50 protein-coding genes, 2 tRNA genes and 2 pseudogenes (1 of these 54 running past the window's edge) are annotated in these 57,671 nt (G+C 56.3%); 28 read left to right on the top strand and 26 right to left on the bottom strand.

Annotated features, from left to right (window positions below; translation table 11 throughout):
• The 7 genes and pseudogenes from B3C38_RS00355 to rhuM form a co-directional block, all read right to left on the bottom strand.
• Positions 1-1,751: the 5' portion of a site-specific DNA-methyltransferase gene (locus B3C38_RS00355; RefSeq protein WP_286724021.1), read on the bottom strand. Its footprint begins 37 nt before the window's first position; the window shows 1,751 of its 1,788 coding nt (coding positions 1-1,751); its start codon is at positions 1,749-1,751; its stop codon lies off the left edge, out of view.
• Positions 1,752-1,873: 122 nt separating this feature from the next.
• A complete protein-coding gene (locus B3C38_RS00350) occupies positions 1,874-2,263 on the bottom strand; it encodes a hypothetical protein (protein ID WP_286724019.1) in 390 nt (129 codons plus the stop codon).
• A complete protein-coding gene (locus B3C38_RS00345; protein ID WP_286724016.1) occupies positions 2,226-2,546 on the bottom strand; it encodes a hypothetical protein in 321 nt (106 codons plus the stop codon). Before B3C38_RS00345 ends, B3C38_RS00350 begins: the two co-directional genes overlap by 38 nt.
• A gap of 25 nt (positions 2,547-2,571) precedes the next feature.
• Positions 2,572-5,367 (bottom strand): SNF2-related protein, encoded by a 2,796-nt coding sequence (locus B3C38_RS00340; RefSeq protein WP_286724014.1) that lies wholly within the window; start codon positions 5,365-5,367, stop codon positions 2,572-2,574.
• 62 nt (positions 5,368-5,429) lie between these two features.
• Positions 5,430-5,552: pseudogene (locus B3C38_RS00335) on the bottom strand (GIY-YIG nuclease family protein); the annotation flags it as partial.
• A gap of 2 nt (positions 5,553-5,554) precedes the next feature.
• Positions 5,555-5,731, bottom strand: coding sequence for a helix-turn-helix domain-containing protein (locus tag B3C38_RS00330; RefSeq protein ID WP_286724171.1), 177 nt, complete (start codon positions 5,729-5,731; stop codon positions 5,555-5,557).
• A 456-nt stretch (positions 5,732-6,187) separates the two neighbouring features.
• Positions 6,188-7,171 carry a RhuM family protein gene (gene rhuM / locus B3C38_RS00325; RefSeq protein ID WP_286724169.1) on the bottom strand — a complete coding sequence of 328 codons (984 nt, stop codon included), beginning with the start codon at positions 7,169-7,171 and terminating at the stop codon, positions 6,188-6,190.
• A gap of 514 nt (positions 7,172-7,685) precedes the next feature.
• Between rhuM and B3C38_RS00320 the strand changes: the two genes are divergently transcribed.
• Together B3C38_RS00320 and B3C38_RS00315 are read left to right on the top strand one after the other, a co-directional pair.
• Positions 7,686-8,258: a DNA-3-methyladenine glycosylase I gene (locus B3C38_RS00320; protein ID WP_022331972.1), complete on the top strand. Its 573-nt coding sequence runs from the start codon at positions 7,686-7,688 to the stop codon at positions 8,256-8,258.
• A 253-nt stretch (positions 8,259-8,511) separates the two neighbouring features.
• Positions 8,512-9,858 carry a BACON domain-containing protein gene (locus tag B3C38_RS00315; protein WP_276790540.1) on the top strand — a complete coding sequence of 449 codons (1,347 nt, stop codon included), beginning with the start codon at positions 8,512-8,514 and terminating at the stop codon, positions 9,856-9,858.
• A gap of 73 nt (positions 9,859-9,931) precedes the next feature.
• Here the strand turns inward: B3C38_RS00315 and B3C38_RS00310 are convergent, their stop codons facing one another.
• The gene (locus B3C38_RS00310) at positions 9,932-10,621 is read right to left on the bottom strand and encodes a response regulator transcription factor (RefSeq protein WP_286724009.1); all 690 of its coding nucleotides are present in this window, start codon (positions 10,619-10,621) and stop codon (positions 9,932-9,934) included.
• Positions 10,611-12,101, bottom strand: coding sequence for a sensor histidine kinase (locus B3C38_RS00305; RefSeq protein WP_276790537.1), 1,491 nt, complete (start codon positions 12,099-12,101; stop codon positions 10,611-10,613). Before B3C38_RS00305 ends, B3C38_RS00310 begins: the two co-directional genes overlap by 11 nt.
• Positions 12,102-12,246: 145 nt before the next feature.
• Here B3C38_RS00305 and B3C38_RS00300 point away from each other — a divergent pair, with 145 nt between their 5' ends.
• Together B3C38_RS00300 and B3C38_RS00295 are read left to right on the top strand one after the other, a co-directional pair.
• Positions 12,247-13,122, top strand: a complete 876-nt coding sequence (locus B3C38_RS00300; protein WP_022332344.1) for a GLPGLI family protein — start codon at positions 12,247-12,249, stop codon at positions 13,120-13,122.
• 12 nt (positions 13,123-13,134) lie between these two features.
• Complete coding sequence (locus B3C38_RS00295) at positions 13,135-15,714, top strand: hypothetical protein (protein ID WP_286724004.1); 2,580 nt, start codon at positions 13,135-13,137, stop codon at positions 15,712-15,714.
• Between the two features lie 50 nt (positions 15,715-15,764).
• Here B3C38_RS00295 and B3C38_RS00290 read toward each other — a convergent pair.
• Together B3C38_RS00290 and B3C38_RS00285 are read right to left on the bottom strand one after the other, a co-directional pair.
• A pseudogene (locus tag B3C38_RS00290) lies at positions 15,765-17,387 on the bottom strand (SusD/RagB family nutrient-binding outer membrane lipoprotein).
• 5 nt (positions 17,388-17,392) lie between these two features.
• The gene (locus B3C38_RS00285; RefSeq protein ID WP_414630894.1) at positions 17,393-20,449 is read right to left on the bottom strand and encodes a SusC/RagA family TonB-linked outer membrane protein; all 3,057 of its coding nucleotides are present in this window, start codon (positions 20,447-20,449) and stop codon (positions 17,393-17,395) included.
• Between the two features lie 326 nt (positions 20,450-20,775).
• Between B3C38_RS00285 and B3C38_RS00280 the strand changes: the two genes are divergently transcribed.
• The 3 genes from B3C38_RS00280 to B3C38_RS00270 all read left to right on the top strand — a co-directional run bounded on the left by B3C38_RS00280 (position 20,776) and on the right by B3C38_RS00270 (position 24,457).
• Positions 20,776-21,882, top strand: coding sequence for an MBL fold metallo-hydrolase (locus tag B3C38_RS00280; RefSeq protein WP_117507518.1), 1,107 nt, complete (start codon positions 20,776-20,778; stop codon positions 21,880-21,882).
• Positions 21,883-22,090: 208 nt separating this feature from the next.
• The gene (locus B3C38_RS00275; protein WP_018696391.1) at positions 22,091-22,675 is read left to right on the top strand and encodes an HdeD family acid-resistance protein; all 585 of its coding nucleotides are present in this window, start codon (positions 22,091-22,093) and stop codon (positions 22,673-22,675) included.
• 261 nt (positions 22,676-22,936) lie between these two features.
• On the top strand, positions 22,937-24,457 hold the full coding sequence (locus tag B3C38_RS00270) for an arylsulfatase (RefSeq protein ID WP_286724002.1): 1,521 nt from the start codon (positions 22,937-22,939) through the stop codon (positions 24,455-24,457).
• A gap of 191 nt (positions 24,458-24,648) precedes the next feature.
• Here the strand turns inward: B3C38_RS00270 and B3C38_RS00265 are convergent, their stop codons facing one another.
• From B3C38_RS00265 to B3C38_RS00230, 8 genes are all read right to left on the bottom strand, one after another.
• Positions 24,649-25,038 (bottom strand): DUF488 domain-containing protein, encoded by a 390-nt coding sequence (locus B3C38_RS00265; protein WP_022332351.1) that lies wholly within the window; start codon positions 25,036-25,038, stop codon positions 24,649-24,651.
• A gap of 127 nt (positions 25,039-25,165) precedes the next feature.
• Positions 25,166-25,315: a hypothetical protein gene (locus B3C38_RS00260; RefSeq protein WP_022332352.1), complete on the bottom strand. Its 150-nt coding sequence runs from the start codon at positions 25,313-25,315 to the stop codon at positions 25,166-25,168.
• 62 nt (positions 25,316-25,377) lie between these two features.
• Positions 25,378-25,962: an RNA polymerase sigma factor gene (locus B3C38_RS00255; RefSeq protein ID WP_055203845.1), complete on the bottom strand. Its 585-nt coding sequence runs from the start codon at positions 25,960-25,962 to the stop codon at positions 25,378-25,380.
• 323 nt (positions 25,963-26,285) lie between these two features.
• Entirely contained in the window at positions 26,286-27,233 is a 948-nt protein-coding gene (locus B3C38_RS00250) for a cation diffusion facilitator family transporter (protein WP_022332354.1), read from the bottom strand.
• A 4-nt stretch (positions 27,234-27,237) separates the two neighbouring features.
• Positions 27,238-28,071, bottom strand: coding sequence for an SGNH/GDSL hydrolase family protein (locus B3C38_RS00245; protein ID WP_286723990.1), 834 nt, complete (start codon positions 28,069-28,071; stop codon positions 27,238-27,240).
• 147 nt (positions 28,072-28,218) lie between these two features.
• On the bottom strand, positions 28,219-29,703 hold the full coding sequence (gene proS / locus B3C38_RS00240) for a proline--tRNA ligase (RefSeq protein ID WP_286723989.1): 1,485 nt from the start codon (positions 29,701-29,703) through the stop codon (positions 28,219-28,221).
• Between the two features lie 94 nt (positions 29,704-29,797).
• Entirely contained in the window at positions 29,798-31,474 is a 1,677-nt protein-coding gene (locus B3C38_RS00235) for an OmpP1/FadL family transporter (RefSeq protein WP_141404939.1), read from the bottom strand.
• Positions 31,475-31,498: 24 nt separating this feature from the next.
• Positions 31,499-32,647, bottom strand: a complete 1,149-nt coding sequence (locus tag B3C38_RS00230) for a hypothetical protein (RefSeq protein WP_276790523.1) — start codon at positions 32,645-32,647, stop codon at positions 31,499-31,501.
• Positions 32,648-32,928: 281 nt separating this feature from the next.
• Here B3C38_RS00230 and B3C38_RS00225 point away from each other — a divergent pair.
• The 8 genes from B3C38_RS00225 (at position 32,929) to B3C38_RS00190 (ending at position 40,671) form a co-directional block, all read left to right on the top strand.
• Positions 32,929-33,018, top strand: a tRNA-Ser gene (locus tag B3C38_RS00225).
• Positions 33,019-33,370: 352 nt separating this feature from the next.
• Positions 33,371-33,925, top strand: coding sequence for a DUF3575 domain-containing protein (locus tag B3C38_RS00220; RefSeq protein ID WP_018696409.1), 555 nt, complete (start codon positions 33,371-33,373; stop codon positions 33,923-33,925).
• Between the two features lie 11 nt (positions 33,926-33,936).
• Positions 33,937-35,370, top strand: a complete 1,434-nt coding sequence (locus B3C38_RS00215) for an OmpA family protein (RefSeq protein WP_286723988.1) — start codon at positions 33,937-33,939, stop codon at positions 35,368-35,370.
• A gap of 43 nt (positions 35,371-35,413) precedes the next feature.
• A complete protein-coding gene (locus B3C38_RS00210) occupies positions 35,414-36,487 on the top strand; it encodes a hypothetical protein (RefSeq protein ID WP_286723987.1) in 1,074 nt (357 codons plus the stop codon).
• 22 nt (positions 36,488-36,509) lie between these two features.
• Positions 36,510-37,463 carry a FimB/Mfa2 family fimbrial subunit gene (locus tag B3C38_RS00205; RefSeq protein WP_286723985.1) on the top strand — a complete coding sequence of 318 codons (954 nt, stop codon included), beginning with the start codon at positions 36,510-36,512 and terminating at the stop codon, positions 37,461-37,463.
• A gap of 46 nt (positions 37,464-37,509) precedes the next feature.
• Positions 37,510-38,559 carry a DUF5031 domain-containing protein gene (locus B3C38_RS00200; RefSeq protein WP_286723984.1) on the top strand — a complete coding sequence of 350 codons (1,050 nt, stop codon included), beginning with the start codon at positions 37,510-37,512 and terminating at the stop codon, positions 38,557-38,559.
• 21 nt (positions 38,560-38,580) lie between these two features.
• Positions 38,581-39,744 carry a hypothetical protein gene (locus B3C38_RS00195; RefSeq protein WP_286723983.1) on the top strand — a complete coding sequence of 388 codons (1,164 nt, stop codon included), beginning with the start codon at positions 38,581-38,583 and terminating at the stop codon, positions 39,742-39,744.
• 12 nt (positions 39,745-39,756) lie between these two features.
• Positions 39,757-40,671 carry a FimB/Mfa2 family fimbrial subunit gene (locus B3C38_RS00190; protein ID WP_286723981.1) on the top strand — a complete coding sequence of 305 codons (915 nt, stop codon included), beginning with the start codon at positions 39,757-39,759 and terminating at the stop codon, positions 40,669-40,671.
• Positions 40,672-40,801: 130 nt separating this feature from the next.
• Here B3C38_RS00190 and B3C38_RS00185 read toward each other — a convergent pair whose 3' ends face one another.
• On the bottom strand, positions 40,802-41,320 hold the full coding sequence (locus tag B3C38_RS00185; RefSeq protein WP_276790510.1) for an STM3941 family protein: 519 nt from the start codon (positions 41,318-41,320) through the stop codon (positions 40,802-40,804).
• A 166-nt stretch (positions 41,321-41,486) separates the two neighbouring features.
• On the opposite strand from B3C38_RS00185, the gene B3C38_RS00180 reads away from it, so the two are divergent.
• From B3C38_RS00180 to B3C38_RS00165, 4 genes are all read left to right on the top strand, one after another.
• A complete protein-coding gene (locus tag B3C38_RS00180) occupies positions 41,487-42,593 on the top strand; it encodes a mechanosensitive ion channel family protein (protein ID WP_276790507.1) in 1,107 nt (368 codons plus the stop codon).
• Positions 42,594-42,605: 12 nt separating this feature from the next.
• Complete coding sequence (gene pulA / locus B3C38_RS00175; protein ID WP_055203815.1) at positions 42,606-44,573, top strand: type I pullulanase; 1,968 nt, start codon at positions 42,606-42,608, stop codon at positions 44,571-44,573.
• Positions 44,574-44,644: 71 nt separating this feature from the next.
• On the top strand, positions 44,645-44,905 hold the full coding sequence (locus B3C38_RS00170; RefSeq protein WP_022332398.1) for a GlsB/YeaQ/YmgE family stress response membrane protein: 261 nt from the start codon (positions 44,645-44,647) through the stop codon (positions 44,903-44,905).
• Between the two features lie 2 nt (positions 44,906-44,907).
• Entirely contained in the window at positions 44,908-45,225 is a 318-nt protein-coding gene (locus B3C38_RS00165) for a hypothetical protein (RefSeq protein WP_022332399.1), read from the top strand.
• Between the two features lie 86 nt (positions 45,226-45,311).
• Here B3C38_RS00165 and B3C38_RS00160 read toward each other — a convergent pair whose 3' ends face one another.
• The 3 genes from B3C38_RS00160 to B3C38_RS00150 all read right to left on the bottom strand — a co-directional run bounded on the left by B3C38_RS00160 (position 45,312) and on the right by B3C38_RS00150 (position 47,574).
• Entirely contained in the window at positions 45,312-45,998 is a 687-nt protein-coding gene (locus B3C38_RS00160; RefSeq protein ID WP_022332400.1) for an SOS response-associated peptidase, read from the bottom strand.
• A gap of 101 nt (positions 45,999-46,099) precedes the next feature.
• Positions 46,100-46,534, bottom strand: coding sequence for a PepSY-like domain-containing protein (locus B3C38_RS00155; RefSeq protein ID WP_022332401.1), 435 nt, complete (start codon positions 46,532-46,534; stop codon positions 46,100-46,102).
• 176 nt (positions 46,535-46,710) lie between these two features.
• A complete protein-coding gene (locus B3C38_RS00150; RefSeq protein WP_286723955.1) occupies positions 46,711-47,574 on the bottom strand; it encodes a VIT1/CCC1 transporter family protein in 864 nt (287 codons plus the stop codon).
• 346 nt (positions 47,575-47,920) lie between these two features.
• Between B3C38_RS00150 and B3C38_RS00145 the strand changes: the two genes are divergently transcribed.
• The 9 genes from B3C38_RS00145 (at position 47,921) to B3C38_RS00105 (ending at position 54,680) form a co-directional block, all read left to right on the top strand.
• The gene (locus B3C38_RS00145) at positions 47,921-49,168 is read left to right on the top strand and encodes a spondin domain-containing protein (protein WP_286723952.1); all 1,248 of its coding nucleotides are present in this window, start codon (positions 47,921-47,923) and stop codon (positions 49,166-49,168) included.
• A gap of 67 nt (positions 49,169-49,235) precedes the next feature.
• On the top strand, positions 49,236-49,502 hold the full coding sequence (locus tag B3C38_RS00140; RefSeq protein ID WP_286723950.1) for a hypothetical protein: 267 nt from the start codon (positions 49,236-49,238) through the stop codon (positions 49,500-49,502).
• An 11-nt stretch (positions 49,503-49,513) separates the two neighbouring features.
• Positions 49,514-49,804: a hypothetical protein gene (locus tag B3C38_RS00135; protein ID WP_022332405.1), complete on the top strand. Its 291-nt coding sequence runs from the start codon at positions 49,514-49,516 to the stop codon at positions 49,802-49,804.
• Between the two features lie 142 nt (positions 49,805-49,946).
• Positions 49,947-50,918 carry a manganese catalase family protein gene (locus B3C38_RS00130; RefSeq protein ID WP_117507472.1) on the top strand — a complete coding sequence of 324 codons (972 nt, stop codon included), beginning with the start codon at positions 49,947-49,949 and terminating at the stop codon, positions 50,916-50,918.
• A 112-nt stretch (positions 50,919-51,030) separates the two neighbouring features.
• Positions 51,031-52,479, top strand: coding sequence for an alpha-amylase (locus tag B3C38_RS00125; RefSeq protein ID WP_174760537.1), 1,449 nt, complete (start codon positions 51,031-51,033; stop codon positions 52,477-52,479).
• 200 nt (positions 52,480-52,679) lie between these two features.
• Positions 52,680-52,889: a hypothetical protein gene (locus tag B3C38_RS00120; RefSeq protein WP_018696429.1), complete on the top strand. Its 210-nt coding sequence runs from the start codon at positions 52,680-52,682 to the stop codon at positions 52,887-52,889.
• A 260-nt stretch (positions 52,890-53,149) separates the two neighbouring features.
• Positions 53,150-53,237 (top strand) — tRNA-Ser (locus B3C38_RS00115).
• Positions 53,238-53,515: 278 nt separating this feature from the next.
• Complete coding sequence (locus B3C38_RS00110) at positions 53,516-53,734, top strand: hypothetical protein (RefSeq protein ID WP_286723933.1); 219 nt, start codon at positions 53,516-53,518, stop codon at positions 53,732-53,734.
• 160 nt (positions 53,735-53,894) lie between these two features.
• Complete coding sequence (locus B3C38_RS00105; protein ID WP_286723931.1) at positions 53,895-54,680, top strand: fibronectin type III domain-containing protein; 786 nt, start codon at positions 53,895-53,897, stop codon at positions 54,678-54,680.
• 136 nt (positions 54,681-54,816) lie between these two features.
• On the opposite strand, the gene B3C38_RS00100 is transcribed toward B3C38_RS00105, so the two are convergent.
• From B3C38_RS00100 to B3C38_RS00090, 3 genes are all read right to left on the bottom strand, one after another.
• Positions 54,817-55,428: a flavodoxin family protein gene (locus B3C38_RS00100; RefSeq protein WP_055203801.1), complete on the bottom strand. Its 612-nt coding sequence runs from the start codon at positions 55,426-55,428 to the stop codon at positions 54,817-54,819.
• A gap of 213 nt (positions 55,429-55,641) precedes the next feature.
• On the bottom strand, positions 55,642-56,544 hold the full coding sequence (locus B3C38_RS00095; protein WP_286723854.1) for a CotH kinase family protein: 903 nt from the start codon (positions 56,542-56,544) through the stop codon (positions 55,642-55,644).
• Complete coding sequence (locus tag B3C38_RS00090) at positions 56,469-57,431, bottom strand: BACON domain-containing protein (protein ID WP_286723851.1); 963 nt, start codon at positions 57,429-57,431, stop codon at positions 56,469-56,471. The genes B3C38_RS00095 and B3C38_RS00090 overlap by 76 nt, the downstream gene beginning before the upstream one ends.
• Between the last annotated feature and the right edge of the window lie 240 nt (positions 57,432-57,671).

Here is a 57,671-nt window from a genome sequence, read left to right as displayed (position 1 = left end):
TCTGTAGCGTATTCGAACTCGTCCTCCATCGGCCCCTCTTCCTCGTCGTCGATGTGGGGCAGGTCGATGATGTTGAGCGAATAGTCGTCGTGGGCAAATTCGCAGCGCCCCAGCAGCATCTGCGGAATCTTCTTTATAGAAATGTTAGAAAATGCCTGCTTGCACTCCTTTTGGAACGACGTACAACATATCAATAAGCTCTCGCCTTCGGTCATTGTCTCACGTATGGCAGCAAGTCCCTCCACCGTCATGAACTGCGTCGTAGTGTAGATGAAGTCGCTCTCCGACGAATAGCCCTGCTTCCAATAGACATCGGTCGAGGGAGCATAGGTAAATCCCTCCTGCTTGGCCATTGCCGCCGCCAGCATGTCGGCATTGTACTCCTTGTTGATGACGAGGTTTCCGAACTTGTCCTCTTTGAGCAGGCTCGGTGCCAGTTCATAGAATTTGAAGCCGTTTCCGCCCTTCCAGTTCTGCGCTTTGGAGATTCCGCCCTGATCGGTACCGTCAGTCACCATCTTCAGACGGGGAACGCAGTGCGTATAGGCGTGCTGCCCCAACTCGACCCCGATATAGCGACGACCCATCTTCTGTGCCACGGCGGCCGTGGTTCCCGACCCGAGGAAACTGTCCAGCACCAGGTCGCCTTCTTCAGTTACTAAACTAATACATCTTTGAATAAGTTTCTCTGGCTTTTTCCCTTTTTTAAAAGTTACGTTTCCTTCTTTTGCAATACCTTCCCACGCAATATCTGTCCATATATCTGTTAATGGCATAGATGCGCAAATTTCTCCATTTATCTTACATATATTTTTATTGTAAAAAGCTAATTGCTGTCCATTTATTATATACACATCATCCTTATCTTCTCGTTTAAGTTTGAAGATTTTATCTCTATGGATTAGCGATTCAGCTTTTATATCTAATATTTTCTGACCTGCTCCAGAATCACTGATAGCTGTATATCTACAAATTCTATGAGCATTTCTTATGATAAATTCATTATATTTTTTTATTAGACTTTCTGGATTTAGGCTTCTTGTTTTTTGTGTTTCGCTGAATACCTGAGCAACAGGTTTAAATATCCAGTCTTCATAAGATGCATCTATATTGGTAATATATTTATTATATGCATAATCAGGATTTCGTTTAGCTCTCAATTGATTTTCTCGAAGCCTTTTTCTATCCTTTACATAATATAAAATATATTCGGAGGCCACAAACATCCCAGGATTGACTGTACTAAACGCAGAAGGGGAACGAGCATCAATGGTTATTCTGTTCATGAAGTTTTCCCGATGAAAAATTTCATCAAGAATTACTTTACAATAGTCAGCCTCATTATCATCAAGATGTACAAAGATCGCCCCGTCATCTCTCAATAGATTGTAAAGAATAGCAAATCTTTCATACATCATATTTAGCCAAATCGAGTGTTCAATTCCGTCATCGTATCCTATTTCCTGCCCATCTGCATTAATTCTTGCTCCGGTATTAAAGGGCGGATCGATATAGATACATTTGACGGCACCCGTATAGTTCTGTTCAAGGGCTTTGAGGGCAAGCAGATTGTCGCCATGGATGAGCATATTGCCGTTCCACGATTTGCCATTGGGCAGGGTGCCCGTCTCGACCGTACCATACGAATAGTCGGGATTCTCAATGAGAATTCGCGGTTCAATCGGCTCGCGCGAATCATCCTTTCCAATCCACGTCAGTTCCAGTTTCTGCAATTTCTTATCTTGTGCCATTGTTATCGGTTAATATTTTGTTAATTCTTTTTTTCTCTTGTTCAATATATTGTAATGATGAGTCTCTCATTTATATATCATCTGCTATAGCTGACCTATCAATGGCGATTAAAACTAATTGCTTAGACAGCTTGATTAGCAAGACAAGGTGTTACGATTTTACACTCTACTTGATTTTTTATTTGAGGCGAAAGTTTAGCTAAAATCAATCCTTCTTGAATCATTTCATAATTGTTATTCAAGAAAATCGCTACGACTTGTATATCTTGGATCATTAACATATATTCCTTATATGCTTTATACTTTTGCTTGTTTAAATAACGAACATTCTTGTTATGTCTTATAGGCAATAAGAAATCTAAAAAAGTATTGGTTCGATCCAAACTATCAATTGCGTTTTTGATTTTAGACGCTATATCATCTTCTTGAAATATGAACACATTGCAAATCTCTCGTATATTATTTGAATCGATATTATTTACACAAGCGGATCTTACCTGTTCGTAGTTCAATATTTTGAGCTGAAGCTGTCATTTTTTCATTAACGGCTTGATTATCGCGACGAGTTTTTTCGTTATCTTCGTGATTGTGTTGCAGTTGCTTGTATAGTACATACAATGTTATTAAACTGACGATTACTAAACCAATATAACTTCCATAAAACGACAGCCAATCTGGACTGCCTCCGACAATCGGCGAGAAGGCGGGTATAAAGATAATAAAATTCAGCAAAACGGGAGCACCCAATCTGATTAAGATTGCCCACCAATATTCTTTGAGGAACGCCTTGAACAAGGCCCACTTTTTTTGAGGTTCGCTCTCATATGATTCTCCATTTAATGGTAAACAGTTCAGTTTGCTGAACCTTCTGTTGCAGCATCTTTTCAATACGGCTTAAAAGTAGCTCTTTTTTTTCATCGATTTCATCTTGAGAATTAAAAAGATTCTGTCGCTTCTCGATACGCTTACGTTCCATCTCCTTGATGGCTCTTTGAGCTTTTACCTTCTCTTCCAGTCGGCCGATCTTTTTGGCTTCCGATTTCCGAAGGCGTATCTCCTGATCCAAATCCGAGATTTCGCGCTCCAAAGCGAGCTTCATATCGCCGGCCCAGTTATCCAGTTTCTCCATCTCTTCATCGAAAAAGCGGTTGTTTCTGTCTGAGGAAGAAGAAAGAATATCATGGTTCAGCTCTTCAACCTTATCGCACAAACAATCGGCAGTTGTAATGTCTACTCCGGTTTGTGACAGCAGACGTGCCGGAAGCAGGAGCATCCGTTCGGCAATTTCGGGATAGACCCAATCGCCGCTATCGGTAAGGCAGGCAATAACCAGATGGTCCTCCGGCTCAAAAGAATCGATGGATATCTTCTCTACCCGCATGGTACCGCTTTGGCCTACGAGGTCGTCAAGCAGCTTGGTTCGCCCTGCCGTGTGCGTATAATCAAACTCGATATATGCCGGCGTGTGAAGTGGCTCCCGATACTTGGCCAAAATGTCCTTGGCCAAAGGACTGCTTATACGATAAGGTCGCACTTGCTCGTCTTCACACTCTTTCGACAAAGTATAGATCGACCCGTCGATATGAAGCGTGAAGGCATAGCGATCTTCATCGAATGTGGCCTCTCCCTCCAACGCATGCCGCGTTAGAAGCCAAAGACGTTTTTCAAACAGGTCGAGATTTTTCCGACTTTGAGCCAGATTGTCTCTCAACTTCTCCTTGACCGATTCATCGAAATTTTCCAATAAAGCCGAGCGGGCTTTTATCATCTTCTCGGATATTTGCTCCTGCAATTCTGACTGCAACCTGTCAAATGCAGCCTCTATCTCATCAGTCGTTCGACATTCGTCGTATATTTGTGCTATGCGTTTTTCAAAATCGACACCATTGCCTATGCTGCCCAAAATCTCATCACTGGCACCAAACACACCATTGAAGAGCTGGAACTTCTGATCCAACAGTTCATACACACGTATATCGGCCGCATTACTTTTATTGAGGAAGTTCACAACTACGACATCGAATTTCTGTCCATATCGGTGGCATCGACCTATTCGCTGTTCGATCCGCTGTGGATTCCATGGCATATCATAGTTCACTATCAAAGAGCAGAATTGCAAATTGATACCCTCGGCGGCAGCTTCGGTAGCAATCATGATAGTGGCTTCATCCTTAAAATAATCAACGATAGCCGCCCGCCTGTCGGCCGTAAGGGATCCCGTAACCTTGGGCGTGCCTTTATGTTTCTTCAGCCATACCTGATAGATAGCCGTCGATTCTTTATCGGTATTAGTCCCGTTAAATCGAACAACCTTACCCTTATATCCTCTCTTTTCGAGATGTCCATAAAGAAACTCTTGCGTACGTTTTGACTCCGTAAAGATAAGTGCCTTGGAGGCAGCACCTAAATGCTTTAACTGCTCAAAACCTTTATCCAACGCGACAAACAGATGTTCAGCCTTACTATTCTTTTTAATTTTCTCGGCCATATCTCTAAATTGCTCCAGCTCGGATATTTCTTTCTTTATGCCTTCAATATCGGCCGGAGGCAACTCCTCGATATCTTCTTCAATCTCTTCATTATCCACCCACTCATCGTTGTCTTCTTCGTATTCTTCAATGACGAGATTCTTGAGTAACACATTATCGTTTTTTGCGATAATATCCTGCAACCGATTGATAAGAGAGCAGAATGTTCCATATATGGCATATGTTGAAGATGCAAGCAGTTTCCTTAATATCAAAGTCATAAGCTGACGCTGACTATTAGGTAAAGCATACAGTTTCGGTTTATTCAAATAATCAGTCACCATATCGTAGAGACGTTGTTCGTTCTCTGTCGGGAAGAATTCCTCTACTATGGCAATCCGTTTGGTATACTTGATATATTCCAAAACCTGTCGTCTGAGGGTGCGCTTGCAAACGGGTTGTAGTCGACGTCTCAATTCCATGAACTCTTCATCGGTCAAACTATGACCAAATTGGCTCTTGAAACTTTTTATATCCCCAAACACATAATCGTCGATAATAGAAACCAAACCATATAATTCCAGAATAGAGTTTTGCAATGGAGTTGCCGTCATCAATATCTTCTTTCTGGATTCTATAGCCTCTTTAATGGTATTGGCAATCCGGTTTTGCGGTTTATATACATTACGCAGCCTGTGCGCCTCGTCTATAATTACCAGATCCCAGTTCGTACTCTTTATATAAGCGGCTTTGGACTTTGCAAATTGCAAGGAAGAAATAACTATATTCTCCGTATCAAACGGATTAAAAGCGCCATTTTCTATGGAGGCATTAAAGGACTTTGTCTCCATAATCACAGATGGCAGGTAGAATTTCTCCAACAGCTCACTCGACCATTGTTTTCGCAAGTTAGCCGGACATATAACCAGCAATCGCCTTTTATGCTCGGACCAATGTTGTGATAAGATAATACCGGCCTCAATAGTCTTTCCCAAACCAACCTCGTCGGCAAGTATAGCCCCTTTGGATAAAGGCGACTTAAATGCAAACAAAGCCGCCTCAACCTGATGCGGAGTGAGATCCACCTGCGCATCTTGCAAAGAGGCAGTAAGCTTGTTTATATCGTTTGCCGGCAATCTTCGGGTCAAGAAACCTGCTATATATACGGCCTGATAATCTGTTATATTACAGCACATTCCGACTTACTGAAAGCTATATTGCCCAGCTCCTTAGACCTAACATCTACCGGTCTGGAGCTTTTCCCAATTTTTATCCAGTCCTCCTTAAAGTTAGGATTGGTCAATATATAAACATAACCATCACTCGTTCCCATAATTATTCAGTCCTTAATAAATCATCTACTTTTACCTCAAGACATTTAGCTATCTGAATAAGCATTTCCACATTAGGTTGTGTAGTATTGCCCCCCTTAGACACAATAGCAGAATCTTTTCCTAATTGCTCAGAAAGCCATTTGTTGGTTCTACTTTTTTCGGCAAGAATAACTTTGATTCGATTTAAAAACTATACACTCCATAAGATCAATTATTCTCATCTACAAATATAGCAAAAGCTCTTGAATGAAAAAAACTTATATCTCTACCGGTCAAAATATTGATAATACAAACATTTTCCCCAATTATATACTTTAATGTACCAAACTTAATTTTAACGAAATTGGATTCTACCTTTTGTACATAATTTAGGGTGATACTCTATTTTTTAATTCTTTGATACTTAGCATCAAATATCGTAGCGGGAAATAGTTTGGATAATATATCTTATTACCCTGCTAATTTCCGCCACGAGGGGTAACAAAAAGAAACCACCTCGCAAAAAATGCGAGGTGGTTTCTTCTGAAATAGCAATAAAATTCTATGGTATAGCTACAATGGCATTGATAACTTGCGTTATTGGATCTCCGTACTCGAAATCAGCAAACAAAAGTCCGACACATTCATAAATGCTTTAATTGTTTTTATTGATCAGGTTCACCACAACCTTCGTCATCACATCCTTTTCTTCTGTACGGCTTTCGGCAATCATCAGCGTCAGGGCAACCAGTGTATTGTTATCCAGAAGGCGAGAGCCATCAGCGCGATAAAGAATCCGATTATTCTCCAAAAACCACAGGAACAAGAAAGCGGCGATGCGTTTATTTCCGTCGCTGAACGAGTGGTTCTTGACCGTCAGATAGAGCAGATTAGCCGCCTTTTCCTCGACGCTCGGATAGAGATCCCGCCCGCCGAAGGTCTGGTAAATCGCGCCCATCGTGCTTTTGAACGATTCGTCCTTCTCATGGGCGAACAGCTCGCTGCCACCGAATTTGTTGCGCAATACCTGTAACGTCTCCATCGCATTTTCATAGGTCGCATGAAACGGCTCCTCGGTCGTAGTAGCCGACACTTCCAACTGCTGATAATCGTAGCGGTCAAGCGTATCGAGACCGTAAGTATAGTCCGTAATCACGCGCAGCAACCCGACCGCCTCGGATTTCGTGACGGCCTTTGCCGACAGCACATTTGAGAGCAGACGGACAGTCTGTTTCAGTTCCTCCAACTGCTCGATCTTCGCTTGGCTATTGATAGCATAACCTTTTATAAGGTACTCCTTCAGCACCTTGTTCGCCCAGATACGGAACTGCGTACCGCGTTGCGATTTGACACGGTAGCCAACAGAGATAATCACGTCGAGATTATAAGCCGTAATTTTACGCTTCACGGAGCGATGTCCCTCCTGTTGAACTATCAAGTATTCCTTGACAGTTGCCTCACGTTCGAGTTCGCCTTCTTTGAACAAATTGTTTATATGAAGACTGACATTCTGTTTGGTCGAGTTAAACAATTCGACCATCTGCGCCTGCGTCAGCCACACGCTGTCGTTCTCCATGCGGACGTCTATACAGGTCTCGCCGTCGGCTGTCTGGTATATGATAATTTCTCCTCTGTCCATATCAACAAATATAGGAAAATCCGCCCGCATCTCCAAAAGTCTTCGCATTTGGATTTTTCGCCGAAAATCGCTATATTTGCATTGTCATACAAGGAGATACGGCGGTGACGCAAGCAATCCGGGCAGATGGGCGCAAGACCATGCAAAAAGACGGTAGGCGACGCGGGAATCGGAACCGAAAAAGCGTCGCAAATCGCTGATATACATTAGGCTTACAAATGTGCCGGAGCACCTTTATCCGCACATTGAAGTCTCCTTTCGGAGACTTTTTTGTGGACACAATGTTACAAATAAGCACATTTTAAGCTGATTGTCAGTATATTATACTCGAAAGCACAATTCTCTGCCAAAGCAAAAGTGGTTCCGATAAAAGCACGTTCCGCACCTACCGATTCGGATTCTTTCATCGCAACGTTTATTATATTGACAAATTGTAGCGGGCCGAAGCGGGCTTAAAATTTGGCACGAAGCTGGAAATCAGCTATCTTTACTCCATATTACAAACATGATGACTATGCAGGACATGATAAACGGACGGTGCGGCTGGTGCGGAACCGACGAGCTGTATGTGAAATACCATGACCAGGAGTGGGGGAAATTGGTGACCGACGACAAGACGCTGTTCGAATTTCTTGTCCTGGAGAGTGCCCAGGCCGGGTTGAGCTGGATAACGATACTCAGAAAGCGTGAGGGGTATCGCAAGGCCTTTTGCAACTTCGACGCCGTGCAGGTGGCACAAATGACCGATAGCGATGTCGAACGGCTGATGCGGTTCGACGGCATTGTAAGGAACCGGTTGAAAATCAAATCCACAATCACAAACGCAAGGCTATTCCTTGCCATACAGGAAGAGTTCGGTAGTTTCTACAACTACACCTTGTCGTTCTTTCCCGACCGGAAGCCGATTACCAACACCTTTGGGTCGTTGAGCGAGATTCCGGCATCATCGCCCCAATCCGATGCCATGAGCAAAGACATGAAAAAACGGGGATTCAAATTCTTCGGCAGCACGATTTGTTACGCCCACCTGCAGGCGGCAGGATTTATCGACGATCACCTGACGGACTGCATTTGCCGAAAGAGATAAATAACGCATAGACTGACATTCAGGCTGCTGAAAAGACAAGCAGGTATTCCGTTATCCGCACATCGAAGTCGCCTCCTTGGGAGATTTTTTTCGGGCGGCAGGCCGGACAAATGCGAATCGCAAGCCGATCTGGCCCCAGAAGCCTTCCATCCCCGTATTGGGCGGAAATTGCAGATTTATTTTGCAAATGCGTGTTTATTTCATACCTTTAAATCGAAATCCGAGGGGGGGGGTGAAACTGAAACCAACCCTTATGACCGATGCGGGCAACACCGCGCAGGGACACGCATATTTTCAATCTGCCTCTTCCCCCAATCGTTTAACTAAAACACTTTTTAGGATGAAACATTGGGGTCTTTTCTTTTTGGCGCTCTGCTGCGCAGCCTGTCACAACGATGAACCGGAGCAGAAGTATTACATCACCCTCGATGAAGATGAAATCAGGGCAGATTATTCCGGGATTCAGCAACGTATAGCAGTTTCGGCCAACTGCGACTGGAGTATCCGAAATATTCCGCAATGGTGCATTATCGAAAAGGCCGTTGCGGATAACGCTGAGTATCTGGATATAGAGGTGTTGCCGAACGACACGGAAAATCCGCGCGAGGCAACAATAACGCTTGCCTGCCTGCATGACAGGTACAAACAGACAACCGCCGACCTGTTCGTTTCCCAAGCCGGGCAAAAAAAGCCGGAATACGACCCTTTGCAGTGGCATACGTTCGCAGTTAATAAATTCAACGATAACAAATACGACCTCCTGCCGGACAATGTCACGCGCAAATATCGGCTTTCGGCCGAACAGTCATTTGTAAACCCGGCGTTCAGGACGCAGGTTTATCCGGGACATTTGATTAACTGCCATACTGACAACCGGACATTGACGGTCTACGACCAATATACTTACAACCCGATTAACATAAGCGCCTATGTCAACAGGACGCTTTATGAAAAAGAAATGCTGCCCTCGTTCGACGGTATGAATGAAATGGTGCAGCAAATAACCTCCGAATTACCAGCTCAAAGTCAGCAATTCAACTATATCGGCCCTTTGCAATACCACTCACACAGGCATCTGCACCTGCTGGGGGTAGGCAACCTGGGCCTCAACCTCGATGAACTGCTAAGCGGGAAACCCTACACCGAAAAAGAAATGGGGAAACGGACGGGGTTTTTCTATAACTATTCCCGGGAAATGTTTACTATTATGATGGACTATCCTGATAAATTAATCCGAGAAACAATCAGCGAGGAACAACTGCCCGATATGTCCTATATTACCCACCTGACCTTTGGCCGAATGTCTTTGCTTTTCGTTGAGACAGACCTGGAATATACGAAGGCAATAAGCGTTGTTGATAAAATTATCAAAAAGGAAGAGTTGAGTGCGGATGACATTCAGGTTAAAGCCGATCTTCTCGTCTATTATGTCTATTTCGACAAAGGCAACAACCCGCAAACGGTTACGGGCGGCAGCGAACTGATCGGAAGATTCGTGAACGAGATCGGCTCGCTGAATATCACGCCTTTAGGGTTTAGCACAAATAAACTATCCAACAATCAGGTTGGAAATTTAGTCATAGAATTTGCATTGCCGTAAACCGGATCCCTTCGGAAAAGGCAACCGGAGAGGGAATAAATTCCGGTTTCAATACAGTGCGGCAATCCCCGCCTCAGCGCATCAGCAGCTTATACCCCACTCCCCGCACGTTCACCAGCTGGATCGACGGGTCGGCCGCAAGGCGGTGGCGCAGGCGGGTGATGAAGACATGCAGGCTGCGGGCATTGAAAAACGAATCGTCGCCCCAGATATTCACCAGCAGGGTTTTCATCGGCACGATCTCGCCCGCATTCCGGCAGAGGTATTGCAGCACTTCGGATTCGCGGGCCGAAAGTTCCGTCACCACGCCGTCGCACGTGAGCCGCTGGCGCTCGGCGTCGAAACGCATACACCCCAGTTCGAACACACGTTCCGTACGCGCTTTCCCGACGCCCGCACGCCCGGCAAGCGCCCTGACCCGCACGATCAGCTCGCTCATGGCAAAGGGCTTGCGCAGGTAATCGTTGCCCCCGGTCTCGAATCCCCGCACCACGTCCTCGGCCGCCGAGCGCGCCGAAAGGAAAAGCACAGGCACCCCGGGCGCTTCGCGGCGCAGGCGCCCGACGAAGGTGAACCCGTCCATACAAGGCATCATGACATCCGACACGACCACATCGGGGCGCGACCCGCGGAACGCCCGCAACCCGGCCTCGCCGTCATGGGCGACCGTCACCTCGAACCCCTTTTCGGAAAGGGTATCGGCAATGATCCCCGCGAGGGTTTGCTCGTCCTCTACGAGCAGCAGTCTGATCTTATCGCCCATCGTCCGGAAGTATCAGGGTGAAGGTCGTACCGTGCCCCTCGGTGCTCTCCACCGCGACCGAGCCGCCGTGTTTGGCGGCGATTAGCCCGACGTAGTACAACCCGAGGCCGAAGCCCTTGACATTGTGAATGTCGCCCGTAGGCACGCGGTAAAACTTATCGAAGATATGCGCCTGCGCGGCACGCGGAATGCCGATGCCGTCGTCGGCGACTCGCAGGACGACCCGGCCGCCGTCCCGCCCGGCCGAAATGCGGATATGCACCTCCTCGCCGGAATATTTCAGGGCATTGTCGACCAGGTTGTCCAGGGCATGCGAGAGGTGGAAGCGGTCGGCGAAGGCAGTCAGCCCTTCGGGTGAAACATCCACCGTGACCCGTGCGGGTTTGGCTGCCTGCATCCGGAACTTCTCGGCCAGCGCCCCGAGCATCCCGGCCAGGGGGATACGCTCGCGGCGGAGCGTGAAATCCTCACGTTCCTCGCGCGACATGGTGAGGATGCGCTCGACCATCTCCGACAAAGCCGTCAGCTGGCTGCGGATCACACCCAGGTATTTCGCACGCCGCACCCCATCGTCGGCCGCCCCGAAATTCTCCAGCGCGTCGTTGGCCGCATAGGCCACGGCGATCGGGGTCTTCAGTTCATGGGTGATATTGTGCGTGAAATCCATCCGCATCTCCTCGAGCGTCTTCTGCCGGAACAGCGTCCGCAACAGGTAGATGACCACGAACGCGACGACGAGCAGCATGAGCACCGAGGTGAGGATGATGCCGAACAGCTCGCGCAGCAGTTCCCGGTGGGGGTTTTCGATCTTCACCCGGAAAAGCAGCTTGTCGTCCGTGGTGACGCGCGAGGTGAACACCTTCGGGTTCCGTATCCGCGGAGCGTCCTTCTGCGAGGCGATGACCGCCTCCTCCCGCGCCGCACCCGCTGGCCGCGCCGCCAGGCTGTCGAGCCGGATTTCGGTAACATCCCCGTCGTCCCCGCCCCGGATCACGTCGACACTGTGTGGCAGGCCGATGCCGGAATCGGCCAGGTAACGCGTCAGCAGGGAGTCGTAGCGGGACAGGTTGAACTGGAGCGCCGTGAACGAAGGCATGCGCACCTCCTGGTAGATATAACGGGTCTTGTCGCCGCGGCGCAGGGCGATATTCGTCCGCAGCGTGTCGACCTTCGACCGGATGGAAAGCACCTTGCCGGCCGCCCCAAGGCTTTTCACAGAGATCGTGTCGATCATATCCAGCTTAACGGAGTCGATATTGCCCGTCGTCACGACCGACGTCCGGGTCTGCGACGTCCGGCGCCGGTTGCCCATCAGCAGGTCGTCGTACGCCGCGCGGTTCATAGCGAGGGTCACCTTACGCGAAAACTCCTCCGCTCGGTCGGCATACATCCGCCACAAGCTCCACGCCTGCACGAAGGCCAGCGCCAGCAGGGCGCCGATCGCGCAGAACGAGATATTTCTGAAACGGTTCTTATCCACGGCCGAGGGGTTTATACCACAAAAATACGAATAAAAACACTCCTGCCGCCGGCGTTAACATTATTTAACACTTCTTAACGCGGCGTTAACCATCGCCCTTCGTTTTTCGGGGTAATATTGCACCGTAAACCAACACACCGAAGCCATGAAAACAAAACTCACCTTCCTTATCATCGCCGCTGCGCTGGCCGCCGCAACCGCAGGACGGGCGCAGACCGTCATCTCCTACTCGACCGACGGCGGGGCACAGGCCCTCGAAACGGGCAGCGTACGGCAGACCGTGCTGGACACCGCCACGCTCGAAGTGAGCTACCGCATGGAGTGGCTGCGGCGCCCCGACAGCAAGGAGCCGATGCAAGACCTGCTGCTGTTGCAGGCCGGAGGGAAGGTTACGAAATTCTTCTCCTACAAGACGCTCCAGCGGGACTCGCTGCTGCGCATCACCCCGACCGAGCAGGTGCTGGCCAACGTGGGCAACTTCAAGGGCGGCCTGGAAGCTGTCGTATTCCAGAACTACCCCGCAGGCGAACTGACCTGCACCGACAAAATCTCGCGCGACAACATGCTCTACACCGAGCCGCTGCCCGAAATCGAGTGGACGCTCCGCGACGGGACGCGCGAATTCATCGGTTACGGTTGCCGCCGCGCGACCTGCCGCTTCCGCGGGCGCGATTACGAAGCCTGGTACACCGAGGAGCTCCCGCTCGCCACCGGCCCCTGGAAATTCCACGGGCTGCCCGGACTGATCCTGTCCGTGAACGACACGGGCGACGACGGGGGCATCATCCGCTTCGAGGCGACCGGGATCCGCCGCGCCGAAGTCCCGGTGACGATGGCCGACCTGAACTACCTGAAAACTTCGCGCAAAAAATTCCTGGCCACCGAGCGCAAATTCATGACCGACCCGATCGGCTACATGCAGGCCAATTCGAACATCAGGATCACGGTAAGGAACGAGGACGGGACGCCGCGCGAGGGTGCCGACCTGCTCCGCGAATACAATCCGCTGGAAACAGAATAACCCCGCGGCGCGATGAAGTACCTGCTGACCCTGCTTTGGTTGCTGGACGCAATCGCCGCCCAGGCCCAGGAGTATACGGGCCACGTAGCCGACAAGGAGGACGGGGCGGCCGTCGCCGGGGCCATCGTCACGGCGCGGGACTCCCTGGGCAAGCCGCTGGGTTACACGACGACCTCGGCCTCGGGCGATTTCGTGCTCAGGCCGCGCGGGGGCGGGACAACCGCGCAGCTCGACTTCTCGACGATGGGCTACCGCCGGCAGTCGGTTCCGGCCAACGCCGGGCGGATGCTCGTGCTGCTGACGCCCGAGACGACCGATATCCGCGAGGTGACGATCCGCGCCCCGCGGCTGAGCTTCCGGGGCGACACCGTAAGCTACAACGTGTCGCGCTTCACCGAGGCGCAAGACCGCTCGATCGCCGACGTACTGCGCAAGATGCCGGGCATCGAGGTGGCGAAATCGGGCGAGATACGCTACAACGGCCAGCCGATCAACAACTTTTACATCGAAGGGCTGGACATGCTCGACGGCCGTTACGGACAGGCGACCAACAACATCGCGCCGCAGGACGTGGCGAGCGTCGAAGTGATGGAGAACCACCAGCCGATCAAGGCGCTCAAGGACATCGTATTCAGCGACCGCGCAGCCATCAACCTCCGGCTGAAGCCGCACGCCAAAGCCCGCTGGACGGGGACGCTGCGCGGCGGTGCGGGCTGGTCGCCGGCGTTGTGGAACGGCGCGCTCTTCGCCATGCGCATCGGTGCCCGGGGGCAGTCGATGGTCAACCTCAAAACCGACAACACAGGGCAAAACCCCTCGGCCGAGACCGAACGGCTTTCGGTCGAGGACATCCTCAACGGCGGAGCCAACGACTACAATCCCGCCGCACACCTTTCGGTCGGCACTTCGTCCGCGCCGCTCGACGATACACGCACGCGCTTCAACCGCTCGCACATGGCCAGTCTGAACAACCTGCACAAACTCTCCGAGGACTACCAGCTCAGCAGCTCGCTCACTTGGGGTTACGACCGCCTGGCCTCGGATCGCGCCGCCCGGCAAAGCTGGTACCTGGCGGACGGCACGCGCGTGGACACCGAGCAGGAGTCGGCCGCTTCGTGCCGGCAACAGCTTTCGGCACGCATCGCACTAAAAGCCAACACCGAGCGGTTCTACATGCAGGAAAAACTCGAAGCTTCGCTGGCATGGAACGGCATCCGTGCCGTGCTCTCGGGCAGCTACCCCAACCGCCAGCGTGCCGACGCCCCGGCCTACGGCATCGAAAACGACCTGAAATATATCCGGCGCACCGGCACACGTTCGCTCACCGTCACCTCCTACCTGAAATACCTTACCCGCCCTCAGTCGCTCGATGTGGTGCGCGAAACGGGCAACCAGCGGCAGACGATCGCCGACCGCGCTTTTTACATGAACCACAACGCGGCATTCGGCACACAGGCCGGGCGGTTCGCCTTCGCATTCAAAGGCGGGGTTTCGGCACTCTTCCGGGGGCTCGTAACAGACCTGACGGGCACCGGGCTCGGGACAGGCACCGCGAACGACCTTTCGGCCGGCTACGCGGGCGTCTACCTCCAGCCGGGCATCACCTACCGCTCGCAGCGGCTGCGGCTGACGCTCGACCTGCCGGCAGGTTACCGCCGCTATGGACTGCACGACAGGATCGACGGCAGCCGAACCCCGGCGGGCATTTTCACCTGGAAGCCCCGCTTCGCGGTGAAATGGAGCCCCACGGGACACCTTTCGCTTTCGGCATCGGGTACGGTCGGCCGCGACGCGGCGGACGACAGCCGCACAGGCAACGGCGCCGTCCTGCGCAACTACCGTTCGGTGCTCTGCGGCGTAAACGAATACCGGCAAGCGCTGCAACGCAGCCTCTCGGCAGGCATCGCCTACAAGAACCCGATCGGCGGGTTCTTCGCCAGCCTGCTCGCGGTACGTTCATGGAACGACCTGCCGTTCCTGCCTGCGCAGCGCTTCGACGGCGACTATATCGTAAACTACTACGTGCACAGCTCGAACCGCGTGCGGTCATGGTACCTGTCGGGCGACGTCAGCCAGAATATCGACGCCCTCAACGGTCAGGCAGGCCTGAACGTCGGCTACAACCTCAGCGGCACGGAACTGCTGCTGGAAGAGGTGCCGACCTCCTATGAAAATTCCACCCTGACCGTCGCGCCGCGTTTCAACTTCCGGTTCGCCGCCTGGGTAAACACCGAATACCGGCTGGAATACCGCTATACGACACTCTCCATCCGCAGCCGGGAGCCCGACGGGCGGCACGATTTCAACCAGCGGCTGACCGTAAACCTCGTACCGTCGAAGAAATGGGTGATCCAATTCACGGCGGAGCACTATTACTCGCAGCTTTCGGCCGACCGGAGCAAGCACCTGCTACTGGCCGACGCATCGCTGCGCTGGAAAATAAACGGGAAATGGGAAGCTACGGCGACCGCCGCAAACCTTTTCGGCCGCGAAGAATACGCCTATACGACCTTCGACGGAGTAAGCTCGAGCTCCTACCGCTATGCCATCCGCCCGCGCAATATCCTGCTGGGCGCAAGCTGGAAATTCTGACAACCGCCGCACGACGCAACGCCCGGGCAAAACAGTCCGGGGCTTCCGGATCAGAAATTACGCCCCGCGTCCCACCACAGGCGCGTCCCCCCGTGGTCTTCGCCACCGAGTTCCGCGACGAGCGACGCATACTGCTCGGGATCGGACGTCGCCAGCGCAGCCGGGAACGGCAGCCGGCGGATCATCGTTTCGGTATCTATATAGCCCTTGCTATGGTTCAGACGTACGGGGAACAGGCGCGGATATCCCGTCCGCCGCTGTTCGGCCCAGGCCTCGCACCCTTCGGGATACATGGCGATCCACTTCTGGGTGATGATCCGCTCGAGCTTCAGTTCGTCGTCCGCCGTCGCATCCCAGCGGGGCGACACGCGGCACCGGGCGGCAATGTCGTTCCCCGGATCTACCGGATCGTGGTAATCGGCGGCCATGGCGTCGCTCCCCAGGTAGCTTTCGGCCCCGGACAGCTGCCATTGCGCGAACGATGCCGCAACGCCGTTGCGGTAACAGCGCTCCGCATCTTCGTCCGTCCAGCCGCGCAATGCCGCTTCGGCACGCAGGAACCACACCTCGGCCGCCGTCATCAGGACGGCATCGGTATCCGTATCCACCGTAAGGCGGGAAAATGCCGCGTAATAATTATGCGAAAAACCCGTCCCCTGACGGATTCCATGGTATTGCCCCTTCAGGACGACCGTCCCGTCGCCCGCATCGCCGGCAATGACCACGTCGCTGCCGCAGGGCTTGAAAAATTTCTCCAGCCGCGGATCCCCGTACCCGGTCAGTACGGATTCCATCGAAGCGTTCATGGCCGCCTCGTTCCAGTTCAGGTTGATCTCGCCCAGCGGATTGGAATAGGTACCCGAAGTCTTCACGGCGGCATTCTCCATACTGGTCTCGATCACCCCTCCGGCCGCCTGCGCCGCCTTCCGGAATTCCGCACGGGCCTTTTCGGGCGCGGCAACGGAGATACGCACGGCAAGGCGCATGCGCAGGGAGTTGGCAAAACGGAGCCAGGCCGCATAGCTTCCGTCGAGCAGCAGGTCGAACCTGGAAAACTCGCCGGCCTCGGGCTGCCCCCCGCCCCAGGCCGCCAGGATGTCCGCCGCCTCGTCCAGGTCGTCGAAGAAGCAGCCGTAGACCTGCTGCTGGCTGTCGGGCACGTATTCGCTGCCGCGGTCGGCGAAATGGCTGTATATCACCGGCCCGTAGTAGTCCGTCACGCGGTGCATGGCCAGGACTTTAAGTATCTTGGCTATGGCATAGAACGGCGGCATCTTCTCGCGTGCCGTCTGCTCCAGCCGGTAAATCTGGGGCATGACATAGGAGTAGGTGAACTGCCACATGGCGCTGTTCCAGCCGTCCTGCAAGTTGTAATCGGAGTTGTGGCTGCCGCCCTGCAGCGGTTTGGGATCGTGCATATAGCCCGAGAACATATCCGCATTGAGGTTCTGCGTCATCTGGAACGGCCAGTTCTTGCCCTTGCCGAAATCGTAGTTGAAATAAATCCCCTGCTAAACGATCTGCAGGCGGTATCCGAAGCCGTTGTCGTCAGCCTCGAGCTCCCCGTCCGAAATCCCCGAGAGGTCGTCGTTCAGTTCCCGGAAATTCCCCGTGCAGGCCCCCCAAAAGGTTGTGCAGAATGCGGCGAACAGATATATGTAAAAGCGCTTCATGATTCTCAGAACTCCAGTTTTATGTTGAAGCCGATGCTCCGTACGGTCGGCATGCCGTAGACGTCGATCCCCTGGTTGTCGTTGCCCGTCGAAAGGACGAGATCGGGATCGAACGGCGCGGCATTGTAGATAAAGAAGAGGTTGCGGGCCACCAGCGACACGGTCATGCCGCTGAATACCCGCGTACGGCGCATCAGACGCTGCGGCAATGCATAGGACACCGCCAGTTCGCGGAGCCGGATGTTCGTCGCATCGTACATGTAATACTCGGTCACACCTGCGCGGCCGCCGACCAGTTTGTAAAAACCCTTCACGTCGTCGATCCGCTGCCCTTCGAGCATCACGCAGCCCCGGTCGCGGGCATCGGCCGTTGCGGCCGACACCCCGTAGGAATCCAGGTCGGCCATCGTCTGCGACAGGAGCCGTCCGCCATAGCGGCAGTCCAGCAGCACGGACAGCGACATGCCCTTATAGGAGAACGTGTTGCCCCAGGAGAGCGAGAACACGGGATTGGCATTGCCGACCTTCACCGTATTGCCGTCGCCCACGGTGCGGGGCAACCCGGCGGAATCGCCTTCGGCCTCGTAGACGATCCTCCCCATTGCGTCGCGCTCGAACGCCCGCCCGTAAATATCGCTGATCGAACCGCCCTCGACGAGTTTCATGGCATAGGACGATGAAAAACTCGACGGGCCGTAGACATATTCGCGCAGCTCGTCATGGAGTTTTATCACGCGGTTCCTGTTATGTGCGAAGTTCACCGTCGACTGCCACGTCAGCGCACCTCCGTAAACCGGGTAGGCGTTCAGCGACACCTCGACGCCCTGGTTCTCGATATTGCCCGCATTCTCGTAACGGTAGGCGTACGCCTCGCCCGAAAGGGCCGGAAGCTTGAAGAACTGGTTGTGCGTATTGGTCTTGTAGTAGGTCAGGTTGATGCCCAGCCTGTCGTCGAGGAACCGCCATTCGAGCCCCGCCTCGAGGGCGTTGGTCATCTCCGGCTTGAGGTCGGTGCCGGGGGCGGCGTCGGCGGCATTGATGCCCCCTCCGGCCGTGACGTGCGACTTAGGATTGGTGATGAACATGGGGATGTCGTTCCCCACGCGGCTCCATGTCAGGCGCACCTTGGCGAACGAAATCCACCGGGGCAGTTCGAACATCTTGCCGATCACCCACGATGCGCCAGCCGAATAATAGAAGAACCCGCTGCCTTCGTGCGAGGTGTAGGCGAGCGTCGATGCCCAGTCGTTGCGTCCCGTGACTTCGAAATTGAGGCTTCCGGCATACTTGAACGACGCCGTGGCGAAAAGCGACTGCGTCTGGCGCCGCGCATCGATCTGTTCGTCGACATAGGCCGAACCGTTCATGACGATATTGGCGACGTTGAACACGTTGGGGAAATAGAGCGACGCCGTCTTGGAATCTATACGCAGCGAATTGACCGTCCGGTCGTTCAGCCCCGCACCTGCGGTCGCGCTGAACTCCCAGTCCGGGGAGAGGCGTTTGTCGAACATCGCCAGCACCTCGCCGTTGAACAGGGTTTCCGAGTAGCTGCTCTCGATATAGCGTCCGTTGGCACCGGCCAGCGCAGGCGCCGTCGAGGCATAGAATCTCTGCCGCACCTTGTCATTCACATAGTCCACATTGCCGCGCGCCTTGAGCCGCAGCCAGCCGTTCACCGTCCAGTCGGCCGTAAACGAGGCCATGACCCGGTTGCGCAGGCTCCTGCTGCGGATGCGGTTGACGATCCAGTAGGGGTTCTGCTCGAAATCGTCGCTCGGGGCGATCCAATCCTGGACATTGAGTTTGCGGCCGGCGTCATAGACCTCGAAATGCTCCCGGTAAGGCGTGATATCCACCCCGCGGGGGAAGCGGTAAAGCCCGACCAGCGGGTTCATGTAGAAACCGCCCGGCACGGGTTTGTCCTCGACCACCTGGCGCATGAAACTGATATTCCCGTCGAGTTTGAGCCGTTGCCGGAAAAGCCCGGTCGTGGTGCGCAGGTTGAAGTTATGGCGCATCAGGCGGTTCGAACCCGTGATCCCCCGCTCGGTCGTATTGGCATAGGAAAAATAGTTCTGCACCTGTTCCGACCCGGAGGAGACCGAGACCGCATTCATCGCCGTGATCCCCGTCCGGAAAAAGTCGCCCGCATTGTCGTAGGCCTTCATCCGCGCACGGGCGCCCCAGCTTTCCACCCCGCCGCTCACCCCGTAGCGGTTCTGGAACGAAGGCAGGCTGAAAGGGGACTGGAACGTGAGGTTCGAGGTGAATGTCACGGGTTGCTGTTTGCGGGCATTGCCCTTTTTGGTCGTAATGAGGATCACGCCGTTGGCGGCCTGGCTGCCGTACAAGGCGGCGGCCGGGGCACCCTTGAGGATCGAGACGCTCTCGATATCCTCGGCGTTGAGGTTCGAGATGCCGTCGCCGCCATCGCGGTTCCCGGCATCGGCCACACCGCCTATGGCCGAATAGGCCTGCTCCGAGGTCGAATTGAGAATGGGCATACCGTCGACCACATAGAGCGGCTGGTTGTCGCTGGCGACCGACCGCACGCCGCGGATGCTTACCTTGGCCGAAGCGCCCGCACCCGAGGAGTTCTTGTTCACCTGCACGCCGGCCGACTTGCCCGAAAGCGACAGGATCAAGTTGGGAGCCTTCACCGCCGTGAGCTGCGACCCCTTGATTTTATCGGCCGAATAGGTCAGGTCGGCATAGTTGCGTTCGAGCCCCAGCGCCGTCACGATCACCTCGGCGATCGCCTTCACATCCTCCTGCAACACGATTTCGAATTCGGTACGGGTTCCCGTCCCGATACTCTGGGCGATATACCCCAGACACGAAACATCGAGCACGGCACCGGGCAGGACGGCGATCGAGAATTCGCCTTCGGAAAGGGTCGCCACCCCGTTCGAAGTACCCCGTTCGACAATGGTAGCCCCGGCGACAGGATCGCCCGACTCGTCGGTGACACGGCCGTTGACAACCACCTTCCGGGGCGGGGACTGGGCATGCGCCGCCATGTCCGGCAACAGGCACAGGCAGGCAAGCAGGGCCGCCATGCACTTCCATCCCCTGTGCAGCGGCCACAATTTTCTCAGACAATACGTAAAAGGCATCACTATTATGGAACAATTAAGTACAAAATTATAAAAATTGGCATATAAATCGTATAATAAATGGAAATTTCAACAACTATTCCGACTATCCGGCATTCAAAACAGCCCGGAATCCCCCTTTGCACAACAAAATGCAGCGGGGCATTTCCAGGATGCCCTCCGGATGCCGGCGAAGATTTCGGGGATTATGGTAACCCAAACCGGAATCCGTATAACCGCAATTCCGCAGGAAACGGTATCTTTGCACCGTACAACCAGTGGGAAACGATATGTCCAGCACGAAAATAAGACGCATAATGGGAATCCTGACAGGAATCATACTCGCCGCCGCGATCGCCGGCCTGATAACCCTCAACCTCCCGGCCTTCGGACGCCTGCCGCGGGGCAGCCGGCTCGAACGCATCCTGCAATCGCCGAACTACCGCGACGGGCAGTTCCGCAACCTGGAAGCAAGCCCGATGATGACGGGCGACAAAAGCCGCCTGCGGGGCCTGCTCGAATTCCTGTTCCGCAAAAAGGAGGGGTTGCGCCCCGACGCGGCCGTCCCGGCCCTCAAGACCGACCTGCGCGCACTGGATCGGGACAGCAACCTGCTGGTGTGGTTCGGGCACTCCTCCTACCTGCTCCAGGCCGAAAGGCGGCGTGTGCTCGTCGACCCCGTATTCCGGGCCGCCGCACCGTTCTCCTTCCTCAACAGGCCTTTCAAGGGCACCGACATCTACCGTCCAGGCGACATGCCCGACGTGGATTTGCTCGTCATCACGCATGACCACTGGGATCACCTCGACTACCGCACGGTCACCGAACTCAAATCCCGGATCGGGAAGGTCGTCTGTCCGCTCGGCGTCGGAGAGCATTTCGAATACTGGGGGTTTGACCCGGAGAAAATCATCGAACTCGACTGGCTCGAAACGGCTGCGCTCGGCGACGGGTTCGCGGTGCACTGCCTGCCGTCGCGGCACTTTTCGGGACGCGGACTCAATCCCAACCGGACGTTGTGGGCATCGTTCCTGCTGGAAACCCCTGCACGGCAGGTCTACATGGGCGGCGACGGCGGTTACGGCAGCCATTTCGCGCAGATCGGCCGGCAGTTCCCCGCCATCGACCTGGCGATCCTCGAAAACGGACAGTACAACGAAGCATGGAAATACATCCACACGATGCCCGACCAACTTTCCCGGGCGGCCAAAGAGCTTGGAGCCAAGCAGGTCATGACCGTCCACCACTCCAAGTTCGCCCTCGCTAAACACCGCTGGGACGAACCGCTGGCGACCGAAGCGGCACTGGCCGCAGACACCGCACTGCATGTACTGCGCCCCCAGATCGGCGAAGTAGTCCCGTTGCGGAATGCACCCGCAGCCGTCCCCGTACCCTGAGCCCGGCAACCGGAGCCCGGCATTCCGGCCGGTAACGGGCATTCCTATTTCCCGGCCGCCCGCAGGGCAGAACGCCCAGCCCCGCAGACAGGCGCCCGCCTGCCGCGAAAGGAATATAGGGCGTACATCCCAGACCAACCGTCCGCCGATCGAACCGTCGGGAACTCTGGTATGTAAATTGCTTTAAGGAAGGGAAAATCCGTATGCTATGGAAAATTTTTCAACCCTGATCGAAAATTCGAAACGCGCCGTGCGCTATTGGTGGCTGCTGCTTATCATCGGCATCGCCCTGTTCGTAGTCGGCATCCTCGTATTCGTCTACCCCACACAAAGTTACCTGGGCATGTCGCTCCTGTTCGGGTGGCTGATGCTGATTTCGGGCATCCTCGAAGTCGTACTCTCGTCAGTCAACAAACATTTCATCACCGGACGCGGCTGGATGCTGGCGGGCGGCATCATCGAGATCGTGCTGGGCATCATCCTGATCTTCAACGTCGCGCTTTCGGCCGCTACGCTCCCGATATTCCTCGGGTTCTGGCTCATGCTGCGTGCGTTCGGTGCCATCGGGCTCGGCAGCGACATGGGCGCCATGCAGATCGCCGGGTCGGGCTGGACAATTTTCAGCGGCATCCTGCTGCTGCTCTGTTCGCTCTGGATTCTTTTCCAGCCGCTCGTATTCGGCACCACGGCCGTCATCGTATGGGTCGGCATCTCGCTGCTCTTCGCCGGGGTCGCCGCCTGTTCGCTCTCGCTCCAGCTCCACCGGGCGCACCGCTGCCTCGGCGACCGCTAAAGCGGCCACGACATATCACCCAAAAGCCCCTGCCGCGGCAGGGGCTTTTTCGTACCCGGCCCTGCAAAATCCTGAAACACCAAGGGGAACAGGGCAGCCGATCACCGCCCGAAAACACCCCTCCCCGACCGCCCCGATAAACAAAGGGGAGTTTCTTCGACCAGAGATAGACCGCAAAAACTTTCTTTTTTGCGATCTTTTTTTTATTCTTATTTTATTATTTTTGCATCTAACAGCAAAAAACAACCCAAAAAGCAATCCATGAAAACATCAATCCCCCGGACATTGCTGACGGCCATTCCCGCACTGGCCGCAGCGGGGTGTACGGAAAACCCGGCTCCGCGCCCCAACGTGATCTTCATCCTGATGGACGACGCAGGCTACGGCGACTTCGGTTGCTACGGACAGCAAAAGATCGAGACCCCCAACATCGACGCCCTGAGCGAACTCGGCGTCCGCTTCACGGACATGTACTCTGCGGCACCGCTCTCTTCGCCGGCACGCTGCGGCCTGCTGACGGGGCGTCACGCCGGCCATGCTCAGATCCGCGCCAACGACGAGATGGAATGGCGGGGCGACGTCTGGAACCACGAGGCAATGCTGCGCGATTCGACGCTCGAAGGACAGGCTCCGCTCGAAGCCGGCACCCCGACGCTCGGCTCGGTCATGCAGCAGGCCGGATACGCCACGGCCATGATCGGCAAATGGGGCGTCGGAGGCCCCGCGACGGAGGGTACGCCCAATAAAATGGGCTTCGGCACCTATTACGGCTGCATTTGCCAGCGACAGGCGCACACCTACTACCCGCCCTTCCTGTGGCAAAACGACCGGCGCGTCTACCTCGACAACGAACTGCTGCCGCCGGGCACGCCGCTCGACGCAGGGGCCGACCCCTACGACCCGCGCAGCTACGACAAATACACGCAGCGCACATACAGCCCCGACGCCATGTACGACCAGGTGCTCGAATTCGTGAATGCCAACAAGGAGCGGCCGTTCTTCCTGATGTGGACGACGCCGATCCCCCACAGCCCGATGCAGGCGCCCGATGCCGACGTACAGTACTACGTGCGTAAATTCGGCGACGAACAACCCATCGAGGGCAAGGGTTATTTCCCCTCGCGGTGGCCGCGGGCGACCTATGCCGCGATGATCACCTACTTCGACCGCCAGATAGGCGGGCTGGTCGCCGAACTCAAACGGCTCGGCATCTGGGAAAATACGGTAATCGTCATTACGAGCGACAACGGCCCGGCGTCGAACTCCTGCTCGTCGAGCGAGTGGTTCGACAGCGCCCACCCGTTCCGCAGCGGCAAGGGCTGGGGCAAGTCGTCGTTGCGCGAGGGCGGTATCCGGATGCCCTTCATCGTGGCGTGGGGCGGCAAACTCCGCCCGCAGGTGAGCGACCATGTCGGTTATTTCCCCGATGTGATGCCGACCCTTTGCGAATTGGCCGGGGTCGAGCCCCCCGCGACCGACGGCATTTCGTTCCTGCCGGCCCTCGAAGGGCGCAGACAACCGCAGCACGAATATCTCTATTGGGAGTTCCCCGGCAGCAAAGGCTGGGTAGCCGTCCGCTGGGGCGAATGGAAAGGTTTGCTGCGCCGTGTGAAGGAGGGGAACGACCGCTTTGAATTATTCAACCTCAGTGACGATCCCCGCGAGGAACACGACCTTGCCGCACAGCATCCCGAGATCATCGACCGGATGTGGCAATTCGTTTCGGCTTCGCATACCGAACCCGCTAATCCGAAATTCAGGATGGAGGTCGGCCGCAAATAAGACCGGTATAAAAATTCCGGGAACACGGGCAGGGCCGCGTGAAAAAGCACCGTCGAGGTGCTTTTTTCATCCGTAGCGGACACGAACCATCGCCCGGACGGAACCGCCATGCCCGCCACCCGTGATCCGCAGGCTTCCAAGGCAGGAAGACACCGTCTACCGGCCGCTGCCCGGGCAGGGTGCAACCCGCATTACGAGTAGCGGGCGTTTGTAACCCCGGCCGCAGCCGTGGCGCGGGCGAGGTATTCCTGCAGGATCAGCGCATGGTTCCCGGCCGCATTCTTCGAAGCGTACAGCAGCGTGACCGTATCCTTACCGGCGATCCGGCGGACGAAGTCGCGCACGGCCGGCGAGGAGCGTAATTCCCCGGTATACCTGCGGCGGAATTCCTCCCACCGCTCTTCAGGGGCGGCATGGAACCATGTCCGCAGCCCGGGGGTCGGGGCGATCTCCTTGGCCCACAGGTCATAGCGGAGCGCCTCCTTGCGGATGCCCCGCGGCCACAATTTATCGACCAGCACCCGGTAGCCGTCCTCCGGAGCCTCGGGTTCGTAAACCCGCTTGATACGTATCCGTGTCATAACGATCGGTTTTTACCCGGACGTCGCAAAAAACATTCCGGACAGGATTTCCGCAAAGCCCGCACCGGATGCAGGGCATTAAAATGAAGGGCGCCTCCCGGCGCCCTTCCCCATCAAAAATTAACCCTTAAAAATTATCTCCATTTCGGAAAACCTCCGAGAGGTAATGGTGTAAAAAGAAAAGATCTGCGTCACCCTGGACAACCTCCCGCATCATAAGATCTTCGTCATCAGAGATGCCTTCGTCTGAAACCTCGTTTTTGTCAATATCCTCCATAGGCATCTAATATTTTGCTTTGTACTAACTAAACGCCCGCCCCATGGAAATATTGTGCGGAATCAGCACAAAACCATATTTTTTTCTTTGATCATCCGTCGCAGGTTGATAAGCGCATAGCGCATACGCCCCAACGCGGTATTTATACTCACGTCGGTTTGTTCCGCGATATCCTTGAAACTCAGACCGGAAAAGTAACGCATCATCACCACCTCGCGCTGTTCCGGAGGCAGCAGCTCGACCAAAGCACGCACGTCGCGCTCGATCTGCTCGCTGACCATCGCGTCCTCCACGTTCCGTTCGGCGAAACGCAGCGACCCCAGTACGTCATAACCCGCCTCAGCCTCGGTGACGGTCTTGTTCTGCCGCTGAGCGCGGAAGTGGTCGATCACCTGATTATGCGCAATACGAAGTATCCACGAGAGAAATTTCCCGTTGTCCGTATAACGGCCGTCGTCGATAACCCGCACGGCTTTGATGAATGTTTCCTGAAAGATGTCCTCGGCAACGTCACGGTCTTTGACCATCATATTGATGTAGTCCCGCACACGGCGGCTGTGGCGTTCGATGAGCTTGGATATGGCACCCTGGTCACCTGAAAGGTAATGATTAAGCAATACCTGGTCACTTAATGCTTGTACGTTCATACTCTTTTCTCCTAATTATAGTTATAAAGAGTAGAATTTTTCCCGATAGGCTATCCTTTTAATGTTGTATGCGCGTCAGTTTCGTGTGTTCGGGCTTTTGAAACGATGGTTTCCGGAGCCTTTACGGCGGCAAGATAAATACTTTTTTCCGAAAAACCAAATTTCTTTCTACTCCGCCGGGGGAAATCCCCGCTGTTTTTCCGGTTGCTGAATTTACAAATTCCGTGCCGGAATCGGCCGCAGCCGTATCCCGTTAGTTATCAGCAAAAAAAGCGGAATAACAAGGAAAAAATCGCGGACAGGAGATACATTTTCCGGGGCCGTCAGGGGCAGGAAGGCGGGTCGCCGCCCGGGATTCCGGCTTCGGCGGGACATTTCACGGGTTCCACATGGATCGAGATGATCGTCCCCTGGCCGAAACGCGCCCGCAGGCGGCGTTCGATATCGACCGTCAGCTCGTGCGAACGGGCGACGCTCATCGCCCCGTCCACCCTAACATGCACTTCGACGGCAATCGCGGCCCCGATACGGCGCGTTCGCAGGTTGTGCGGCTCCCCCACCTCGGGATCGGCCGTAACGATTCCCAAAATCTCCTGCTCCGTCTCGTCGGGCAACGAACGCTCGAGCAACTCCCCGAGCCCCGTGCGGATCAGGTCGAAAGCAACCTTGAAGATAAAGACTGCGACGACCAACGCTGCGATGGGATCGGCGATGCGCCACCGCTGCCCGAGGAAATAGGCACATCCGATACCCGCCAGCGTCCCCAGCGACGAAAGGGCGTCGCTGCGGTGATGCCAGGCATTGGCGACCATGCTCGGGCTTTCGACCCGACGCCCCTCACGCACCGTATATCGGTATAATATCTCCTTGATGACGATCGACACCACCGCCGCGGCCAGAGCTACAGCGCCCGGGCGGGGCAACTCCCCGCCATCGACGACGATGCGGATGGCCCGGATGCTGCTGAGCAAAATACCGGCGCCCACGGCCGCCAGCGCCAGGCTGATGATGATCGTAGCCAGCGTCTCGTATTTCCCGTGCCCGTAGTCGTGCCCGTCGTCCCTGGGTTTGGCGGAGATCTTCGCGAAGGCGATCACCACCACGTCGGTAGCCATGTCGGAACAGGAGTGCACCGCGTCGGCGACCATCGCCCCGCTTCGGCCCACGATCCCCGCCGCGAACTTCATCGCCGTGAGGACGAGGTTGACCACGAACCCGACGAAGGTCACGCGGTAAATCACGCGCTTGCGTGCTTCGGCTTCACAGGACATGGCACTATTCGAAATTTGCAGGATAAGAAGACAATTGATATGCCAGCGCCTTCGCCATCCGGTAATGCCCCTCGGCATTGGGATGGAGACGGTCGCTCCGCGCGTCGTGGAAATAGCGGGCATGGGAATCCGCATTGGGATAAAGCCCGCAGATGCTGTTCAGGTCGATGACGGGGACGGCCCAGACGTTCGCAGCCTCTTTGACCGCATCCACATAGGCATCCGCATAGAGGCCGAGGCTGTTGGGATAGGATTCGTCGGGCTGGATGTTGTTGTCCCCGAAACGGGCATATCCCCGGTGGATGGGGGTCAGCAGGATCACCTGCTTGTCCGGGAAATTCGCCTTCAGGTAGGACATCGCGATATTGATACGGCCGCAGAAAGTATCCCCGTCCATCGACAACGTCCTCCTTGTCCGGATCTCCGACCGGGGGCCGGACACCTCGACAGGTACCTCACCGGTCGTATACCACTCACCCAGGGGCGTCCCGGAATTGAAATCGTTCGTCCCGGCAAAGATCAGGATCGCATCGATGTCGCCGCCGCGCTCGGCCCTGAGTTTCTCGCACTGCCCCGGCACGTCCCGCCACTGCTGGCCGTTGATCCCGTAGACGAACGGCACGAGGCCGAGCATCTCCTGCAAATACTGCCAATAGTTCTTCGTCGTACCGACATGCGCCTTGTCGGTGATCGAATCGCCCATGAAAGCGACTTTCCGTCCCTTCCACTGGGTACCCGCAACCGGCAGCGGATGATCCCCGTCCCCGGCATAGGCCGGGCACACGGCGGCACAGAAACCCAGCAGCCACACCGCGCACAAACATACAGAATATCGCATACGTCCAATCGTTTATAGTATTACCGGGGCACGCCCCGCAAATTACGGAAGCCCGCCCGCTTTTGGGGAAGGCACAAAAAAGGGCGAACGGACTGCCTCGGCACCCATTCGCCCGTTACCGGCGGAAACGCCCGTCCGAATCCGGCCCTAATAACTGCGGGCGAAGAGCACCCGGCGGTGCGACGGCTTGCCCGAGAAGACGCACGTACCCTCCTCGTCGGGCGCATCGAACGGAATGCACCGGATCGTAGCCTTCGTGGCATCCTTGATCGCCACCTCGGTTTCGACAGTCCCGTCCCAATGCGCGAGCACGAAACCGCCCTTTTTGTCGAGCACCTCCTTGAACTCCTCCCACGTGTCGACCCTGGTAATCATCGACTCGCGGTAGGCCAGCGCCTTGCTGAAAATATTTTGCTGGATTTCGGACATCAGCCCTTCGATGCGCTCCACGAGCCCTTCCTGCGGGACGGTCTCCTTTTCGAGCGTGTCCCGGCGCACCAATTCGATCGTACCGTTCTCCATATCGCGCGGCCCCATCGCCAGACGCACGGGGACGCCCTTCAGTTCGTACTCCGCGAACTTGAAACCCGAGCGCACGTTGTCGCGGTCATCGACCTTCACGCTGATACCCCTGGCCTTGAGTTGCTCCGCAATGGCCCCGAAGCGCGTACGGATTTCGGCCAGCTGGTCTTCGCCCTTGTAGATGGGCACCATCACCACCTGGATCGGCGCCAGTTTCGGCGGCAGCACGAGGCCGTTGTTGTCCGAATGGGCCATGATGAGCGCACCCATCAGGCGGGTCGAAACACCCCACGAGGTCGCCCACACATATTCGAGCTTGCCCTCCTTGTTGACATACTGCACGTCGAACGCCTTGGCGAAATTCTGCCCCAGGAAATGCGACGTACCGCTCTGCAACGCCTTGCCGTCCTGCATCAGCGCCTCGATGGTCAGCGTATCCTCGGCACCCGCGAAACGCTCGTTGGGCGACTTGTGGCCGACGATGACGGGAACCGACATCCACTCTTCGGCGAATTTCTGGTATACGTGGATCATCTTTTCGGCCTCCTCGACGGCCTCCTCGCGCGTGGCATGCGCCGTATGACCCTCCTGCCACAGGAACTCGGCGGTACGCAGGAACAGGCGCGTACGCATCTCCCAGCGCACGACGTTCGCCCACTGGTTGCAGAGGATCGGCAGGTCGCGGTACGATTGGATCCAGTTTTTATAGGTGTTCCAGATGATGGTCTCCGACGTGGGACGCACGATCAGCTCCTCTTCGAGCTTGGCATCGGGGTCTACCACGACGCCTTTGCCTTCGGGATCGTTCTTCAGGCGGTAGTGCGTCACCACGGCGCACTCCTTGGCAAAGCCCTCGACATGGTGCGCCTCCTTCGAGAAGAAGGACTTGGGGATGAACAGCGGGAAATAGGCGTTCTGATGCCCCGTATCCTTGAACATCTTGTCCAGCGCATCGTGCATCTTCTCCCAAATGGCATAGCCGTAGGGTTTGATGACCATACATCCGCGTACGGCCGAGTTTTCGGCCAGCCCGGCCTTCACGACCAGGTCGTTGTACCATTGCGAGTAGTTCTCGTCCGACTTCGTGAGGTCTTTGAGTTCCTTTGCCATATATCTTTGTTTTTTATTTTGTATCAGCCTGCAAATATAATAAAAAAATAAAGGTTCGTCACACGGACGAACCTTTATATTGGCAGGCAAAGCCTCAGAAGCGGAAGCCGAGCGTCATCGAGATATAATGACGCGTCTGTTTGGTATCGTACAGGCCGCTGTAAGTCTTCATCTCGCCGCCGTTCTGGTATTTGCTAAAGAAAAGCTCGTAGGGCGTCTGTTTCTCAGTCACGTTCTGGTAGGCCACGTCCAGCACCGTATTACGCCCGAGGTTGATCCCGAGGCCGCCCGTAATGTAGTAGCTCTCGTAGACGCTCGGCGAATTGTAATACTGCTGCCTGTCCTTGAACATCGAATCGGTGTAACCGCCGCCCAGGCGCACGGCAAAGATCGGCAGGGGACGCACTTCGACGCCTGCCCGCAGGGTATTCGTACCTTTGTAATTATTCTTGAACTCAGCCTTGTACGCTTCGGGGTGGAAATCGGCGCCTTCGGGCACGTTCTTCACACGGATACCGTTGTACCACTCGCGTTCATAGTCGACCGACACGATGGCCAGGTTGCCGAACGTGTACGAAGCGCCGAACAACAGCCGCGAAGGCGACACGAAATCCCAGCTGTTGCCGCCGATATCGTCCTGCCGCGGCGTAGAATCGAAATTATACTGATCGTCTTCCGTTTTATTATTGATCAGGTGCGATTCGATGTCGGCACGGTAACTGCGGTCGAGCCAGTAGTAGGTCGGAGTGTGGAACGCCACACCCACGCGCAGGCCGGCCACGGGGCGCACGATGACACCCAGTTTGAAATCCACGCCGCTGCCGTCGATCTTCGATTCCTGATAGAGGCTCATGTAATCGAGCTGCGCATTGAGCGGGGTACCGTTCTTATCGACCGCAGGGGTCGCATGGCCGTTGGCATCGAAATAACCGTACTCTTCCTGATAGGTCATGCCCACCTTCTTGTAGACGCTGCGTATGCCGATCGTGGCTCCGACATAGACGACGTTGTTGAAATTGGCCCCCATCGAAACGGCGAATTCGTTGATCGAGCCCTGGCTCACGACATCCATCGAGTGCACCACCGAAGCGTTACGGCCAATGCAGTCGGGCACCCACTGCCCGCCTACGTCGCTGATCAGGTAGCCATTATAGCCGAGAATGGCCGGCCAGTACCAGGGATTCCAGTTATATCCCAGATTGCCCTTATCATCGGGGAAAATACCATCCTGCCCGAGCTGCTGCCCGAAGACATCGGCGATGGTCGGCATCAGCTGGTCGGGCTTCGAAGGGTCGTAACGCGACTCCGAGGAGAACGAATAGCGGGTATTGAAATCCGCGATACGGTTCATGCCGATACCGAGCGTAAGGCTCGTGAGCGGGCTGGCCGGACTCTCGAAAACATTGAGCGCCACACCGACGTTGGCAAAAGCGAAGCGGGTCTTGTTATTGCCCACCCACGACGGCGCGCCCTGCGTTTGGCCATGGGCGACCGACAGCAGCGGTGTGAGCGAGAACTCGTTGCGGCGGTACATGCCCAACCCGGCCGGGTTGATCGACATCGACGAAAGGTCGGCGCCCAGCGAAGTGAAAGCCCCGCCCATCCCCATCACGCGCGCCGTACCGAACGGATGCGATCGGGAAAGCGCGGCGAAATCGGTAGACATCATCAGGTCATTGTTGTACGTCAGTCCCCCGAATTCGAGGTTCTGGGCCTGCAACGGCGCTGCGGCCACACAGGCCGCAAGCAATATTATGATCTTACGTTTCATACACTATCTCTGTTTTATCGTTGACTAACGCCCGCCGTAACCGCGGCTTCCGCCCGATGAACTGCCGCCGCGCGAACCGCCGCCACCGCTGTAACCGCCTCCCGACGAACCGCCGCGCGAACCGCCGAAGCTGCTGCCGCTGTTATAACTGCTGCTGCGCGACCCGCTGTCGTAGGACGAACGCCCCGAGTTGCTGTTGTTGCGGTTGTTATTCCACGAGTTGTTGTTCCAGGAGTTATTGTTGTTATTGCGGTTACTGCCGCCGTTGTAAACCGAACTGTTGCTGTTATTGCGGCCGCCGCTCTGGTAATACGTCCTGCCGCTGCCCGAGTTGCCCCCGCGCGAAGTGGTCGTACCGGTACGGTAGCCCGAATTGTTGGTCCCGCGGTAACGGCTGCCCGAAGCGACATTCCCCGGGACATAGCGCGAGGGGCGCCCGCCGCCGTCGAGGCGGTAATTATGCGGCCTGTATGCCCAGTGATGTCCGCCGTGCCATCCGGGCCCCCAACCCGGGCCCCAGCCCGGACGCCATCCCGGCCCCCACCACGGGTCGTACCAGGGATTGTACCAGCCGTTGAAGCCGAAGCTCCAGCCCCAGCTGCCGAACGAGAACGACGGGCCCCATGCTCCCCAGTAGGGACGTGTCCAGCCGTAATACCACGGGTCTACATAAACCGATCCGCCCCATGTCCCGAACATCGAAGTGATGTACTTGGGTTCCACCCAGACCTGGTCACCGGAAATGATGATGTTGTAGAATGCCGGGTCGTAGGCCGTAGCATAGGTGAAACTGCCGCCATAGCGGAAATTATAGTAACTCGACGGCATCCTGTATGTCGGCGACTCGAAGCCCCTCAGGCGCCGTGCATAGGCGCTTTCGTACGTATCGGCTACGATATCCTCGTAGGGGTTCGAACTGTATTCGTAATATTGGTTCTCCGCAGCGGCGGCCTGCGCCTCCGCGATACGCGCCTCCCATTCGGCCCGGCGGGCCTCGGCGGCGGCCTTTTCGGCTTCGGCCTTCGCCTGTTGTTTCCGGGCGATGGCGGTCTTATCGTGCAGCGAGTACAAATCGTCGTTGGCGTATCCCGACGATGCGTAATAGGCCGACGAACAGCCGGCCAGCCCCGCAGACAGGACAAGGGTTCCGATTAAAATTTTCAACTTTTTCATAGCGCACAGTGTGTTTGCGTTAGTTCCTCTTCCATCAGTAAACGAAAACCGTACCGAATTTAGTATCGTTTCTCATCTATATAAACGGACAGGCGGCACCGATACTGCATTCTTCCTCCAGATACAAAGATAGGAATTATTTGGGAAAAGCACGAAAAGAGCCGGATATAGCCGCTTTTTCCCTACCGGAAGAAAAAATTTTCGCACGAAAATGCCGAGAAACAAAAAATATGTCTATATTTGCAGTCCCAAACGGAAGGTTTTTCCGTGCGGAATGTACTGGAGAGATGCCGGAGTGGTCGATCGGGCCGCACTCGAAATGCGGTGTACGGGCAACTGTACCGGGGGTTCGAATCCCTCTCTCTCCGCCAGCGAAACCCTGCAAAGATTTAATTTGCAGGGTTTCGTGCGTTTAGTCCAGAGGCATTGAAAAGCGATGCAATGCAGGTCAGCCGCGGCCTGCCCGCCGTACCTGATTCGGTAATGCCATGGATTGGGTGATGAAAGCCCAACTGTCTCTCATCCTCTACCCGTCTCTGCTATATTTTTTATCATATTATGATACAAACCGTTGAACCTAAGCGTTAAGAGTTCATCCATTTCTGGCAAATCATTTGCACGCACGAGCCATAGCCGCGCCTTTTGAGTACCATCCTCTTCAAGGCGGACACCGGACGTATCGATTTCATCCGGACACTTTCGGGACAATAAAAAAATATGGTAATGAATAAAATTTATTTCATGCTGGCAATCCTGCTGGCATCGGTAAATTCATCCCTGGCCCAGAAATGGGCCGTCAAGAGCAACTTGCTCTACGATGCCACCGCGACGATCAACCTGGGTGTCGAAGCGGCGCTCGGCCCCCGCGTAACGCTCGACATATCGGGCAACTACAATCCGTGGGAGTTCGGCGACGCCCGGTGGAAACATTGGCTGATACAACCCGAAGTACGCTACTGGCTTTGCGAGAGCTTCAACGGCCACTTTTTCGGCCTGCACGCCCATTACGCCGAATACAATGCGGGAGGGATCAATTTCAACGCCGACTTCCACCGCAACCGCTATCAGGGACACCTCTACGGTGCGGGTTTATCCTACGGTTATCAGTGGCTGATCGGCAAGCGGTGGAACCTCGAAGCCACCGTCGGCCTGGGGTACGCCCGTTTGTGGGATCGGAAATATCCGATCGCCGAATGCGGCGAAGTGATCCGCACCCGGTCACGCAACTATTTCGGGCCGACAAAAATCGGCCTCGCACTCATCTTTATCATTAAATAACACAGCAGGATATGAAACGCCATACAAAGCAACGCATAACCGGCTTACTGGCCGTATGCCTGACCTTTACCGCGGCAGTCTACGGTCGCGAAGGGAATCCGGCCGCTTACAGGAGCGGCGACCGGCTTTGCGTAAGACTCCCGATCACCGCCGGCATCGACCTCCCGGCCAACGGACAACTGACCGTCACGCCGGTCGTCAGCGACGGCGAAAACCAAATACAACTGGCTCCCGTCGTTTTCACGGGACGCATCCGGGAGAAAGTCAACGAACGCCGGGAACGGCTTTACGGCATACCGGCTGTTACCGAAGGTGCTTTCAGCAATATGGTCATCCGCCGCAGCCGGAAAAATTCGTCGGCAAATGCGGTTCTTTTCGAAGGTGATATTCCTTACGAGCCGTGGATGGCGGGCGCACGGATCGTCCTTTACCGCGACCTGGAGGGATGTGCCCAACACCGGACGGCCCTTCCGCCGCTGGTCGCCGCCGAGATCGCCCCTGCCGTACAACCGCGGCTGTCGTTCCTCGTTCCCGCAGACGAACCCAAACGCCGCAGCGAACAGATCACGGCTGTCATACACTTCCCGCAGGGCCGTTCGGTACTGCTGCGCGGATTCGCCGACAATAGCAGCCAACTGGCGCGCATCGACAGCCTGACTGCACGGTTGCTGGGAAACGACGGCCTTTCGATAGAGAACGTCTACCTGAAAGGATATGCCTCGCCCGAGGACACCTATCCCTATAACACCCGTCTTTCCGCAAACCGCGTACGGTCGATCCGCAACTACCTGCAAGAGAACTTCGGACTGGACAGCGCGGTCTTCATCACCGCGACCGAGCCGGAGGACTGGGACAGCCTGCGGCGTTGGGTCGTCCTGTCCGACCTGCCCGCAAGGAACGAGGTGCTGGCCGTGATCGACACCGTGTCCGATCCCGATGCCCGCGATGCCGGCATCCGGCAAATCGACAACGGCGCAACCTACCTCAGGCTGCTGCATGAAGTTTATCCGCAGCTGCGGCGCGTGGATTACCGCATCAGTTATACACTGCCCCCGTTCACCGTGGGCCAGAGCCGCGAACTGATCGACTCCCGTCCCGAATGGCTGAGCCTGGGCGAAATGTGCCGGCTGGCGGAATGCTATCCCGTCGACTCACCCGAAAGAGCCTATGTCTGTGCAACCGCGCTGGAGTTTTACCCCGACGATCCGTACGCCTGCAACAACATGGCGGCACTAGCCCTGCGCTGCGGCGACATACAAACGGCCCGTCAATGCCTGAACCGCTGCGCCGGGGATCCCTGCACACTGAACAACCTCGGCATCCTGTGCCTGATCGACGGCGATTCGGAAAAGGCGCGTTACTGCTTCTCGCTCGCCGCGGAAGACGGCTCCGGGGAGGCGGCATACAACCTGGCGCATTTCGACGAATTGAGTTGCGAATGGTAAAAACGACTTCATATTCCAAATAATATTATAAAAAAATAAAACCATGAAAAAAATCTACAACTTGCTCTTATTTACGGTTCTTGCCGCCGGCCTCGCAGCTTGCTCCAGCGACGAAGAGAAAACGGATGTTGCCGGCCCTGCCGCCGGGAACCTGCAAATCATCACGCGGACGCCCCAGGCGGCTGCGGGCCGCGGGCCGATCTACCGCACCGGGGAATTCCGGATCCTGGCATTCAAAAACACCGGCCCGGATTATGTCTATATACAGGACATTCCGCTCGGCGGCATGAATTTCGACGGCACGGCGCTCACCGGCACGGTGCAGCTTCCCGCAGGCGACTATAAGTTCCTGCCCTCCTACGGGCTGGTAACACCGGGCAACTACTCGTGGCCGGACTTCACGAACGCCACCCTCTCCGATGCGCTCTACGTGACCCATACCGGGGAGAATTTCCCGGCGGCGTTCATGCTCAACACACCGCTCGATGCGGTTCCGTCCTACACCATCTCGCTCGACGGCCCTCAGCAGACGGTGAGCGCCACGCTCCGCCGTGCCGTTTCGCGCGTGGACGTGCTCTTCATCCGCGCAGAGAAGGATGCCGCAACGGGCGTCTATACCGAAAAAGCGGGCGGTGACGTTTTCGGCCCCGAGAAACTGGCCGGGGTGAAACTGGCTTACACCGGCGCCAACAGCCGTCTGGGGCTTTCGGGCGAGAAAGTGTCCGGTCTTACCGACGTGTCCCACACGATCGACACCCCTGCGGACGTGGTCACGATGGGCACGGGCGAATCGACGGTCGTCGGTGCCGACAAATACGATTTCGAGAACGTACAGCCCGCCGACATCATCTCCGGCTCCGCGCATCTGAAAGGCACCTACCTGATCCCCAATCCCGACAATACGGCCGCGACCGGATTTTCGATGCAGCTCACCTCGGGCGAAGGATCGGCACGCACCATCGCCCTGCGGGACAAGATACCCGTCGAACGCAACAAGGCGACACTGATCCGGATTTACGTATTGGGCGAAAACGTCTTCACCACGGGTGTCGATTTCGAGGTCGAGGTCGATACCGTCTGGGACGGATCGAACTTCGTGGACGGAGAAATCGACTGACAAAAGCCAGGGAGACAGAATCATGAATAATCGGATTCATACGACCATCATCCTGGCAGCCGCCGCTTTCGCAGCCTGTTCGGGGTCGGAGCGAGCAGATATCGTTCCGGCCACGGAAACCTCGCGTATCATGCTGGTGCGCGAAGGGGCCGCGGATGTCTCGGTTTACGCCTTTCGCCGGCAGGGAGCGGTTTTCCTTTTCGACACGCTGTTTCGCGAAGGATGGACACCCGACGGCAAACTGTCGGTACGCATGCCGAACGGCCACTACAAATTCCTGTTCGCCAGCGGGGCGGCCGACCGGATCGCCCTGCAACCCGCTCCGTTAACGCGGCAAACTTCATGGGAAGAGGCGGCCTTCGTCTTGCGTGAAAACACAGCCGTGCCCGGCACCTGTTTCCCTGCCGACGAACTGTTCCTGCAATATCCCGCATCCGACGCCAATACGGTCTACACGATCGACGGCGCGGCACAAACGGTTCGCGCCCGGCTCACGCGCGCTGTTTGCCGGATCTCGGTCACCGTCAAGCGAGGTTACCACGACGGCACGCGATACGTCGAGGTTCCCTATGCCAAACCGCAATCCGTGCTCGACCAGATCGGCCGCATCGAACTCTCGGCCGACCACACGGGCCTGCGCGTGAATCCCGGCGGAAGCAGCGGAACGGCCACGGTGACGGCGACACTCACAGCGGCGGATTATGCGGAACTTACCGACGGGGGATTTGTCCGGCTCGAAGGGCCTTTCGTCATTCCGCCCGCCGACGGCGGGGAGGTCGGCCTGGATATCACGGTCGTCCCCGCGGCGGGAGCCGCCCTGCAACCGGTGCAGCTGCGCCTGACGGGTAAAGCCGAACGTAACAAGCAACTCGACATTACGCTCTGGATCACGTCGGATTACCCCGTTATCGGAGTAGAAATACAAACGACCCCGATCACCGAGGAACAGGACGGCGATACGGGCATTTGGGAATAAAAGATTGAACGTGATGAAAAGAAAATACCTATATCGAATTTACGGAATGCTGTTTTTGCTTTCGTTCTCCGCAGCCTGCGGACTGGAGGCGCAGGAAGAGGTCTTTCCCGGCAATAAGTTCCGCTACACCGAACTTCGCCTGGAGGGCACGCTTCCCGTATCGGGATACCCAACCCCGCTCTACCTTTTCCGCCGGGCGGCGCGAACGCAGGACGGATATGTTTTCGACCGCAGTTACGCTTCGGTCGCCGACGGTGCGACGCTGAAACTTCCGCTCGCCGAGCTGAAAGCCTACGACTACCGTTTTCTGATGGTCGCCCAGCCCGGCGGCACGCAATGGCTGTCGCTGTCCACAGCGGCCGGGACGCAGTTCGTCCCGGGAGTAGCTTGGGAAGACCTGCGGCTGGGATGCGCCTCGGGCGCGGCTGCGGCAGACGGTTACAGCGGCTATACAGACCTGAGCGGCGCGGACATTCTCCGCGACGGGACTATCCGCCTCACGCTGACACGCATCGCAGGGCAGGTGCTCTTCGACATCTACCGCACGGGAGGCTCGCTCTTAGAGCCCGAAAGCATCCTATCGCCCGATGTGGAGTCGGTGATCGACCGGATCGCACGGATCGAAATCTCCTATGAGAATCCGACGACCGAGCTGCGCTTCGATGAAAACGGGACGCTGATTCCCGCAGCCTATGCTTCGGAACCGCTGGCGCAAAGCATTCTGCCTCAGATGACGGATTTCAAGGTTCCACTGCCCCAGGCGGACAAGGGACTCGGCATATACGACGACGGGGTGCGCGGCAGCCTGCGCATGGAAGGAGCTTTCCTGCTGCCGTCCGATTCGAAGCTGCGGGTGAAGCTGCTCTTCACCTACTACGACACGACGCCTGCCTGCGGCAACGGCCACACGGGTGTCCATTCCGCAGCCTGTTTCCCGCAGCGGCAGCTGACCCTCGCCCTTCCGGCGACCGATGCCGCGGCGGGGCTTCCGGTGGCTGCGGACTGCTTCACGGTCAACCGGGCGGGTCTGCGCTGCGACCGGATCATCGACATTCCGGTCGGAGGGGGCATCGAAACGAATTTCGACTGGTTGTGAAACGGCAAAAAACGTACGATTATGAAAAAACTTTCAGTCTTATTCGTAATGGCGGCCTTCCTGACGGGCGGCTGCTCGGAAGGGGAACCTTTCGGGCATCCGTCCGCGGAGGAAAAATCCCGCGTCGAAGTCTGTTTCCGGCTGGAAGCCGTCGGCACGGACGTCTCGCTCGAACCCATGACGCGCGCCACCTCCTACACGCAGTGGTTCAGGAACACGGCCCGGCTGCTGATCCTGAAAAAGGCGGACACCCGCTGGATCGTGGACACGACGCAAACCGTCCTGCTCGACGCACAGTCGGGGCCATGGGCCGAACTGAAGATCGCCGGGGATCTTCCGCCGTGCCCGTTCAATCTCGAACTGCGGCCGGGCGATTACCGGATCGTAGCCGTAATCAACTGGGGGTCGGCCGACTGGAACAACGATCTGATTCCGGGGAAAGTCGTCTCCGATGAAGCCGACGGCTCGCTGCGCACGCCGCCGCTGCTCACCTACACGATCTCGACGCACTGGATGAACAACGGTTACCGGCAGCTGAGCCGCGAAGTTTTTGTCGCCGTGGCCGATTTCCCGGTGCCCAAAAGCGGCGATCTCCATTCGGCAGGCGTTCCGCCGGTAACCCTGCAGGCCGAACGGCGCGTGGCGAAGTTCCGCGTGCTGCTCAAAGACAAACCTTCGCCCGTCAACGGTTTTTCGTTCGACAAGACAGCTCATACCGTCCGGATGCTTTTCACGTCCAAGACCAAACCTTTTGCCGAAGGCATCGACGCACTCGGAGGGATGTATTACGGCGATCCCGGGCTCTATGAACTGCCGTGCTGCATGTCGACGATGGGAGATTTCCATTCCTCGGGTACGGAGCGCTACCAGATGTGCCAAACCAATTCGACGGTCTTTTCGCCCTTCGTCTTCGCCGACCCGGCCTCGGAACTGCCTATCGGGATCGTGGATATCGACATTTCCGGCGCCAGCGGCGGATATACGTATAAAACCGACCAGACGTTCGCACGCACGCTCGCCGCAAGCAAAATCTCCGGCATCGTTTTCGAAACCACCGACACCTATGACGACTCCTCGTCGCAAATCCGGATCGAGGTCGTCGAGGCGACGGACGACGCGGGAAACCCCGAAAACGCGGCGGCGCTCTTCGATCCTTTTTACGAGTGGAACGCCTCGTCCTACTAAAATTACGAAGTCATGAAAAAATCACCTTACATACCGTTCGCGTTCCTGTGCCTGCTGTCGGCAACGTCGTGCATCGAAGAGAAACTCGACCCGTGTCCGCCCCAGGGAGGAGAAGTTACGGTCGCACTCCGGGTCGAGAAATTCCAGGCCCGGCCGCCCTACCGTCCGTCGGATTTCGAACAGGAATTCGGGAAACGCATCCATTCGCTCGACTATCTGCTCTATGCCGGCGGGCAGCTGGTCGGGCAGGGCCGCGCGGACGACCTACATACCGCCTCCGGCGGGGATTACCTCTTCCGCATCGACACGCTTCCGTTCGGGACATACCGCCTGGCGTTCGTGGCGAATGTCACGCCGCGCATGATGACAGGAACGATGGACGCTCCGGAGGCACGTTACATCGTTTACCAGGGAGAAAAGAACGGCGACGACCATTTCCGCGCCGACGTGCCGTTCGAAGTGACCTGCCCCTGCCGCAATGAATTCGAAGCCGTACTTCAGCGCGTACACGGCATAACCCGCTTCCGGTTCGAGAATATTCCCGCCCGAATCGCCTCCGTCGAAGTGGTGCTCGACAACGTCGGCCAACGCATGCCGCTCTGCGGGGAACCCGACCTGGCGTGCGAGGTTTCCAAACGCGTCCCCGCAGCGCAGCTGAGGACACGCCCCGCCGGGTCGTTCACGCTCGGCACGTTCTGCACGCTGCCGGGCGTAAGGACATCGTGGCGGCTCAGACTCTACGGCGAGGACGACGCACCGCTCTACGACCGGGTGGTCACCGACACCCTGCGGATCGAATGCAACCAGTTGATCGACCTTACGGCACGTTTCGAAGAGGGCGATTTCCGGGGAGAAATCGAGTTCTCGGTCGACGTCGACACGACATGGGACGGAGCCAACGAAGGCGGGGGCGAAATCATACGATGACACGCAGCATGTTCCCTGCCCGCCCATCCCGTGCGGCCGGGGCGCTGTGCTTACCCTGGAAAAGACACGGCAGAACGCCCGCCGACGGCCGCGAACGGAATGCCGGGGCGCGGTGCTCCTGCGGCGGTTTTTATTTCAATAGGCAGCCGTTCAGCAGCTCGATCCTTCCGGGCACATCCGCTTCCTTCATCCGCCGGATCAGGGCGACCAGTTGCATGGAATCCATCTCCAACCCCATCGTACGCAGATAGACCGCCTTTACGCCCTTCGATTCGTAAAGGCGGTCGAAGCGCCAGAACCAGGCCGGCCGTATGAGCTGCGGCTTGTAGTTGCTCTCGAGCAGCAACCGCACCCAGTATTGCCCCCGGAAATAGAAGTCGTCCGCATAACGGATGGCCTCCCATTCGATCTGCCCGCGGATCGTGAACATCTCGGTAATGCCGTCTTCGGTAAGTACGATATAGGGTCGGCGGTCGTACAGCGAGCCGATACCGTATAAAAGGGTAAAACCCGCCGTCGCCACGAAACACCAGCCAAGAACCGCATCGCGGACATAGTACAGGATAAGCCCGCCGGCGATCCCGGCAAGGAATCCCGCGACGGTGATACACACCGCCTTTTTCCTGGATTTATGCACTATCATCTTCATCCTCAACCTGATTTTTCATTTCGGGATCGTGCAAATTCTTCTCCAAAGGCATAGAATTTGAAAGCCGGGATAAGAAAAAAACCTCGCATTATGCGCCGATGTTAAAAACAGGATGGCAAAAGAGGAAACACAAATAACAAATGTATAATTAAAAAACAACCGGAAAATGTTAGATTACGAAATCTGGGGAAACAGCGTCCAGACATGGATCGTCTCCCTACTTATCATAGCAGGAGCGTTTATCGTCGTAAAACTGCTGTCGCTGCTGGGCAGGAAGGTTATAAAACCCTTTATCGGCCGCACAAGCAACCGGGTGGACGACATCCTATACTATTCCCTGGAATCGCCCCTGAAATTCGCCGTGATGCTGCTGGGCATCTGGATCGCCATCCATCGGCTGGTCTACCCGGATCATCTGGTAAAATACGTCGACAACGCTTACAGCATACTGATCATACTGGACATAACCTGGGTTCTGGCCCGCCTCTCCACGGCCCTGCTCCAGCAATATTGGGGGCAGCGGTCGGACGGCCATGCGCTGAAAATGATGCCGGTAGTCAGGCGGACGATCCTGGTTCTGATCTGGATCATCGGTCTGGTAACTGCCCTGAGCAATGTAGGGGTCGACATCAATGCGTTATGGGGCACGCTGGGCATCGGCGGTATCGCCTTCGCCCTGGCGGCGCAGGATACCGTGAAGAATATCTTCGGCGCGTTCACCATCTTCACGGACAAGCCCTTCGGCATCGGCGACACGATCAACGTGAACGGCTTCGAAGGGACGGTGGTCGACGTGGGCATGCGCAGTACGCGAATCATGGGCTACGACCGGCGCATCACCAGTTATCCGAATTACAAAATTACGGACGCCTCGATCGTCAACATCTCTTCGGAACCGATGCGCCGCGCCATGGTTAAGGTGGGGCTGACCTACGACACCGGCGCAGACAAGATGAACGAAGCGCTGGATATTTTGAGGGGCCTCCCGGCGAAGGTAAAGGACGTTTCCGAAAATCCGTCGGACATCACGGCCTACTTTTCGGACTACACCGATTCGGCGCTGGTCATCACATTTTACTATTACATCGAAAAACAGGGGGATATTCTGAAAGTGACCTCGGACATGAACCTGGCCATACTGGCCTCCTTCAATAAGGCCGGGCTCAATTTCGCCTTCCCGACACGCACGCTGCTCGTGCAACGGGGCGGGGAGGACGGCAAAACCGCGCACGAACCCGCACCCGGCGACGCCCCGCAAACGCCCAATTCATAAAATACGACCACCATGGAAAATATCAAAAACCACCCCGCACCCGACCAGTTGGATTCGTTCGACAAATATCCGCCGTACTACGGCCAAGACCTCGAACTGGCGTATACGCCCCAACGCTCCGTCTTTACGCTCTGGGCGCCCACCGCGAGCAAAACCCGGCTCAATATCTACTCCTCGGGCGAGGGAGGCAATCCGGAGGAGCAATTGGAAATGGAGCCCTCGGACGACGGAACCTGGCGCATTGCCGTCGAACGCGACCTGAATGGCTCCTTCTATACCTTCCAGATAGAAAAAGAGGGGAAATGGCTCGCCGAAACACCCGGCATCTTGGCGAAGGCGGTCGGCATAAACGGCGACCGGGCGGCCGTGATCGACTGGAACCAGACCAATCCGGAAGGCTGGGAATCGGATCGTGCGCCCGAATTGAAAATGTATTCCGACATTATTCTCTACGAACTGCACCACCGCGATTTCAGCATCGCCCCGGATTCCGGAATCCGCAACAAGGGCAAATTTCTGGCCCTGACCGAAACCGGCACCAAAACCCCCGAAGGGCAGGCATCCGGTCTGGATCATCTCAAGGAACTGGGCGTAACGCATATACACATCCTCCCCTCCTTCGACTATGCGACGGTGGACGAGACGAGGCTGGCGGACAAGACCTACAACTGGGGATACGACCCGAAGAACTACAACGTTCCGGAAGGCAGTTACTCCACCGATCCGGCCAACCCCGTGACACGCATCCGCGAGTTCAAGGAGATGGTGAAAAGCCTGCATCGGAACGGGATGCGCGTCGTCCTCGACGTGGTCTACAACCACACGGCCTCGGTCGACCGTTCGAACTTCAACCTTACCGTCCCCGGTTACTTTTACCGCCAGAATGCCGACGGTTCCTACTCGGACGCCTCGGGCTGCGGCAATGAGACGGCTTCGGAACGCGAAATGGTACGGCATTACATCGTCGAATCCGTCAAATTCTGGGCGCAGGAGTACCATATCGACGGATTCCGGTTCGACCTGATGGGAATACACGACATCGAAACGATGAACCGCATCCGGGAAGAACTGTCGAAGATCGACCCGACGATCTTTATATACGGCGAAGGCTGGCTTGCGGCCGACTCGCCCCTGCCTCCGGAAAAACGGGCCGTGCGGGATCATGTCGGCCAAATGGAGGGCATCGCCGTTTTCTGCGACGATTTCCGCGACGCCGTGCGCGGCAGCACGTTCGACGAACAGGCCGCCGGGTATGCCTCCGGGAATATCGTCGGGCATTACGAGCCCGTAAAATTCGGGATCGCGGGCGCCACGCAGCATCCGCAAGTGGATTATAACGGCCTGTTATACAGCTCTGTGCCATATGCATCCGCCCCTTCGCAGGCAGTCAATTTCGTCGCCAGCCACGACGGCTACACGGTGATCGACAAACTGAGACTTTCCGTCAAGGGCGACCATGCCGACGACGAGCTGCCGCCTATCGACAAACTGATACACACGATTTTGCTCACGGCACAGGGGGTTCCTTTCATCCGCGCCGGCGAAGAGATGATGCAGGACAAACAGGGGGAACCGAACAGTTTCCGTTCGCCCGACGCCGTCAACCGGATCGACTGGGCCCTGAAAGCCAAAAACCGGGATCTGTTCGATTATGTCCGGGGACTGATCGCACTCCGGAAAGCCCATCCGGCATTCCGTATCCCGACGGCAGAAGGGCTGCAGCAGGGGCTTCATTTCCTCGACACGGGCGACTCGGGAGTGATCGCCTATACGCTGGGCGAATATGCGAACGGCGATGCGTGGAAAGAGATTCTTGTGGCCTATAACGGCAACCGCCACCAGGCCGAGTTCCACATTCCCGAAGCGGACTGGACCGTAGTCTGCCGCGACGGCCGGATCGATCCCGGCAGCCGCGACCGCATGCCCGGGGGCATTGTCCGGATAGCGCCCTCTTCGGCCATTATCGCATACCGCGAATAATTTCCGGGCCGTTCATCCTCCCGGGTACAGAATTTGTATTATCCTGATTGTCAACCAAAATTAAAAAACATATGTATTTCTTATGGTATTTACTCATCGGCCTGGCGGCCGGATGGATCGCCAGCCTGATCTTCAAAGGCAGCGGCTCCGGATTGCTGGTCAATCTGATCGTCGGCCTTGTCGGCGGCATTCTGGGCGGCTGGCTCGTTTCGCTGTTCGGATGGGTGCCGACGGGCACCTGGGGGACTTTCCTCTCCTCCGTCATCGGCGCCATCGTCCTGCTGTGGATCGTATCGCTGTTCACACGGCACAAAACCGTTAAAACAATGTAATTATGGAAAAGTATTCGACAAAAGAGAACGAAACGTATCGGGAACACGCCGAAAAAGCAGTCCACAAGGCGGAAGAACACGGCCAAAAGGCCAGGCACAATCTGCAGGAAAACATGCAGAAGCTGAAGGACGACGCCCAGGAGACCGCCATCGAGGCGGAAAACGAGGCAAAGACGGGTGTCCGCAAAATGGCCGGCAAAATTGAAGAAGCCGGCACGAAGGTCAAAAATGCGGCCAAAGAGGGCATGACCAAAGCCGCACACAAAGTAAAGGAGACGGCCACACAGGCCTCCAACCGGATCAAGGAGAAGGTACACTGAGCCCGGTGGCCCGACATCGAAAAAGAGAAGTCTGAGACTTCTCTTTTTTTGCCGCAATATTTCGGGGAAAGGCCGCCACCGGGAACCTATGCCGGCATGAGAATGCCCGAATCGCCGGAAACTTTGCGCATGAAATCGGGCTGCGCGGGTTCGCAGACCATCATCTGCTCCGGATAGGGTTTCAGCAACGCGGCGATCTGCCCGTCGGACAGTTCCGGATGCAGCCAGCGCTCCTCGTCGCCGTCATGCAGGATAACCGGCATCCGGCAATCCCTGTTGTTGACGTGGCGCATCATCGGATTCGCCTCGGTGGTTATGACCGAATACGTCATTACGACCTCGTCCGAATCGCGGTCGATCCAGCAGTCGAAAACGCCCGCAAGGGCGATGACAGGCCGATCCTTTACCGTCACGTAGTAGGGAGTCTTCTGCGCCTGCCCGTGGTGCCACCCGAAAAATCCGCTCACCGGGATCAGGCACCTCCGCCGGCGGATCGGAACCCGGAACGAAGCGTTTTCAAAAATAGTTTCCGCACACGCGACGACCGTCTGATTGCGGATCGTCACGGTCTGGGCGGCCTTCCCGATCCAATACGGGATCAGCCCCCAGCGGAAATACTGTATCTGCTCGTCTCTGGTAACTACCGGATACGGGAGGTGCGAAAAGGCACATACATGGTATGCAGGTCGGAATTTTCTGACCAGATCGGTTTTACGGCCGAAACGCCGGGCCAGTTCTTCGGCTCCGGCAGCAAGGGAGATATGATAACACATGGCACACGCTGGTTTATCCTGTTACGGCCCGCTGGGCCGACAGCAAAAAAAAGCAGGGAGCACAACTGCGGGCACTCCCTGCGATTTTCACACTGCAAAAGTTATTTCGTCGCTTTCGTGAAGTTACCGTCCTTGTCGAAATCGAGAACCGTCTTGTCCGAAAGCGCTACTTTGTAGCCGTCGGCCGTCGTTTCCATCATGACGATTCGCTGCCCCGGGTAAGTATTGCCTGCATAGGTTTTGACCTTGGCGGGAATCACGGACATCGGAACCGAACCGTTCTTCATGATAATCTGGCTGCAATCTCCGCTGCCGCCTTCGAAGGAGACCTGGTTGCCGCTGTTGAAATAGACGGTGTATTTGTCCCACGACGCCTCGCGATCCATTTCCACGGCCTTCACTTTTTCGCCCGGGAAGTTTTTCTGAATGAATTCCTGCGAATTCTTCGGCAACTTACCGAAATCCACCTTCTGGGGAGCAGCATTCACGGCCAAAGCGATTGCCGCGGATGCGATGAGTAAAAGAATTTTTTTCATAATATAAAGAATTTAAGTGATGATTGACATACGGAATACTTGCAAATGATATTCCATTGAGGTTGAATTTATCGAAAAAATAATCTTCATATTGGAAATCATATATTTAATGGATTTGCCGTACAGTCCGGCATCCTGAGTCCGAACCGGCCGGCTTTTATCGGCGCACGGTTATTCTACATCTCTATGCCCGTAAAATATTTGAGCCCGTAGCCGATCAGAAAACTGATCCCGGCGATGCCGAAACTCAGAAGCGCCATTTCAAAAAAACGCTGCCTGAAACTTTCGCTGCGCACCACGGCGTAATAGTAATTGAACAGGGCTATCACGGTCAATGCGGCCAGAAGCATGACGCTCAATGCCATGACGGCATTCGAAAAAAGCAGATAGGGAATTATCAGAATGGCGACCGTCACGAGGTAGGCGGTTCCGGTACAGAGGGCGGCCCGCAGCGGATGTTTCTCCCCCGTAGCGTCTGATTTGGTCGAAAGGTATTCGGAAGCGGCCATCGAAAGGGCCGCGGCGATACCGGTGATGCTGCCCGTAAGCGCAACGAGCCGCGGTTCGTTCAGCGCAAGCGTGAACCCGGCCAGCGCGCCCGTGAATTCGACCAGAGCGTCGTTCAGGCCCAATACCACCGAACTCATATAGGACAGCCGCATTCCGCCGGCCAGGTTGGTCAGATCCTCCCCGTGGCGCTTTTCCTCCGAAGCGATCCGAATGAACTCCTCCCGCTCGGCATACAGGGAATAACTCGCCTCCGTGCCTTTTTCACACAGCTCCATCTGCCGGACGACAAAAGCCGGCCCCAGCACCCGCATTATCCACACATACCAGAAAACCCGTTTCGGATCGGGAGCCATTTCGCGTCCCGTCCTGCGCTTCAGGATCGCGCAATGCCGTCTTTCGTCGTGCATGATACGCACCAGGGTCTGCCGGCGAACCGGGTCTTTTTCCAGTTCGGCCAGCCGGCGGTAGACTTCGCACAAGGTGGCCTCCTCCCGTTGAAGGTTCAAAAGGTTTTTTGCCGTTGCATCCATATTTGCGTGGTTATTCCGCCCAAAGCCTCCGGCACCGGGAGTGGCGGACGTTACAATCCCGAATCCGCAAAAAATCTGCCGAAACAGCGCCCGAACCACCGCAGGAAGAAGGTTTTACCCCGGCGGACGAGGTCGAAAAAAAATCCACCCTCGCCTTACTGCGTGTTTTGCAGGAATATCCATCCTCCCGCTTTTCCAATCCATCCAAAAGTATTTTTCATGGCATAAATGATGCACGGAACTGCACTGTAAAGGGTGCCGGACAACAAATACGAGCACATACCTTAATATAAAAAACACTTATGGTTTAACCGATTGTTAACTTTATTTAATTATCAATTCCACTATGAAAAAAAAGTACTTTTGCACCGCATTCGCTGCGGCGCTGCTTTTCGCAGGATTCGCTTTTACCGCCTGCGACGACGATGACGACAACAGCGCTCCCGGCACGAAGCCGACGATCAAGTTCGAAAACGTCATCCCGACGAAGAATTACGTCCAGAGCGGCACGTTCGCCGCCGTGGCCCCCGGGCAAACGACGTCGTTCACATTCCACGCAGCCAAAGGGCAGCGCCTGATGTTCGCCGCCATGTATTCCAATTCCAACGACCTGTTCTTCGCCCCGGAGAATCCGGGCATCCAGCTCTTCAACGATTCGGGAGTACCTTATACCGGCATCATTGCCGATGCCGTGAAACTCTGGGACAACGGAACCCGCGTAAACGAACAGCCCGGCCCCGATGTCAATCATCCGGGCGTAGCCCAGGCCGGCGTGGTAACCGAAGTGAAGGGCACGGACTCCGAAGGACACAACTATCTGGCCGCATCGAGCCTGCTCCAGGTGAGCCTGACCTTCGATGCCGCACAGTCGCTGTTCACCTGTACGATCTCCAATATTTCTGCCGGCACGGCGAATGAGACCCCGTTCTCGGGCGGTGTATTCGTCGTATCGAACCTGCTCGACGGCGACCTGGTGATGGACAAACCGTTCTTCAGCGTCGACCAGAAATCAGGCGTGGAGCTGACCAAGCTGGCCGAAGCAGGCAATGTCGACCCCCTCAAATCGCTTGTCGCCGACCAAACGGGAATCATCACCACGCTGCACGGCGCCATCGTAGTGGTTTACGCGGGCAACACCAACCCGATCTACCAGTTGGGACAGAAAGATGCGCAGCTGGGTCTTGCAGCGCTCGCACAGCGCGGCGATCCGGCGCAGCTGAAAGCTTCGCTCGAAAAAGTCCCGCAGGTACGCAAGATCTACACGCTTACGGACACCGTCCTGCCGGGCAAGAGCATGGAATGCACCTATGAGGCTGCGGCCAACGAAAAAGTGGCGTTCGCAACGATGTTCGGTTATTCCAACGACTGGTTCTTTGCAAACGGCCCCGAACTCAATGCCCTGACCAAAGGCGAGGTGACGAGCAAGACCGTCCTGCTTGACGACGGCACGGCCGTAAGCCAGTATCCCGGAGCCGGCAACGCCCAGTTCGTATTCGGCGGCACCCGGATGCCCGAGGACAAAGCCATCAGCGCTGTGGGCGACACCTTCCCGGTTCCCGCCGTGGAAGGGATCGTCAAGATAACGATCTATTAAAGGATCGTCTTAAGTGTCAATTACAACCGGAGCAGTTCCCTGCTCCGGTTTTTAAACCAGCAAAACCATGTCGAACAATCAACCGCAAGAAGGCAACGCCACTGTTGCCGTAGAAAAAAAGACGTCCAAAATTCCCTCGATGGTCTATCTGTGTGCCGGGCTGAGCGCATTGGCAGCCTCCGCCTGCATGATGTGCCGCGGCCGGAAATCCACCGCGCTGCTGGTCGGACAGTGGGCCGCCCCGCTGCTGATCATGGGGCTTTACAACAAGCTCGTCAAGACCGAAGGGCACGACGGATCGGCCACCAAATCACCTATTAAACCGAATCATTAAAAATTACTATTATGAATAAGAATGACAACATGTACGGCGAGAGCCGTGAGCAGGAAAACGAAATGCAGAACAATCCCAGAACCAACGCCAACACGAACGATCTGGACAGCCGGAGCAACAGCGGCGACAACAGCGGCATGCACGCCGGCGGTAGCCAAGGGAGTTCCTACCAGCGGCAGCAGCCGGAGAATTCGTCGCAATACGGCTCCAAGACGGGTTCGTACTGGGAAGAGAAAGGTTCCGACAGGGAACAGAGCGCCGAAAACCGGATGAACGGACAAAATCCGGACAAAAGGCACTAATTACGCCGGCAATGCGGCCGGCCGCAACGGGACGTCCGCAGAAGGCCCGTCCCCGGGAAATACGACCGGGAGTGGAGGCCTCTGCGACGAACCTCCCGGGGAAACCCGGCCTCCGGCATGTTCAACTTAAAACAACGAATCTATGTTTTACCACTCCAAAGAACTCCAGTTCAAAGCGCGGGTATCGAAACCCGATCCCCGCTTCGCACGGCTGCTGCTCGAACAATTCGGCGGCGGCAACGGCGAGCTGAAAGCTGCGATGCAGTATTTCGTGCAGGCCTTCGCCTGCCATAACCCCTATCCGGACAAGTACGATATGCTGATGGATATCGCCACCGAGGAGCTGGGACACCTCGAAATCGTCGGGGCCACGATCCAGATGCTCCTCGCAGGCGTAAACGGCAACCTCAAAGATGCGGCCGAGCGAAACGACGTCTTCGGCGAAGGCATTTCGAAGGACGACTTCATCCATTCGGCCTTTTCGGTCAACCCGCAGTTCGGCGTGCTGACGGGCGGCGGGCCACGCCTCACCGACAGCAACGGCGTCCCCTGGCAAGGCTCCTATGTCAATGCCAACAGCGACCTGACGGTCGACCTGCGCTCGGACATCGCCGCCGAATCGCGTGCCAAGATCGTCTACGAATACCTGATGCAGTTCACCGACGACAAGGACGTGCTCGCGACACTCAATTTCCTGATGACACGCGAAGTGGCGCATTTCCAGCAGTTCGAGGCGGCACTGGACACCATCCAGCCCAATTTCCCGCCCGGTGTGCTGCAAAGCGACCCCCGCTACAGCAATATCTACTCCAACCACTCGATGGGCGAGGATGCCCGCGGGCCGTGGAACGAAGGCGAAAGCATCGGCCTGGGCGAAGAGTGGCTGTATGTCGAAAATCCGCGCCAGCAGGTACTCGAAACCGACGGGCTCACCGAACTCGAACCGCAGGGCACACCCCGCACGGAGGCTTCGGTGCGCAGCGCGGACAAGAAGCTCAGCAAGCAGCGCAGCAGCGAAATCCGCAAGGCTACGCCGGAGAAAAACCTCCAGTGGAGCCAGTACGATTCGCAGGACACGAAAGCGCCCCGGCGCCAGCCGGTCGGACAGGATTGACGCCACCGCCGGCTTGCAGGTCAGAACGCCCCGGGGAAATTCCGGGGCGTTCATCCTGTTTAGCATGTACTTTGCAACGAAAACGCGTAAATATTAAACATATATCGGCTTTATGAAAAACGGAGTAATGATGCAGTATTTCGAATGGAATCTGCCCAACGACGGTAAATTATGGGTGCACCTGAAAGAGGATGCCAAACACCTGCACGACATCGGCATCACGTCGGTCTGGATACCGCCGGCTTACAAGGCCGACGAACAACAGGACGAGGGATACGCCGTATACGACCTCTACGACTTGGGGGAGTTCGACCAGAAAGGCACCGTCCGCACCAAGTACGGCACGCGGCACGAACTGGAAGAAGCGGTCGCGGCGCTCCACGAGAACGGGATAGCCGTCTACCTCGACACGGTGATGAATCAGAAGACCGGCGCCGACTATACCGAGAAGTTCATGGCCTGCGAGGTCGATCCCGAGAACCGCGAGCAAGTGATCGGCGCACCCGTCGAAGTCGAAGGATGGACGGGTTATTCCTTTCCGGGGCGCGGCGACAAATATTCTCCCTTCAAATGGCACTGGTACCACTTCTCGGGAACCGACCAGGTTTACGAGACCGGCAAACGGGCCATCTACCTCATCCAGGGCGAAGGCAAGAAGTGGAGCGAAGGCGTCGACGGCGAGAACGGGAACTACGATTTCCTGATCTTCAACGACGTGGACTTCGACCATCCCGAGGTGGTCGAAGAAATGAAACGCTGGGGCGTATGGATCGCCCAAACGCTCGACGCGGACGGCATGCGCCTCGACGCGCTCAAACACATCAAGAATGCCTTCATCGCCGACTTCATGCACAACGTCCGGGCTTCGCGGGGCAAAGAGTTCTACGCCGTCGGTGAGTACTGGAGCGGCGATTTCGAGTCGCTGGAGGCCTACCTCGACGCCGTAGACCACCAGATCGACCTGTTCGACGCGCCGCTTCACTTCAAACTTTTCACGGCATCGCAGCAGGGCCGCGACTTCGACATGCGGACGCTGCTCGACGACACGCTCGTGCAGAAATACCCCACGCTGGCCGTGACGTTCGTGGACAACCACGACTCGCAGCGCGGCAGCTCGCTCGAATCGCAGGTCAAATCGTGGTTCAAACCGCTGGCGTACGGACTGATCCTGCTGATGAAAGAGGGGTACCCCTGCGTCTTCTACGGCGATTATTACAGCATGAAAGGCGAAGGGTCGCCCCACCGTCCCATCCTCGATATTCTGCTCGATGCACGTCGCTCCCGCGCCTTCGGCGAACAGACGGATTATTTCGACCATCCCAATACGGTAGGTTTCACCCGCTCGGGCGACGCACAACATCCGGATTCCGGCCTGGCACTGCTCCTTTCCAACGGCGAGGACGGCGAAAAAGTGATGTCCGTAGGCGTAATGCATGCCAACGAAACGTGGCATGAGATCACCGGAAGCTACGACGACGAACTGACCATCGGCGACGACGGGAAGGCCCTTTTCAAAGTACACGGAGGCAAATTAGCCGTTTGGGTACGAAAAAAGGATTGATTCGCATAGCATTTCCCGGCTGAGCATCATCCACTTCGGGCTCCGGTAAATATTCCGTAAATATTCGGTATCTATTTTGTGTTGTCAGCTATACCGTACATCCCGGCGGGGAGATGCGGTACAGGCTGGCTTTCAACCGCATGGCTTCGGCCCTTCGGCTGGCGGGCAGCATTTATGTCTCACTTAATTCTTTAAAAGTCATGAAAGAGTCTAACAACAAAACCTCCGGCCATACACAGTCCGGACAAAGTAAATCGGCGGAAAAGTCGTCGCGTACGACCACTTCGCGCACCAGCTCGGCGAGCCGGGGAACCGCAAGCAGCCAGTCGTCCGGTTCAGGGCGTACTTCGCGCAGCAACAATCCCGAAGGCCATAACCAGTACACGAAAAAATCGCAGGACAATCGTTAACAACGCAATTTGTTTTCGATAGTGTGTCGCAAGGGACTGCCTAACAAGTTTAGACAGTCCCGTTTTCATTTTCCACGATGATATGCCTGCCGATGGCGGCCAACGGAAACCGGCTGAATGCGATAACCTCCTGCTGGTTCGGCCGGCTGCGGGCAAACCGCCGCGTTGCACCCGCCCCGGAACCGGGCGCTTGCCCCCTGAAGGAAAAACGGCAATTTTTGGTAAAATCTGAAAATAATTATTACCTTTGCGAACCGAAAGGAGAGGTGCAGGAGTGGTTGAACTGGCCCGCCTGGAAAGCGAGTAAACCCCTAAAGGGTTTCAGGGGTTCGAATCCCCTCCTCTCCGCAGGATGATCCGCCTGACCGCAGGATCGACAGACAAAGACCGACCGGCAAGTCTGTGCTTTTATAAAATCGCCTCTATTACAGATGATAGAAATCTGTAATAGAGGCGATTTTTCATTTCAGACCTGTCAGACTACCGATCCGTCCGACGTCGTTCCCGCACAAAACACATACGGCAGCCTGAAATGAACAGAAAACCCTCCGTTCCAAACGAACGGATAAACAATATATTAGCATCGCAAACAAAAACATCCATTATCTACCTAAATTCAGTTTATTATGAAAAAACTATTTCTTTGTTTCGCACTGGTGGGAATGGCATCGACACTATGTGCACAAGAACGCGGCGACATGCTCGTTTCCGGATCGCTTTCGTGGAGTTCGTCCAGTACGAAGACCACCGTTATCAAACAAGACGGCGACAACAAAGTATCCAATCGGGACTTCTCGCTCGCCCTGAACGTCGGCGCGACGATCGCATTCAATTACTATTTCTGATACGTACGACAACAGCCGGATGTTTGGCCCCATCCCCTGCCGCCCCCGGAAGCGGCAGGGGAATAATTCCGGGCCGAAGCTCCGAAACAATGTAACAATTTATCGTAAATAGAAAACCCAACGACTCAAACACCCGGGAAATCATAAACAAACGGAACCGATGAAACTAATCAATATTGCCAGATCCATATTGGTAATCGGATACGTCATGCTTGTATCGTGCAGCAGCGACGAAGGTAGAGAAAGCGGCAATGGGCCGCAGGCAACCGGCCATGAACTCGAACGGCAACTCCTGGACACACATTGGAAACTGGCCAGGGAAACCAAAGTAGAAGACGGCACTGAAAAGGTTCTGAATAACCCCTACGTATTGAATACAATAACATTTTCGGGCGCAACCGACCGCGCATGGCACTACCTGTACCTGAACAACACCCATTCAGGCTGGTGGTGGATCGACGGGGAAATGATCCGTTGCCAATGGGACACGGGAGACCCCAAGACGAACGGAGCATACAGCACGGCCTTCGGCTTCGGACACAGCCGCATCGGAAAAATGACGGACTCGGAACTGATAATGATAGCCGACTACGACACGTATAGCAACTATTTCTATTATGTGTCAACTTCCGGAAGCGGATCGGATCCGGGCTCCCCGGCAGAAAAGCCCGATATCGGGTTTTACGATTTTACGGCGACCAAAACCTCGGTAACCGTAACCTATAAGATTTACAACAAGGATGAAGCGAAGGTTTCGGACGCCAAGATATATTACGGCACCACATCCGATCCGACGAGGGGCAAAAGCGCCACCGTAACCGGCAGCCTCATCAAAGCGACGATCAGCGGCCTGAAAGCCGGGACGACCTATTATGTAAAGTGCCAGGCGACGGGTGCCAGCGGTACGACGACGAGCGAAACGAGCCGGGTCATAACAGCCTATTAGAAGATGGAAACCAACATTGCCGGCCAGGCAATCCTCGACAACTATATCATAAAAAAGGAATTGGCAACGACTAACGGTCGTTGCCAATTCCTTTTCTGTGCACTCTGCTCCATCCTGAAATCCAGCCCCGCGGCGGTCAGCGGATGAAATGCGTCCACTCCCGTTCTTCGGGCTCCGGGGCCAGACGGGGGCCGACACCGGCCTTCAGCAGTTGCGCCATGTTCCTCGCCAGCACCCGCATCGTCTGCAAGCCTTCGGCATCTTCGTGCGCCTCGCCCGGCACCCGTCCGTGCACGCTGTTCCAATATTGCGACGACACGACGGGCATATTCGAAATCGTAAAATACTTGTTCAGGCGATCGAACGTCGCACTCGCCCCGCCACGGCGACAGACAGCCACGGCTGCGGCAGGCTTGTAGGCCAGATCGCGGCCGCACGAATAAAACACGCGGTCGAGCAGCGCGCAAAGCGAACCGTTCGGCCCGGCATAATAGACCGGCGAGCCGACCACAAGGCCGTCGGCCTCGGCAAGCTTCTCCCGCACGGCGGTATACACGGCATCGGAAAAGACGCAATGCCCCAGTTCCGCACATTTCCCGCAGGCGATACAACCCTGCATGGCCCTCGTCCCGATGTGGACGATCTCCGTCCCAATGCCTTGGGCTTCGAGCGTCCGGGCAACCTCGGACAAGGCGATAAAAGTGTTCCCCTCCCTGTGGGGGCTGCCGTTTATAAGCAATACTTTCATAGTGGTAATGTTTGTGTCCATGCAAAGATAGTTTTTTTGGCATAACATACACCGCTGCATGTTCCCTGCCGGACGGGACTCCCCGCCCGGAGTCCGCCCGGCATATCGCACCCTGCGCATCGGGAGAGGGGGGGGGCACCCACAGGCAGCATTCCGCAGCCGGAATGCCCCGGGAAAAACAGGGCGGCATCCTGTGCCGCCCTGTCCGTTGCCCTAATCCTGAAAAGAGGCCCGGTCGAGCCAGTCGAGGCGCGCCGTCAGCCACTCCTTCATCGCCCGAACCTCCTGCCGGAACGCGGTTTTCACCTCGCTGTCCGCCGCTCCCTCCGGTTTCAGGTTATGCCACAGCCGGTTATCTTCGACGACCGAAGCCTCGGCATAGGCGGCCTCGCCGTCCACCTGCGCCAGGATGACGGCGAGGTTGGACTTGAAATAGCCGATGCGTTCCTTGACTTTCCGCACGAAGGCCGGATCCTGCAGCATCCGCTCGAACCACGGCGATTCGCGGTTCCAGTACCCTTCGGGGCCGCGCCCGTCCGTACCGTTCCACTTCGTATTGCCCATGCAGATGTCGAAATCCCAGATCGGCCCCATGTTCAGCTTCCCGCCGGGCGCGATATTCATATAGCAGCTCGTATAGAGCGACGCGTCGTTGGTCTTGGTGATCTCGCTGATCACGTACCAGTCCACATACGTATCGACGTTCAGGTACTTGGCATACCCCGTTTCGGGATCGGCGAAATCCGCACCATAGAGGGCATTCTCCGCTTCGTTGACGTAATTCCTGATCCATTCGTATTGCGGGCTCCCGGGCTCCACGTCGGGGTCTTTGATATTCATCAGGATACGCTCCGTGCGGAAATAAACGTCGTCCGGATCCAGGCGGTCGAGCTGGTCGGCCTCGAGCAGGTATCCCTCGTCGGTCACGTTCACCCGGTCTTCGGAGATCTTCATGTGCTCGCAAAGCTGGTAGGTGCCGTTGTAACGGTCATTGAGGAAAACATCGACGAAATGGGTGGTCGGCGTAAACTCCAGACAGCTCAGGCGGCCGATCGCATAGGCCGTCGCATTGCGTATCCCGCAGGCGTTGTCCATATAGTTGGCCAGCAGCACCACGACTTGTCCTTGGGTTCGCCCAACAGGGACTGTTTCTTGCCGAACTTCAGCCGGTAAGGTTTCTTCGGCATGCCCCACGTACTGTTCCCGCGCCCTTTGATATTGACATCGCCCCTGAAAACACCCGACGGACGGAGCCCGTTGTTATCCACGACTTTAAGCGACGCGGCCACATATTCCTCCTTCGAGACGACCGGTATTCCGCCGGTGTCGATATAAACCACGGGCAGCCCCGTGAAGCTGACCAGGCTGACCCTGTATTCCCGCTCCTCGCCGCCTTTGTTCCTGACCGTCAGCACGACCGGGCCCGAAAAATCCACCTCGGTTTCTCCGCTGGCGATCTCCTGCGACCCCATATAAACCCCCTCGCCTTCGAATTCGAACTCGGGGACGAGCACCTTGTTCTCCACCACGAATGAAGTCCTGCCGGAAATAATGCCGTCACCGACCTCCAGCACCACATCCTGCGGCAATTTCGCCGCATTCGCCGCCGTCCGGAACCGGAACGACTTGATGACGGGCGAGAGTTCTTCCGCGGCCCCCTGCGTCACCGTAACGGTTTTCACCGTCCCGTCCGCCCCCGTCAACGTAATCAGTGCCTCACGGCCCTCGAGGGAGTTGTTGCCATCCACGCCGACCTTAAAGGTCTTTCCCTCGCACGGCTCGTTCAGGACATCCGCGCCCAGCACGTAACACCACTCGGCACTGACCCGGAGGCGCCATTGCTGCGGGCAGGAAACCACCAGGTCGAGGGTCGATTTCCCGGCCGGGAAATCGAGGGTTTCCGTAGATAACCGTATTCCGGGAGCGGGGTCGTCGCCCTCTCCGCACGCCTGCAGGGCAAAGAACACCGCCAGCGCGGCAACGATGCCGATCAGTTTTTTCATAATTCTAAATTTGAGATTAAGTCGAGGCACAATTGAAACCCGTAAAAATCAAAACTACACAAATATAACCATAATTATGAAAAAACGCGGCACATGTCAGAAATAATAAACAAGCCGCAACTGCCTGTCGTCAGAAGCGGCTGCAAGGCACCGCCACCCCTTCGCAGGATTCCGGCCGGGCCGGGAAAACCGGGCACAAAAAAAGGGGATTCTTTCTGAACTGCACCCCAAAAGTTGGAC

It is taken from the genome of Alistipes sp. UBA1686 (genome assembly GCF_002320215.1).
Taxonomy (GTDB): Bacteria; Bacteroidota; Bacteroidia; order Bacteroidales; family Rikenellaceae; genus Alistipes; species Alistipes onderdonkii.
This window is presented reverse-complemented; position numbering and strand designations above follow the sequence as displayed.

Coding starts and splice junctions, on each gene's coding strand:
- B3C38_RS00195 (WP_286723983.1), top strand. CDS start 38,581: ATGAAAAAACTTTCAGTCTTATTCGTAATGGCGGCCTTCCTGACGGGC.
- B3C38_RS00310 (WP_286724009.1), bottom strand. CDS start 10,621: ATGGGCGATAAGATCAGACTGCTGCTCGTAGAGGACGAGCAAACCCTC.
- rhuM (WP_286724169.1), bottom strand. CDS start 7,171: ATGGACAGAGGAGAAATTATCATATACCAGACAGCCGACGGCGAGACC.
- proS (WP_286723989.1), bottom strand. CDS start 29,703: ATGGCAAAGGAACTCAAAGACCTCACGAAGTCGGACGAGAACTACTCG.
- B3C38_RS00105 (WP_286723931.1), top strand. CDS start 53,895: ATGAAACTAATCAATATTGCCAGATCCATATTGGTAATCGGATACGTC.
- B3C38_RS00220 (WP_018696409.1), top strand. CDS start 33,371: ATGAATAAAATTTATTTCATGCTGGCAATCCTGCTGGCATCGGTAAAT.
- B3C38_RS00230 (WP_276790523.1), bottom strand. CDS start 32,647: ATGAAAAAGTTGAAAATTTTAATCGGAACCCTTGTCCTGTCTGCGGGG.
- B3C38_RS00170 (WP_022332398.1), top strand. CDS start 44,645: ATGTATTTCTTATGGTATTTACTCATCGGCCTGGCGGCCGGATGGATC.
- B3C38_RS00120 (WP_018696429.1), top strand. CDS start 52,680: ATGAAAGAGTCTAACAACAAAACCTCCGGCCATACACAGTCCGGACAA.
- B3C38_RS00145 (WP_286723952.1), top strand. CDS start 47,921: ATGAAAAAAAAGTACTTTTGCACCGCATTCGCTGCGGCGCTGCTTTTC.
- B3C38_RS00260 (WP_022332352.1), bottom strand. CDS start 25,315: ATGGAGGATATTGACAAAAACGAGGTTTCAGACGAAGGCATCTCTGAT.
- B3C38_RS00210 (WP_286723987.1), top strand. CDS start 35,414: ATGAAAAAAATCTACAACTTGCTCTTATTTACGGTTCTTGCCGCCGGC.
- B3C38_RS00205 (WP_286723985.1), top strand. CDS start 36,510: ATGAATAATCGGATTCATACGACCATCATCCTGGCAGCCGCCGCTTTC.
- B3C38_RS00190 (WP_286723981.1), top strand. CDS start 39,757: ATGAAAAAATCACCTTACATACCGTTCGCGTTCCTGTGCCTGCTGTCG.
- B3C38_RS00280 (WP_117507518.1), top strand. CDS start 20,776: ATGTCCAGCACGAAAATAAGACGCATAATGGGAATCCTGACAGGAATC.
- B3C38_RS00285 (WP_414630894.1), bottom strand. CDS start 20,449: ATGGCGGCCCTGCTTGCCTGCCTGTGCCTGTTGCCGGACATGGCGGCG.
- B3C38_RS00100 (WP_055203801.1), bottom strand. CDS start 55,428: ATGAAAGTATTGCTTATAAACGGCAGCCCCCACAGGGAGGGGAACACT.
- B3C38_RS00110 (WP_286723933.1), top strand. CDS start 53,516: ATGAAAAAACTATTTCTTTGTTTCGCACTGGTGGGAATGGCATCGACA.
- B3C38_RS00160 (WP_022332400.1), bottom strand. CDS start 45,998: ATGTGTTATCATATCTCCCTTGCTGCCGGAGCCGAAGAACTGGCCCGG.
- B3C38_RS00300 (WP_022332344.1), top strand. CDS start 12,247: ATGAAAACAAAACTCACCTTCCTTATCATCGCCGCTGCGCTGGCCGCC.
- B3C38_RS00255 (WP_055203845.1), bottom strand. CDS start 25,962: ATGAACGTACAAGCATTAAGTGACCAGGTATTGCTTAATCATTACCTT.
- B3C38_RS00215 (WP_286723988.1), top strand. CDS start 33,937: ATGAAACGCCATACAAAGCAACGCATAACCGGCTTACTGGCCGTATGC.
- B3C38_RS00140 (WP_286723950.1), top strand. CDS start 49,236: ATGTCGAACAATCAACCGCAAGAAGGCAACGCCACTGTTGCCGTAGAA.
- B3C38_RS00235 (WP_141404939.1), bottom strand. CDS start 31,474: ATGAAACGTAAGATCATAATATTGCTTGCGGCCTGTGTGGCCGCAGCG.
- B3C38_RS00150 (WP_286723955.1), bottom strand. CDS start 47,574: ATGGATGCAACGGCAAAAAACCTTTTGAACCTTCAACGGGAGGAGGCC.
- B3C38_RS00090 (WP_286723851.1), bottom strand. CDS start 57,431: ATGAAAAAACTGATCGGCATCGTTGCCGCGCTGGCGGTGTTCTTTGCC.
- B3C38_RS00185 (WP_276790510.1), bottom strand. CDS start 41,320: ATGAAGATGATAGTGCATAAATCCAGGAAAAAGGCGGTGTGTATCACC.
- B3C38_RS00265 (WP_022332351.1), bottom strand. CDS start 25,038: ATGACACGGATACGTATCAAGCGGGTTTACGAACCCGAGGCTCCGGAG.
- B3C38_RS00315 (WP_276790540.1), top strand. CDS start 8,512: ATGACCGATGCGGGCAACACCGCGCAGGGACACGCATATTTTCAATCT.
- B3C38_RS00130 (WP_117507472.1), top strand. CDS start 49,947: ATGTTTTACCACTCCAAAGAACTCCAGTTCAAAGCGCGGGTATCGAAA.
- B3C38_RS00270 (WP_286724002.1), top strand. CDS start 22,937: ATGAAAACATCAATCCCCCGGACATTGCTGACGGCCATTCCCGCACTG.
- B3C38_RS00200 (WP_286723984.1), top strand. CDS start 37,510: ATGCTGTTTTTGCTTTCGTTCTCCGCAGCCTGCGGACTGGAGGCGCAG.
- B3C38_RS00275 (WP_018696391.1), top strand. CDS start 22,091: ATGGAAAATTTTTCAACCCTGATCGAAAATTCGAAACGCGCCGTGCGC.
- B3C38_RS00125 (WP_174760537.1), top strand. CDS start 51,031: ATGAAAAACGGAGTAATGATGCAGTATTTCGAATGGAATCTGCCCAAC.
- B3C38_RS00165 (WP_022332399.1), top strand. CDS start 44,908: ATGGAAAAGTATTCGACAAAAGAGAACGAAACGTATCGGGAACACGCC.
- B3C38_RS00135 (WP_022332405.1), top strand. CDS start 49,514: ATGAATAAGAATGACAACATGTACGGCGAGAGCCGTGAGCAGGAAAAC.
- B3C38_RS00180 (WP_276790507.1), top strand. CDS start 41,487: ATGTTAGATTACGAAATCTGGGGAAACAGCGTCCAGACATGGATCGTC.
- pulA (WP_055203815.1), top strand. CDS start 42,606: ATGGAAAATATCAAAAACCACCCCGCACCCGACCAGTTGGATTCGTTC.
- B3C38_RS00155 (WP_022332401.1), bottom strand. CDS start 46,534: ATGAAAAAAATTCTTTTACTCATCGCATCCGCGGCAATCGCTTTGGCC.
- B3C38_RS00250 (WP_022332354.1), bottom strand. CDS start 27,233: ATGTCCTGTGAAGCCGAAGCACGCAAGCGCGTGATTTACCGCGTGACC.
- B3C38_RS00320 (WP_022331972.1), top strand. CDS start 7,686: ATGCAGGACATGATAAACGGACGGTGCGGCTGGTGCGGAACCGACGAG.
- B3C38_RS00245 (WP_286723990.1), bottom strand. CDS start 28,071: ATGCGATATTCTGTATGTTTGTGCGCGGTGTGGCTGCTGGGTTTCTGT.
- B3C38_RS00295 (WP_286724004.1), top strand. CDS start 13,135: ATGAAGTACCTGCTGACCCTGCTTTGGTTGCTGGACGCAATCGCCGCC.